Source organism: Saccharococcus thermophilus, from assembly GCF_011761475.1.
Taxonomy (GTDB): domain Bacteria; phylum Bacillota; class Bacilli; order Bacillales; family Anoxybacillaceae; genus Saccharococcus; species Saccharococcus thermophilus.
Genome location: NZ_JAASRS010000001.1, coordinates 171,772 through 229,442, shown reverse-complemented (window position 1 = coordinate 229,442; position 57,671 = coordinate 171,772). Strand labels below are relative to the sequence as shown.

49 protein-coding genes, 5 tRNA genes, 6 rRNA genes, 1 other RNA gene and 1 other annotated feature (2 of these 62 only partly in view) are annotated in these 57,671 nt (G+C 45.7%); of the genes, 56 read left to right on the top strand and 5 right to left on the bottom strand.

Features of this window, described 5'->3' with window-relative positions:
- The 6 genes from BDD39_RS01340 to rrf (BDD39_RS01315) all read left to right on the top strand — a co-directional run.
- Positions 1–368 carry the 3' portion of an HD-GYP domain-containing protein gene (locus tag BDD39_RS01340; RefSeq protein ID WP_166907448.1) on the top strand. It extends 712 nt beyond the left edge of the window, so 368 of the gene's 1,080 nt are visible here — the last part of the coding sequence; the start codon falls outside the window, past its left edge; it ends in the stop codon at positions 366–368.
- A 406-nt stretch (positions 369–774) separates the two neighbouring features.
- A 16S ribosomal RNA gene (locus tag BDD39_RS01335) occupies positions 775–2,331 on the top strand.
- Between the two features lie 358 nt (positions 2,332–2,689).
- Positions 2,690–2,763 (top strand) — tRNA-Ile (locus BDD39_RS01330).
- 9 nt (positions 2,764–2,772) lie between these two features.
- A tRNA-Ala gene (locus BDD39_RS01325) sits at positions 2,773–2,848 on the top strand.
- A gap of 153 nt (positions 2,849–3,001) precedes the next feature.
- A 23S ribosomal RNA gene (locus tag BDD39_RS01320) occupies positions 3,002–5,932 on the top strand.
- Between the two features lie 357 nt (positions 5,933–6,289).
- A 5S ribosomal RNA gene (gene rrf, locus BDD39_RS01315) occupies positions 6,290–6,406 on the top strand.
- Together the 16S, 23S and 5S rRNA genes with 2 tRNA genes alongside form the textbook arrangement of a ribosomal RNA operon.
- A gap of 106 nt (positions 6,407–6,512) precedes the next feature.
- Here the strand turns inward: rrf (BDD39_RS01315) and BDD39_RS01310 are convergent.
- Positions 6,513–7,499, bottom strand: a complete 987-nt coding sequence (locus BDD39_RS01310; RefSeq protein ID WP_166907446.1) for a YaaC family protein — start codon at positions 7,497–7,499, stop codon at positions 6,513–6,515.
- Positions 7,500–7,629: 130 nt separating this feature from the next.
- Between BDD39_RS01310 and guaB the strand changes: the two genes are divergently transcribed.
- From guaB to BDD39_RS01280, 6 genes are all read left to right on the top strand, one after another.
- Positions 7,630–9,096: an IMP dehydrogenase gene (gene guaB, locus BDD39_RS01305; protein WP_166907444.1), complete on the top strand. Its 1,467-nt coding sequence runs from the start codon at positions 7,630–7,632 to the stop codon at positions 9,094–9,096.
- Between the two features lie 323 nt (positions 9,097–9,419).
- A complete protein-coding gene (locus BDD39_RS01300; RefSeq protein ID WP_208404433.1) occupies positions 9,420–10,766 on the top strand; it encodes a serine hydrolase in 1,347 nt (448 codons plus the stop codon).
- Positions 10,767–10,907: 141 nt separating this feature from the next.
- On the top strand, positions 10,908–11,792 hold the full coding sequence (pdxS, locus tag BDD39_RS01295) for a pyridoxal 5'-phosphate synthase lyase subunit PdxS (protein WP_166907440.1): 885 nt from the start codon (positions 10,908–10,910) through the stop codon (positions 11,790–11,792).
- Positions 11,793–11,812: 20 nt separating this feature from the next.
- Complete coding sequence (gene pdxT, locus BDD39_RS01290; protein ID WP_166907438.1) at positions 11,813–12,388, top strand: pyridoxal 5'-phosphate synthase glutaminase subunit PdxT; 576 nt, start codon at positions 11,813–11,815, stop codon at positions 12,386–12,388.
- Between the two features lie 66 nt (positions 12,389–12,454).
- Positions 12,455–12,671 (top strand) — a binding site (T-box leader).
- Between the two features lie 51 nt (positions 12,672–12,722).
- Positions 12,723–13,997: a serine--tRNA ligase gene (gene serS, locus BDD39_RS01285; protein WP_166907437.1), complete on the top strand. Its 1,275-nt coding sequence runs from the start codon at positions 12,723–12,725 to the stop codon at positions 13,995–13,997.
- Positions 13,998–14,088: 91 nt separating this feature from the next.
- Positions 14,089–14,181 (top strand) — tRNA-Ser (locus BDD39_RS01280).
- Between the two features lie 103 nt (positions 14,182–14,284).
- On the opposite strand, the gene BDD39_RS01275 is transcribed toward BDD39_RS01280, so the two are convergent.
- The 3 genes from BDD39_RS01275 to BDD39_RS01265 form a co-directional block, all read right to left on the bottom strand.
- Complete coding sequence (locus BDD39_RS01275) at positions 14,285–14,965, bottom strand: deoxynucleoside kinase (RefSeq protein WP_166907435.1); 681 nt, start codon at positions 14,963–14,965, stop codon at positions 14,285–14,287.
- Entirely contained in the window at positions 14,965–15,600 is a 636-nt protein-coding gene (locus tag BDD39_RS01270) for a deoxynucleoside kinase (RefSeq protein WP_166907433.1), read from the bottom strand. Before BDD39_RS01270 ends, BDD39_RS01275 begins: the two co-directional genes overlap by 1 nt.
- A 90-nt stretch (positions 15,601–15,690) precedes the next feature.
- On the bottom strand, positions 15,691–16,977 hold the full coding sequence (locus tag BDD39_RS01265) for a glycoside hydrolase family 18 protein (RefSeq protein WP_166907431.1): 1,287 nt from the start codon (positions 16,975–16,977) through the stop codon (positions 15,691–15,693).
- 83 nt (positions 16,978–17,060) lie between these two features.
- Between BDD39_RS01265 and tadA the strand changes: the two genes are divergently transcribed.
- The 20 genes from tadA to rsmI all read left to right on the top strand — a co-directional run bounded on the left by tadA (position 17,061) and on the right by rsmI (position 33,848).
- The gene (gene tadA, locus BDD39_RS01260; RefSeq protein WP_166907429.1) at positions 17,061–17,543 is read left to right on the top strand and encodes a tRNA adenosine(34) deaminase TadA; all 483 of its coding nucleotides are present in this window, start codon (positions 17,061–17,063) and stop codon (positions 17,541–17,543) included.
- A 53-nt stretch (positions 17,544–17,596) separates the two neighbouring features.
- Positions 17,597–17,861, top strand: an RNA gene (ffs, locus tag BDD39_RS01255) — signal recognition particle sRNA large type.
- Positions 17,862–17,977: 116 nt separating this feature from the next.
- Entirely contained in the window at positions 17,978–19,660 is a 1,683-nt protein-coding gene (dnaX, locus tag BDD39_RS01250) for a DNA polymerase III subunit gamma/tau (protein WP_166907427.1), read from the top strand.
- Between the two features lie 29 nt (positions 19,661–19,689).
- The gene (locus BDD39_RS01245) at positions 19,690–20,016 is read left to right on the top strand and encodes a YbaB/EbfC family nucleoid-associated protein (protein ID WP_043906403.1); all 327 of its coding nucleotides are present in this window, start codon (positions 19,690–19,692) and stop codon (positions 20,014–20,016) included.
- 10 nt (positions 20,017–20,026) lie between these two features.
- On the top strand, positions 20,027–20,623 hold the full coding sequence (recR, locus tag BDD39_RS01240) for a recombination mediator RecR (RefSeq protein ID WP_042411988.1): 597 nt from the start codon (positions 20,027–20,029) through the stop codon (positions 20,621–20,623).
- A 23-nt stretch (positions 20,624–20,646) separates the two neighbouring features.
- Positions 20,647–20,871 (top strand): YaaL family protein, encoded by a 225-nt coding sequence (locus tag BDD39_RS01235; RefSeq protein ID WP_166907425.1) that lies wholly within the window; start codon positions 20,647–20,649, stop codon positions 20,869–20,871.
- Between the two features lie 79 nt (positions 20,872–20,950).
- On the top strand, positions 20,951–21,217 hold the full coding sequence (locus BDD39_RS01230; protein ID WP_166907424.1) for a pro-sigmaK processing inhibitor BofA family protein: 267 nt from the start codon (positions 20,951–20,953) through the stop codon (positions 21,215–21,217).
- 305 nt (positions 21,218–21,522) lie between these two features.
- A 16S ribosomal RNA gene (locus BDD39_RS01225) occupies positions 21,523–23,079 on the top strand.
- A 358-nt stretch (positions 23,080–23,437) separates the two neighbouring features.
- A tRNA-Ile gene (locus tag BDD39_RS01220) sits at positions 23,438–23,511 on the top strand.
- Positions 23,512–23,520: 9 nt separating this feature from the next.
- Positions 23,521–23,596: transfer RNA gene (locus BDD39_RS01215), tRNA-Ala, on the top strand.
- A gap of 186 nt (positions 23,597–23,782) precedes the next feature.
- Positions 23,783–26,713, top strand: a 23S ribosomal RNA gene (locus BDD39_RS01210).
- A gap of 357 nt (positions 26,714–27,070) precedes the next feature.
- A 5S ribosomal RNA gene (rrf, locus tag BDD39_RS01205) occupies positions 27,071–27,187 on the top strand.
- Positions 27,188–27,391: 204 nt separating this feature from the next.
- Positions 27,392–27,586, top strand: a complete 195-nt coding sequence (locus BDD39_RS01200; RefSeq protein ID WP_208404311.1) for a sigma factor G inhibitor Gin — start codon at positions 27,392–27,394, stop codon at positions 27,584–27,586.
- Positions 27,587–27,765: 179 nt separating this feature from the next.
- On the top strand, positions 27,766–29,217 hold the full coding sequence (locus tag BDD39_RS01195; RefSeq protein ID WP_166907420.1) for an aminotransferase class I/II-fold pyridoxal phosphate-dependent enzyme: 1,452 nt from the start codon (positions 27,766–27,768) through the stop codon (positions 29,215–29,217).
- Positions 29,218–29,221: 4 nt separating this feature from the next.
- Positions 29,222–29,854 carry a dTMP kinase gene (tmk, locus tag BDD39_RS01190; protein WP_166907418.1) on the top strand — a complete coding sequence of 211 codons (633 nt, stop codon included), beginning with the start codon at positions 29,222–29,224 and terminating at the stop codon, positions 29,852–29,854.
- 83 nt (positions 29,855–29,937) lie between these two features.
- Complete coding sequence (holB, locus tag BDD39_RS01185; RefSeq protein WP_166912198.1) at positions 29,938–30,945, top strand: DNA polymerase III subunit delta'; 1,008 nt, start codon at positions 29,938–29,940, stop codon at positions 30,943–30,945.
- Complete coding sequence (locus tag BDD39_RS01180) at positions 30,938–31,765, top strand: PSP1 domain-containing protein (RefSeq protein ID WP_166907416.1); 828 nt, start codon at positions 30,938–30,940, stop codon at positions 31,763–31,765. Before holB ends, BDD39_RS01180 begins: the two co-directional genes overlap by 8 nt.
- A 15-nt stretch (positions 31,766–31,780) precedes the next feature.
- The gene (gene yabA / locus BDD39_RS01175) at positions 31,781–32,143 is read left to right on the top strand and encodes a DNA replication initiation control protein YabA (protein WP_166907414.1); all 363 of its coding nucleotides are present in this window, start codon (positions 31,781–31,783) and stop codon (positions 32,141–32,143) included.
- Between the two features lie 62 nt (positions 32,144–32,205).
- Positions 32,206–32,955 (top strand): tRNA1(Val) (adenine(37)-N6)-methyltransferase, encoded by a 750-nt coding sequence (locus tag BDD39_RS01170; protein ID WP_166912196.1) that lies wholly within the window; start codon positions 32,206–32,208, stop codon positions 32,953–32,955.
- A 14-nt stretch (positions 32,956–32,969) separates the two neighbouring features.
- Positions 32,970–33,848, top strand: a complete 879-nt coding sequence (gene rsmI, locus BDD39_RS01165; protein WP_166907412.1) for a 16S rRNA (cytidine(1402)-2'-O)-methyltransferase — start codon at positions 32,970–32,972, stop codon at positions 33,846–33,848.
- Between the two features lie 36 nt (positions 33,849–33,884).
- Here rsmI and BDD39_RS01160 read toward each other — a convergent pair whose 3' ends face one another.
- Complete coding sequence (locus BDD39_RS01160) at positions 33,885–34,187, bottom strand: AbrB/MazE/SpoVT family DNA-binding domain-containing protein (RefSeq protein WP_166907410.1); 303 nt, start codon at positions 34,185–34,187, stop codon at positions 33,885–33,887.
- A gap of 463 nt (positions 34,188–34,650) precedes the next feature.
- Here BDD39_RS01160 and metG point away from each other — a divergent pair, with 463 nt between their 5' ends.
- The 24 genes from metG to yabQ all read left to right on the top strand — a co-directional run.
- Positions 34,651–36,597, top strand: a complete 1,947-nt coding sequence (metG, locus tag BDD39_RS01155) for a methionine--tRNA ligase (protein ID WP_166907408.1) — start codon at positions 34,651–34,653, stop codon at positions 36,595–36,597.
- Positions 36,598–36,738: 141 nt separating this feature from the next.
- Entirely contained in the window at positions 36,739–37,509 is a 771-nt protein-coding gene (locus tag BDD39_RS01150; RefSeq protein WP_166907406.1) for a TatD family hydrolase, read from the top strand.
- Positions 37,510–37,711: 202 nt separating this feature from the next.
- Positions 37,712–38,923 carry a G5 and 3D domain-containing protein gene (locus BDD39_RS01145; RefSeq protein ID WP_166907404.1) on the top strand — a complete coding sequence of 404 codons (1,212 nt, stop codon included), beginning with the start codon at positions 37,712–37,714 and terminating at the stop codon, positions 38,921–38,923.
- 246 nt (positions 38,924–39,169) lie between these two features.
- Positions 39,170–39,733, top strand: a complete 564-nt coding sequence (gene rnmV / locus BDD39_RS01140; RefSeq protein ID WP_166907400.1) for a ribonuclease M5 — start codon at positions 39,170–39,172, stop codon at positions 39,731–39,733.
- The gene (rsmA, locus tag BDD39_RS01135; RefSeq protein WP_166912194.1) at positions 39,726–40,610 is read left to right on the top strand and encodes a 16S rRNA (adenine(1518)-N(6)/adenine(1519)-N(6))-dimethyltransferase RsmA; all 885 of its coding nucleotides are present in this window, start codon (positions 39,726–39,728) and stop codon (positions 40,608–40,610) included. The genes rnmV and rsmA overlap by 8 nt, the downstream gene beginning before the upstream one ends.
- A 110-nt stretch (positions 40,611–40,720) precedes the next feature.
- Positions 40,721–41,605 carry a sporulation peptidase YabG gene (gene yabG, locus BDD39_RS01130; RefSeq protein WP_166907394.1) on the top strand — a complete coding sequence of 295 codons (885 nt, stop codon included), beginning with the start codon at positions 40,721–40,723 and terminating at the stop codon, positions 41,603–41,605.
- A 194-nt stretch (positions 41,606–41,799) separates the two neighbouring features.
- A complete protein-coding gene (veg, locus tag BDD39_RS01125; RefSeq protein ID WP_166907387.1) occupies positions 41,800–42,057 on the top strand; it encodes a biofilm formation stimulator Veg in 258 nt (85 codons plus the stop codon).
- Positions 42,058–42,163: 106 nt separating this feature from the next.
- Positions 42,164–42,343: a small, acid-soluble spore protein, alpha/beta type gene (locus tag BDD39_RS01120; RefSeq protein ID WP_166907385.1), complete on the top strand. Its 180-nt coding sequence runs from the start codon at positions 42,164–42,166 to the stop codon at positions 42,341–42,343.
- 190 nt (positions 42,344–42,533) lie between these two features.
- A complete protein-coding gene (ispE, locus tag BDD39_RS01115; RefSeq protein WP_166907383.1) occupies positions 42,534–43,406 on the top strand; it encodes a 4-(cytidine 5'-diphospho)-2-C-methyl-D-erythritol kinase in 873 nt (290 codons plus the stop codon).
- 55 nt (positions 43,407–43,461) lie between these two features.
- Entirely contained in the window at positions 43,462–44,286 is an 825-nt protein-coding gene (gene purR / locus BDD39_RS01110; protein WP_166907381.1) for a pur operon repressor, read from the top strand.
- A gap of 26 nt (positions 44,287–44,312) precedes the next feature.
- Complete coding sequence (locus BDD39_RS01105; protein WP_166907379.1) at positions 44,313–44,687, top strand: RidA family protein; 375 nt, start codon at positions 44,313–44,315, stop codon at positions 44,685–44,687.
- Positions 44,688–44,845: 158 nt separating this feature from the next.
- Entirely contained in the window at positions 44,846–45,136 is a 291-nt protein-coding gene (gene spoVG / locus BDD39_RS01100; RefSeq protein ID WP_003247437.1) for a septation regulator SpoVG, read from the top strand.
- Between the two features lie 140 nt (positions 45,137–45,276).
- On the top strand, positions 45,277–46,656 hold the full coding sequence (gene glmU / locus BDD39_RS01095) for a bifunctional UDP-N-acetylglucosamine diphosphorylase/glucosamine-1-phosphate N-acetyltransferase GlmU (RefSeq protein WP_166907377.1): 1,380 nt from the start codon (positions 45,277–45,279) through the stop codon (positions 46,654–46,656).
- Positions 46,657–46,668: 12 nt separating this feature from the next.
- Positions 46,669–47,616: a ribose-phosphate diphosphokinase gene (locus BDD39_RS01090; RefSeq protein ID WP_166907375.1), complete on the top strand. Its 948-nt coding sequence runs from the start codon at positions 46,669–46,671 to the stop codon at positions 47,614–47,616.
- 81 nt (positions 47,617–47,697) lie between these two features.
- Entirely contained in the window at positions 47,698–48,330 is a 633-nt protein-coding gene (locus tag BDD39_RS01085) for a 50S ribosomal protein L25/general stress protein Ctc (RefSeq protein ID WP_166907373.1), read from the top strand.
- A gap of 65 nt (positions 48,331–48,395) precedes the next feature.
- On the top strand, positions 48,396–48,956 hold the full coding sequence (gene pth / locus BDD39_RS01080) for an aminoacyl-tRNA hydrolase (RefSeq protein WP_166907371.1): 561 nt from the start codon (positions 48,396–48,398) through the stop codon (positions 48,954–48,956).
- A 64-nt stretch (positions 48,957–49,020) separates the two neighbouring features.
- Positions 49,021–49,251: an anti-sigma-F factor Fin gene (gene fin / locus BDD39_RS01075; protein ID WP_017434478.1), complete on the top strand. Its 231-nt coding sequence runs from the start codon at positions 49,021–49,023 to the stop codon at positions 49,249–49,251.
- 145 nt (positions 49,252–49,396) lie between these two features.
- A complete protein-coding gene (mfd, locus tag BDD39_RS01070; RefSeq protein WP_166907369.1) occupies positions 49,397–52,930 on the top strand; it encodes a transcription-repair coupling factor in 3,534 nt (1,177 codons plus the stop codon).
- A 194-nt stretch (positions 52,931–53,124) separates the two neighbouring features.
- On the top strand, positions 53,125–53,661 hold the full coding sequence (spoVT, locus tag BDD39_RS01065) for a stage V sporulation protein T (RefSeq protein ID WP_166907367.1): 537 nt from the start codon (positions 53,125–53,127) through the stop codon (positions 53,659–53,661).
- Between the two features lie 112 nt (positions 53,662–53,773).
- A complete protein-coding gene (locus BDD39_RS01060; RefSeq protein ID WP_166907362.1) occupies positions 53,774–55,366 on the top strand; it encodes a putative polysaccharide biosynthesis protein in 1,593 nt (530 codons plus the stop codon).
- Positions 55,363–56,829, top strand: coding sequence for a bifunctional methyltransferase/pyrophosphohydrolase YabN (gene yabN, locus BDD39_RS01055; RefSeq protein ID WP_166907357.1), 1,467 nt, complete (start codon positions 55,363–55,365; stop codon positions 56,827–56,829). The genes BDD39_RS01060 and yabN overlap by 4 nt, the downstream gene beginning before the upstream one ends.
- Before the next feature lie 16 nt (positions 56,830–56,845).
- Positions 56,846–57,130, top strand: coding sequence for an RNA-binding S4 domain-containing protein (locus BDD39_RS01050; RefSeq protein WP_043906435.1), 285 nt, complete (start codon positions 56,846–56,848; stop codon positions 57,128–57,130).
- Between the two features lie 121 nt (positions 57,131–57,251).
- Entirely contained in the window at positions 57,252–57,557 is a 306-nt protein-coding gene (gene yabP, locus BDD39_RS01045) for a sporulation protein YabP (RefSeq protein ID WP_166907351.1), read from the top strand.
- Positions 57,554–57,671: the 5' end (the start) of a spore cortex biosynthesis protein YabQ gene (gene yabQ / locus BDD39_RS01040; protein WP_166907348.1), read on the top strand. Its footprint extends 515 nt past the window's final position; the window shows 118 of its 633 coding nt (coding positions 1–118); it begins with the start codon at positions 57,554–57,556; its stop codon lies off the right edge, out of view. The genes yabP and yabQ overlap by 4 nt, the downstream gene beginning before the upstream one ends.

The following is a 57,671-nucleotide window of genomic DNA, read 5'->3' as shown; positions in this document are numbered from 1 at the left end:
GCTATCCGTTTGGCATTCGCGACCAGCAAATTCATCCATACAGCAAAATAGTGGCGGTAGCGGACGTGTATCATGCGATGACTTCCGAACGTCTTTATCGACGCAAACAGTCGCCTTTTAAAGCATTGGAAAAAATGCAAATCGAGCAATTTGGCAAATTAAGCATGGAGGCAATAAAAGTGCTGCTAGATCATTTAGCCAGCTTTCAAATAGGAACGCTGGTTAAATTATCAAACGGCGAAACAGGAGAAATTATTTTTATACAGCCGGAAGAACCAACAAGACCAATTGTTAAACTGGCCAACAAAAAGGAATTTCTTTCTCTAAGTGAACATCGAGACATATATATCGAGGAAATCATTCATTAATAATGCCAGAGGATGAATATTTTTTCTTAAAAATACTGTTGAATATGAAAAACAAAAATGATAGAATCAATTTTGCTTGATTCAAAAGATGTTTCGCTGATAAAAAATTTGTAAAAAAGTGTTGACTTTTAATTGTCTATGAGTTACTATTTAATAGCTGTCATCATTAAGAGACAAAAGCTCCTTGAAAACTAAACAAAACGCAAGCGTCAATCAAGAAAAGCTGAAGCGCCGCGATCAGCTCTCGAAGCCAAATGTTCTTCACCCGCTGAAGTGCTTGCACTTCGAGGGGGAAGGTTATTTGGCACAAGAGAGCTAGGCGCTGAAGCTAGACAATAAGAAAAGCGAAGGCGACTCGACACCTTGCGGTGTCGGTGCTGAAGCTTGGAAATAAGCCAATTAACTTTCTATGGAGAGTTTGATCCTGGCTCAGGACGAACGCTGGCGGCGTGCCTAATACATGCAAGTCGAGCGGACCGAGTAGGAGCTTGCTCTTGTTCGGTTAGCGGCGGACGGGTGAGTAACACGTGGGCAACCTACCCGTAAGACCGGGATAACTCCGGGAAACCGGAGCTAATACCGGATAACACCGAAGACCGCATGGTCTTCGGTTGAAAGGCGGCTTCGGCTGTCACTTACGGATGGGCCCGCGGCGCATTAGCTAGTTGGTGAGGTAACGGCTCACCAAGGCGACGATGCGTAGCCGGCCTGAGAGGGTGACCGGCCACACTGGGACTGAGACACGGCCCAGACTCCTACGGGAGGCAGCAGTAGGGAATCTTCCGCAATGGACGAAAGTCTGACGGAGCGACGCCGCGTGAGCGAAGAAGGTCTTCGGATCGTAAAGCTCTGTTGTTAGGGAAGAAGAAGTACCGTTCGAATAGGGCGGTACGGTGACGGTACCTAACGAGAAAGCCCCGGCTAACTACGTGCCAGCAGCCGCGGTAATACGTAGGGGGCGAGCGTTGTCCGGAATTATTGGGCGTAAAGCGCGCGCAGGCGGTCCCTTAAGTCTGATGTGAAAGCCCACGGCTCAACCGTGGAGGGTCATTGGAAACTGGGGGACTTGAGTGCAGAAGAGGAGAGCGGAATTCCACGTGTAGCGGTGAAATGCGTAGAGATGTGGAGGAACACCAGTGGCGAAGGCGGCTCTCTGGTCTGTAACTGACGCTGAGGCGCGAAAGCGTGGGGAGCAAACAGGATTAGATACCCTGGTAGTCCACGCCGTAAACGATGAGTGCTAAGTGTTAGAGGGGTCAAACCCTTTAGTGCTGCAGCTAACGCGTTAAGCACTCCGCCTGGGGAGTACGGCCGCAAGGCTGAAACTCAAAGGAATTGACGGGGGCCCGCACAAGCGGTGGAGCATGTGGTTTAATTCGAAGCAACGCGAAGAACCTTACCAGGTCTTGACATCCCCTGACAACCCTAGAGATAGGGCGTTCCCCCTTCGGGGGGACAGGGTGACAGGTGGTGCATGGTTGTCGTCAGCTCGTGTCGTGAGATGTTGGGTTAAGTCCCGCAACGAGCGCAACCCTCGACCTTAGTTGCCAGCATTCAGTTGGGCACTCTAAGGTGACTGCCGGTGACAAACCGGAGGAAGGTGGGGATGACGTCAAATCATCATGCCCCTTATGACCTGGGCTACACACGTGCTACAATGGGCGGTACAAAGGGCTGCGAACCCGCGAGGGGGAGCCAATCCCAAAAAGCCGCTCTCAGTTCGGATTGCAGGCTGCAACTCGCCTGCATGAAGCCGGAATCGCTAGTAATCGCGGATCAGCATGCCGCGGTGAATACGTTCCCGGGCCTTGTACACACCGCCCGTCACACCACGAGAGCTTGCAACACCCGAAGTCGGTGAGGTAACCCTTTCGGGAGCCAGCCGCCGAAGGTGGGGCAAGTGATTGGGGTGAAGTCGTAACAAGGTAGCCGTACCGGAAGGTGCGGCTGGATCACCTCCTTTCTAAGGATGACACGAAAAGCGAAGGCGAATGGTTAGCCCCGGCAGGCGCTGGAGGGCTCGCGAGGAGGCTGTTGCCGCCACAGCGAGACCGAAGCGGCCCGAGGGGCTAGGAGCCGAAGCTAGACAATACGAAAAGCAGAAGCGTAATAACTTCTTGACAATAGGTTAAAAATCGTTTATAATGACGCTTGTCGTTTTGTTTAGTTTTGAAGGAGTTTATGTTCCTTCCGTTTTGCGCCTGCGTCTTCTAGTGAATTCAAAGAAGCTGGGTTCCTCGGCGCAAGGCAGCAAAGAAGTGAATGCAAGGTAGTAGCCTTGTTTAGTTTTGAGGGAACTTCTCCTCAACAATTTCAATAATGGGCCTATAGCTCAGCTGGTTAGAGCGCACGCCTGATAAGCGTGAGGTCGGTGGTTCAAGTCCACTTAGGCCCATTGATGTGTGGGGCCTTAGCTCAGCTGGGAGAGCGCCTGCTTTGCACGCAGGAGGTCATCGGTTCGATCCCGATAGGCTCCACCATTTTGATGAAAAAAACAGTTTGCGTCTGCGTCTTCTAGTGAATTCAGAGAAGCTGGATTCCTCGACGCAAAGCTGCAAAGAAGCGAATGCAATGAAGTAGCTTCGTTCCTTGAAAACTAGATAACCGAAAGGAAGAAGCCGAGAAGCGCTATTGGTTAAGTTAGAAAGGGCGCACGGTGGATGCCTTGGCACTAGGAGCCGATGAAGGACGGGGCAAACGCCGAAACGCTTCGGGGAGCTGTAAGCAAGCGTTGATCCGGAGATGTCCGAATGGGGGAACCCACTGTCCGTAATGGGACAGTATCCATACCTGAATCCATAGGGTATGGAGGGCACACCCGGGGAACTGAAACATCTTAGTACCCGGAGGAGAAGAAAGCAATAGCGATTCCCTGAGTAGCGGCGAGCGAAACGGGAACAGCCCAAACCAAGAGGCTTGCCTCTTGGGGTTGTAGGACCACTCACATGGGAGTGACAAAGGAACGGGGTAGACGAAGCGGTCTGGAAAGGCCCGCCAGAGAAGGTGACAGCCCTGTAGTCGAAACTTCGTTCCCTCCCGAGTGGCTCCTGAGTACGGCGGGACACGGGGAATCCCGTCGGAAGCAGGGAGGACCATCTCCCAAGGCTAAATACTCCCTAGTGACCGATAGTGAACCAGTACCGTGAGGGAAAGGTGAAAAGCACCCCGGAAGGGGAGTGAAAGAGAACCTGAAACCGTGTGCCTACAAGTAGTCAGAGCCCGTTGATGGGTGATGGCGTGCCTTTTGTAGAATGAACCGGCGAGTTACGATGACGTGCGAGGTTAAGTCGAAGAGACGGAGCCGCAGCGAAAGCGAGTCTGAATAGGGCGTTCAGTACGTCGTCGTAGACCCGAAACCAGGTGATCTACCCATGTCCAGGGTGAAGGTAGGGTAACACCTACTGGAGGCCCGAACCCACGCACGTTGAAAAGTGCGGGGATGAGGTGTGGGTAGGGGTGAAATGCCAATCGAACTTGGAGATAGCTGGTTCTCCCCGAAATAGCTTTAGGGCTAGCCTCAAGGGAAGAGTCTTGGAGGTAGAGCACTGATTGAGCTAGGGGCCCTCATCGGGTTACCGAACTCAGTCAAACTCCGAATGCCAATGACTTATCCTTGGGAGTCAGACTACGAGTGATAAGATCCGTGGTCGAGAGGGAAACAGCCCAGATCACCAGCTAAGGTCCCTAAGTGCACGTTAAGTGGAAAAGGATGTGGAGTTGCCCAGACAACCAGGATGTTGGCTTAGAAGCAGCCATCATTTAAAGAGTGCGTAATAGCTCACTGGTCGAGTGACTCTGCGCCGAAAATGTACCGGGGCTAAACGTGCCACCGAAGCTGTGGGATGACCTTCGGTCATCGGTAGGGGAGCGTTCTAAGGGCGTCGAAGCGAGATCGGAAGGACTCGTGGAGCGCTTAGAAGTGAGAATGCCGGTATGAGTAGCGAAAACAGAGGTGAGAATCCTCTGCACCGAAAGCCTAAGGGTTCCTGAGGAAGGTTCGTCCGCTCAGGGTTAGTCGGGACCTAAGCCGAGGCCGAAAGGCGTAGGTGATGGGCAACAGGTAGAGATTCCTGTACCACCTCCTCACCGTTTGAGCGATGGGGGGACGCAGGAAGGTAGGGCGAGCAGGCTGCTGGAATAGCCTGTCCAAGCGGTTAGGCTGCCAGATAGGCAAATCCGTCTGGCGCAAAGGCGGAGCCGTGATGGCGAAGGGACCATCGGTCCCGAAGTCCCCGATCCTACACTGCCAAGAAAAGCCTCTAGCGAGGTGAGAGGTGCCCGTACCGCAAACCGACACAGGTAGGCGAGGAGAGAATCCTAAGGTGCGCGGGAGAACTCTCGTTAAGGAACTCGGCAAAATGACCCCGTAACTTCGGGAGAAGGGGTGCTCTCTTGGGTGAATAGCCCGAGGGAGCCGCAGTGAAAAGGCCCAAGCGACTGTTTATCAAAAACACAGGTCTCTGCGAAGCCGAAAGGCGAAGTATAGGGGCTGACACCTGCCCGGTGCTGGAAGGTTAAGGGGAGCGCTTAGCGCAAGCGAAGGTGCGAACCGAAGCCCCAGTAAACGGCGGCCGTAACTATAACGGTCCTAAGGTAGCGAAATTCCTTGTCGGGTAAGTTCCGACCCGCACGAAAGGTGTAACGACTTGGGCACTGTCTCAACGAGAGACCCGGTGAAATTATACTACCTGTGAAGATGCAGGTTACCCGCGACAGGACGGAAAGACCCCGTGGAGCTTTACTGCAGCCTGATATGGAATTTTGGTATCGCTTGTACAGGATAGGTGGGAGCCTGGGAAGCCGGAGCGCCAGCTTCGGTGGAGGCGCCGGTGGGATACCACCCTGGCGGTATTGAAATTCTAACCCGCACCCCTGATCGGGGTGGGAGACAGTGTCAGGTGGGCAGTTTGACTGGGGCGGTCGCCTCCCAAAAGGTAACGGAGGCGCCCAAAGGTTCCCTCAGAATGGTTGGAAATCATTCGTAGAGTGCAAAGGCACAAGGGAGCTTGACTGCGAGACGGACAGGTCGAGCAGGGACGAAAGTCGGGCTTAGTGATCCGGTGGTTCCGTATGGAAGGGCCATCGCTCAACGGATAAAAGCTACCCCGGGGATAACAGGCTGATCTCCCCCAAGAGTCCACATCGACGGGGAGGTTTGGCACCTCGATGTCGGCTCATCGCATCCTGGGGCTGTAGTCGGTCCCAAGGGTTGGGCTGTTCGCCCATTAAAGCGGTACGCGAGCTGGGTTCAGAACGTCGTGAGACAGTTCGGTCCCTATCCGTCGCGGGCGCAGGAAATTTGAGAGGAGCTGTCCTTAGTACGAGAGGACCGGGATGGACGCACCGCTGGTGTACCAGTTGTCCCGCCAGGGGCACCGCTGGGTAGCTATGTGCGGAAGGGATAAGCGCTGAAAGCATCTAAGCGTGAAGCCCCCCTCAAGATGAGATTTCCCATCGCGTCAAGCGAGTAAGATCCCTCGAAGATGACGAGGTCGATAGGTCCGAGGTGGAAGCGTGGCGACACGTGCAGCTGACGGATACTAATCGATCGAGGACTTAACCAAGAAAAGCGCACGAAAAGCGGAGGCGACTGCTTAGCCCCGATGGGCGCTGGAAGACCTGCGAGGAGGCTGTCGCCGCCACAGCAGGTCTGAAGCGACCCAAGGGGCTAGGAGCCGGAGCTAGACACCACGAAAAGCGGAGGACGCCCGCCTATCGGCGACACGCGCTGGAGGGCCCGTGAGGAGGCTGTTGCCGCCGCAACGGGACCGAAGCGTCGCGAGCCGATGGCGTCCGGAGCTAGACAGCAAAGGCGCCCGGCTTCTTCCAAACAGACGGTTATCTAGTTTTGAAGGAATGAACTCCTTCTTGACAACATCGATTAGATGGATATAATAATACATGTCCAATTGAAATACTTGCCTAGTGACTATAGCGGAGAGGAAACACCCGTTCCCATCCCGAACACGGAAGTTAAGCTCTCCAGCGCCGATGGTAGTTGGGGCCAGCGCCCCTGCAAGAGTAGGTCGTCGCTAGGCAATTATGTTTATAAAGCATCCTGCCTTTTAATCGGCAGGATGCTTTTTCATTTTCATCATCGAGCGAGAAAATCCCCGCTTCAACCAGAAGTAAAGGGGGAGGAGGTCAATGGGAATTCAAGGGGTGAAATTTCTGTATTAAATATTGATAAAGCAGCAACGGAACTTTCTCTGCTGTTAAAGATAGAAAGTGGACGATCAAGATATACGCTTTGCTTGGATAGGAGTGCAATAACTCACTCCACCACTCCGTTTCGTATCGCGAAATCATGCTTAAGTTGTATAGTAATAAATAATGGGCAATGATTTCGGGAAACATAAATATTTTTTCCCTTTTGGTGGGAATGTGATATGTTCCATTTGAATGAAATAGAAATGGCTCGCAACCAATTGGTTGTAACGGCGATTCTATATAAAAATGAATGAAACTTTCTTCTTCCTTCGCAAATGTTATGTTTAGAAAATGGGATTCCTCCTCTATATAATAAATAAAGCGATTTAATGTCATATGGTAATAATCTAAAATTTCTTTTGGGATGGCAATCGAGTGGCTAGAATGGTTATGTATCACTTTTAAAGATAATATTTTATTATTGCTAAATAATGAAAACATTTCGTGCAGTTCACATATTCGTTGTAGCAACGTGCCCATACGAAATTTTTCCCCTGTTAGTTGTTTCACATGAAACATTTTTTCAGAAAAATGAGTAAACAATCCGTTCTTTTGCACTTTTACTTCATCATCTAAAAATTCATATCCTTGTTTTTTTCGTTTTCTTGTTGATACTCCGTGTGCCAGGACAGAAGTGGATTCAGGATAATCCGCGTCAACGGTAAGCAAGCAAGCCTTTAGAAGCTGCACCATCCCGTAAAATAGAAGAACAGGTTTGATCGATAATGGCGCGTGGCGTGCCGTTGCATAAAAGTTTTGTCCGTGCTCTAAATAATAAAGGAATGGGTAACAGTTTGTATAACTTTTTTGCACAGCATCTTCCCTTTCTTGTTTTACATAGCATTGGTAAAGAAGCTGCTGGGCTATATCTGCCGAATGAAAGACAATAAATTTGTTTGACATGTTTCCGTAATCAAACATTTCCATCCCCCTTATTATCATAATTTTGGTTTTAAATAACTGAAAAGTTGAACATTTTCTATATTCCTTGACAGTAGTTTAACCAGTTGATAAGCTACTAATAATAATTTCGGGACAAGGGGGAGAAAACATGTGGGAATCGAAATTTGCAAAAGAAGGATTAACATTTGATGATGTGCTTCTTATTCCTGCCAAATCCGATGTATTGCCTCGTGATGTCGACGTGACGACCAAGCTGAGCGAAACGTTGCAATTGAATATCCCGATCATTAGCGCGGGAATGGATACGGTAACGGAAGCGGAAATGGCGATTGCCATGGCAAGGCAAGGTGGGCTCGGCATTATTCATAAAAACATGTCCATTGAACAGCAAGCCGAGCAAGTCGACAAAGTAAAACGTTCGGAACGGGGAGTTATTACCGACCCATTTTTCTTGACCCCTGAGCATCAAGTGTATGACGCAGAGCATTTAATGAGCAAATACCGAATTTCCGGCGTACCAATTGTGAATAATGCGGAAGAACAAAAGCTCGTCGGCATCATTACAAACCGTGATTTGCGCTTTATCCAAGATTATTCCATTAAAATCGCTGATGTAATGACAAAGGAAAATTTAATTACCGCACCTGTCGGGACGACACTGGAAGAAGCGGAAAAGATTTTGCAAAAGTATAAAGTGGAAAAACTGCCGCTTGTCGATGAAAATGGAGTATTGAAGGGACTCATTACCATTAAAGATATTGAAAAAGTTATTGAATTTCCAAACTCCGCTAAGGACTCCAAAGGACGTCTCATTGTCGGGGCTGCTGTCGGTGTGACCGCTGATACGATGATCCGAGTGAAAAAGCTTGTAGAAGCAAACGTGGACGTCATTGTCGTGGACACGGCGCACGGTCATTCGAAAGGTGTCCTGGAGACTGTCCGCAAAATTCGTGAGCAATATCCTGACTTAAATATTATCGCAGGAAATGTCGCAACAGCGGAGGCGACGCGCGACTTGATTGAGGCAGGCGCCAACATCATCAAAGTTGGAATCGGACCTGGGTCCATCTGTACGACACGTGTCGTCGCCGGGGTCGGTGTACCGCAAATTACGGCGATATACGACTGTGCGACAGAGGCTCGCAAATATGGAGTTCCAATTATCGCTGATGGCGGAATTAAATATTCCGGCGACATCGTAAAGGCGATAGCGGCGGGAGCTCATGCCGTGATGTTGGGCAGCCTTTTGGCTGGCGTATCGGAAAGCCCGGGAGAAACGGAAATTTATCAAGGAAGACGGTTTAAAGTGTACCGTGGAATGGGTTCGGTAGCTGCCATGGAGCGAGGCAGTAAAGACCGTTATTTCCAAGAGGACAACAAAAAATTTGTCCCGGAAGGAATCGAAGGACGTGTTCCGTACAAAGGACCTTTAGCCGACACCATTTATCAACTTGTTGGCGGTCTTCGCGCGGGAATGGGATATTGTGGAACAAGAAATTTAGAAGAACTGCGGGAAAAAACGCAATTTATCCGGATGACGAATGCGGGATTGCGTGAAAGCCATCCGCATGATGTGCAAATTACGAAAGAAGCGCCAAACTATTCCATTTTTTAATATTTCCCGAAAAGAAGCCTCTCGCTTCTAATGTGAAGGTGCAGTCGCATCATTGAAAGCGGGAGATGATAATGATATTAAAACGAACGTCTTCGAAATGAGGGTAAGCATAAAAGAGCTTCTTGTATGTTGCTTATTGTTCAGCGAAAACATACAAGTTACTTGGAAGTTCCTACTTCGAAATAAAGGCAAGTAGTGAGTAGTTCACAGATGAGTTATGTCTATTTACCTAACTTAAGGCGGAGAAATTTTCTCCGTCTATTTTTTTGTAGATGAGTGTGTTACAATAACGTTTGTGTGAGGAGGGTTCGAAAGTGAAGAAGATGAGACAAAAAACGATAATTTTTTTCATGGCTATTTGCTTATGTCTAGGTTTGTTGCCGTTTCAAGCAGTAAAAGCAGAAAGCGATCCATTAGATATTAATGCCGATGCGGCAATTCTAGTGGATGCCAATACGGGGAGAATTTTGTATCAAAAAAATATTGATACTGCTCTTGGCATTGCCAGCATGACAAAAATGATGGTGGAATACTTGCTGCTAGATGCCATTAAGGAAAAACGGGTAAAATGGGATCAACAATATACGCCAAGTGATTACGTTTACCGTCTTTCGCAAGATCGTGCTTTGTCGAACGTTCCGTTGCGGAAAGATGGAAAATATACCGTTCGCGAACTTTATGAAGCGATGGCCATTTATTCCGCCAATGGGGCCACAGTAGCGATTGCTGAGATTCTCGGCGGTTCTGAAAAAAATTTTGTGAAAATGATGAATGAAAAAGCGAAACAATTAGGTTTAAAAGACTATAAATTTGTCAATGCAACTGGATTGAGCAATCAAGACTTAAAAGGGTTTCATCCAGAAGGAACCGATACAAATGAGGAAAACGTGATGTCGGCACGAGCAATGGCAACATTGGCTTATCGTTTGCTAAAGGACCATCCTGAAGTGCTGAAAACAACAAGTATCGCTCATAAAACATTCCGTGAAGGAACAGATGATGAAATTAAAATGGATAACTGGAACTGGATGCTGCCGGGGTTGGTTTATGCCTATCCAGGAGTCGATGGTTTAAAAACAGGATATACGGAATTTGCAGGAAATTGTTTTACAGGTACGGCAAAGCGCGACGGCATCCGTCTAATCACAGTGGTAATGAACGCCAAAGACAAAAGCGGGAAATCAACGAAGGAGGCGCGCTTCGAAGAGACTCGGAAACTGTTTGACTACGGATTTAACAGTTACTCTATGAAAGAACTATACCCGAAAGGATATCAACTGAAAGGTCATAAAACCCTTCCGGTCGTAAAGGGAAAAGAAAAGACCGTATCCATCGCAACGGACAAGCCGTTTTCCTTATTAGTGAAAAACGGCGAAGAAAAAAATTATCGTCCTGTTTACGTTTTCGATAAAAAGAAATTGACCGATAAAGGTGAATTAACGGCTCCAGTAAAAAAAGGAGAAAAAGTTGGGTATATGACATTACAATACAAAGGCGAAGAATCGTATAGCTTCTTAAGTCCGGAAATGAAGAAAAATGTGAGCGTCAATATTGTGGCAACGGAAAATGTCGAAAAAGCGAACTGGTTTGTGCTCACCATGAGAGGAATTGGCGGATTGTTTGGCGATTTATGGACGAGCGTAGTAAAAACAGTCAAAGGTTGGTTTTAAGAGCTCCTTCCTTTTCAGGGAGCTTTTTTCTATTGTGATTTTTAAAAAAATTGAGGTAAAATAAGAAAATGTAATCATCCAATCTGTGATATTTGATGCCAGCTATCACAGCATTAGGGTAGAAATAAGGGGGAATGAAAGTTGGCAATTACAGGTACAGACCGTGTTAAACGTGGAATGGCAGAAATGCAAAAAGGTGGCGTCATCATGGACGTAGTAAATGCGGAACAAGCGAAAATTGCCGAGGCCGCTGGCGCGGTAGCGGTAATGGCGCTGGAACGTGTTCCTGCTGATATTCGCGCTGCTGGTGGCGTGGCACGCATGGCAGATCCAACGGTCATTGAGGAAGTGATGAAAGCTGTATCGATTCCTGTGATGGCAAAAGTGCGAATCGGTCATTACGTAGAAGCACGCGTTTTAGAAGCGCTGGGTGTAGATTATATCGATGAAAGCGAAGTGTTGACACCGGCTGACGAAGAGTTTCATATTGATAAACGACAATTTACCGTTCCTTTTGTATGCGGCTGCCGTGATTTAGGAGAGGCAGCACGCCGCATTGCGGAAGGTGCATCGATGCTGCGGACAAAAGGAGAACCAGGAACCGGAAACATTGTCGAAGCAGTTCGGCATATGCGCAAAGTTAATGCGCAAATACGTAAAGTGGTCAGCATGAGCGAAGATGAATTAGTGACAGAGGCAAAAAATTTAGGCGCCCCAGTCGAAGTATTGCGTGAGATTAAGCGGTTAGGCCGTCTTCCAGTTGTCAACTTTGCCGCTGGCGGGGTCGCGACTCCGGCGGACGCGGCGCTGATGATGCACTTAGGGGCAGATGGCGTATTTGTCGGCTCTGGTATTTTCAAATCGGAAAATCCAGAAAAATACGCACGGGCAATCGTTGAAGCTACCACCCATTATGAAGATTACGAGCTAATTGCTCATTTATCGAAAGGATTGGGCGGCGCAATGCGCGGCATTGATGTCGCATCATTACTGCCAGAGCAACGGATGCAAGAACGTGGTTGGTAAGTAAAGGAGTAAACGAGACGATGAAAATTGGAGTACTTGGCTTACAAGGTGCTGTACAAGAACATGTTCGCTCCATTGAAGCATGTGGGGCGGAAGCAGTTGTCGTAAAAAAAACAGACCAGCTTGCAGATCTGGATGGTCTAATTCTCCCTGGCGGCGAGAGCACAACGATGCGCCGTCTTATGGATAAATACGGATTTATGGAGCCGTTAAAACAGTTTGCCGCGGCAGGAAAACCGATGTTTGGCACTTGCGCGGGGCTCATTTTGTTGGCGAAACGAATCGTTGGCTACGATGAACCGCATTTAGGACTGATGGATATTACCGTTGAGCGAAATTCCTTCGGCCGCCAGCGCGAAAGTTTTGAAGCGGAACTTTCGATTGCCGGGGTTGCCGATGATTTTATCGGTGTGTTTATCCGCGCTCCACATATTGTGGAAGTAGGAGAGGACGTCGAAATTTTGGCCAAATACGACGGACGGATCGTCGCCGCAAGACAAGGACAGTTTCTCGGATGTTCATTCCATCCTGAATTGACGGATGACCACCGCATGACGCACTATTTTCTTAATATGGTGAAAGAAGCAAAAGCATAAAACAGTTGCGTTTGACAAAAACTTATAGTACATTATTGGTACAAGTGATCGGCAAAAGTGTATAACGGGAAAGCGATGAAAGGAACTAGTAGCAAGGCCGTTTCTCTTCAGAGAGTCGGTGGGTGGTGCGAACCGATGGGAAACGCTTGTGAATCCGTCCTTGAGTAAAATGCTGAATGCGTAAGCTAGTAAGCATTTTCGGTTTTTCGCCGTTATCGATGCAAGCGGAAGACAACCTTGTCTTCAATAAGGGTGGCAACGCGGGATTACTCTCGTCCCTTTTTGGGACGAGAGTTTTTATTTTATATAATAATAAACGAAGGAGGTATCGCATATGCTCGATATCAAATTTTTACGCAACCACTTTCAGGAAGTAAAAGAAAAACTACAACAGCGCGGCGGAGACTTAGCGAATATGGATCGCTTTGAAGAACTCGACAAAAAGCGGCGCGAACTGATTACAAAAGCAGAAGAACTAAAAAATTCAAGAAATGAAGTATCGCAACAAATAGCTGTATTAAAACGCGAAAAAAAAGACGCGGAGCATCTGATTGCGCAAATGCGCGAAGTCGGGGAGCAAATTAAAGCGATGGATGAAGAAATCCGCCAAGTGGAAGAGGAATTAAATGCCCTGTTGTTATCCATTCCAAACGTTCCGCATGAATCGGTACCTGTTGGCAAGTCAGAAGAGGATAATGTGGAAATCCGTAAATGGGGGGAACCACGTTCGTTTTCGTTTGAACCGAAACCGCATTGGGAAATTGCTGATCAACTTGGCATTCTTGATTTTGAGCGGGCCGCGAAAGTCACAGGAAGCCGCTTCGTGTTTTATAAAGGGATGGGCGCCCGTTTGGAGCGTGCGTTGATTAACTTTATGCTTGATGTGCATATCGAAGAGTTTGGCTATCAGGAAGTGCTGCCGCCGTATTTGGTCAACCGGGCCAGCATGACAGGTACAGGGCAACTGCCAAAATTTGAAGAGGATGCATTTCGCGTCGAAAACGAAGACTACTTCCTCATTCCGACGGCGGAAGTGCCGGTGACGAATCTGCATCGCGATGAAATTTTATCTGCGGAAGATTTACCGATTTATTATGCGGCTTACAGCGCATGTTTCCGCGCCGAGGCCGGTTCTGCAGGACGCGACACAAGAGGGCTGATTCGCCAGCATCAATTTAACAAAGTAGAGCTGGTGAAGTTTGTCAAACCGGAAGATTCGTATGATGAATTAGAAAAGCTGACGAATCAAGCGGAAAGAATTTTGCAGCGGCTTGGACTGCCTTATCGCGTGGTATGTTTATGCACGGGAGATTTGGGCTTTTCGGCTGCGAAAACATACGATATTGAAGTATGGTTGCCAAGCTACGGAACGTATCGGGAAATTTCTTCTTGCAGCAATTTTGAAGCGTTTCAGGCGCGCCGCGCCAATATCCGTTTCCGTCGCGACCCGAAAGCGAAACCGGAATACGTGCATACGCTCAATGGCTCAGGGTTGGCTATCGGCCGTACGGTTGCCGCTATTTTAGAGAACTATCAACAGGAAGACGGAACGGTTGTCATTCCGGAAGTATTGCGTCCATATATGGGAAATAGAGACGTTATTCGCTAGCCAAAAAAGAAGCGGGGGTTGCGCCCCGCTTCCACTATACAAAGATATTGACTTTTATCGGCGATAATGTTATATTGAATGACGTCAGCACGGAGGAGTACCCAAGTCTGGCTGAAGGGGTCGGTCTTGAAAACCGAGAGGCGCCGTAAGGCGCGCGGGGGTTCGAATCCCTCCTCCTCCGCCATGAAAGCAAATGAAGAGTACCAACGCGCATAAGTGGAGATTGTTATCCGAAACAATTCGTTACGTTATCGTAACGAATTTTTATTTTCAAGAAAAATAACCGCCTAACGACGGCGGTTATTTTTTATGCGTTCGTATTCATGAATAATCGCTGCTGCTTTTTGAATAATCGGTTCGATCGATTGCTCATCTCCGATAATGTCATATTCGTTAATATTTATACGCAAAACAGGGCAGAAGTTAAATTCGTTAATCCATGTCTCGTAGCGCTCGTACATCTCTTTCCAATAGGATACAGGTGTTTTTTGCTCCATTGGACGCCCGCGCTCACGAATGCGTTTCATCACTTCGTCAAAACTTCCTTCCAAATAAATAAGCAAATCGGGATGAGGAAAATACGGTGTCATCACCATTGCCTGGAATAAGCTTGTATATGTTTCATAATCAACAGCTGTCATCGTCCCGTTTTCAAAGTGCATTTTTGCAAAAATATGGGCGTCTTCATAAATAGAGCGGTCTTGGACAAACCCGCCGCCGTATTCAAACATCCGCTTTTGCTCTTTAAACCGCTCGGCGAGGAAATAAATTTGCAAGTGAAAACTCCAGCGTTCAAAATCGTCGTAAAACTTCTCCAAGTATGGATTCGTATCTACTTTTTCCAATGAAGTGCGGAAGTTTAATGCTTTTGCCAATGCTTTTGTCAAGGTCGATTTACCAACACCGACTGTGCCGGCAATCGTAATGACTGCATGATCTGGGATACGGTATTTTTCACGTAAATTCATCATGATAAAGCTCCTTTTATGACATGATTTATTCGTTCCAATATGTAATGTAAATCTTCTTTTCGTTGAACGAAATCCAGCTGATCTCCATTAAAGCGGAGGACAGGGATGTGCGGATGTTCCCGCTCAAATAAGGAAAAGATTTCTTCATAGTCAGTGCAAAGCTGCTGTAAATAGAGCGGATCGATGTTTTTTTCAAAATCACGGCCGCGTTTTTGGATACGTGCTAACAAGGTATCTAGGCTGGCATGTAAGTAAATAATGATATTTGGCTGCGGCAAGCCGTCGATTAAAATATCGTATATTTTTGCATATTTTTGATAATGGTGATCTTTTAGCGTTTTTTTGGCGAAAATTAAGTTTTTCATCATATGATAATCCGCGACAACTGGGACTTTTTGTTGGAGAAAACGGTGCTGAATCTCCTCTAATTGTTTGTAGCGATGGCAAAGAAAAAACATTTCCGTTTGGAAGCTCCATTCCTCCATATTTTCATAAAATTTCCCGAGAAATGGATTTTCTTCGACAATTTCTTTTACTAAATGGTAATGAAATTGTTTGGCGATTGCCGCTGCTAACGAGGTTTTTCCTACCCCAATCGGACCTTCCACCGCAACAAACGGAACGTTCCTCATGTTCTATTTCTCCCTTCTTCGTAAACAAAACAAATTTATTCTAACATAAAAAACGCACTTGGGCATGTTTCCAAGTGCGAAGAAAAGGATTTATCTTTTAACGACAGTAAAATTATCCGTTAGAAGCAGCCAGTTTTGCGGGAAATCTAATCCTAATTTCCAATAGCTCATTCCCCGTAAGCCAAGCTCTTTAACTAAATTAAATTTTGCTTGAATGGAGCGGGCGTCTTCAAACCAAACTTCATGTTCTTTTCCGCTTTCGTCCCGATAGCGGAAATGTGGAGCTTGTGCTCTCGTATCGTATTGAATGGCAACGTTGTGTTGGGCGGCAAGCTGGATTGCCTGCTGCGGGCTGATCGCCCGCGCATACGGCCCGCCTGGAACATACGGAAGAGTCCAGTCATAACCATATAAGTTTTGTCCCATTAAAATTTTCCCTGCAGGCATTTCGGAAATTGCATATTCGAGCACCCTGCGGACGGGGCCGATTGGAGAAACCGGCATCGGCGGGCCCCCGCTATATCCCCATTCGTACGTCATAATGACGACAAAATCGGCGATTTGGCCGTGGGCACGGTAGTCGTGTGCTTCATACCATCGGCCTCTTTGCGTGGCGCTCGTTTTCGGCGCCAACGCCGTAGACATCAGCCATCCTTCTTGCTTGAACCGCCGCTTTGCTTTTCGTAAAAACGAATTATACGCCTCGCGGTCTTGAGGGCGCAAGTATTCCATATCAAAGTGGATATCGCGAAATCCATATTTTTTGGCGGTTGTGACGATATTTTCCAAAAACTGGTTTTGTAGTGATTCGTTGTTTAAAATAATCGCTCCCAGTTCATCGCTAAACTGATCATTTTCAATATTAGTGATGACCATGATTAAAGTAACATTATTGGTGCGGGCGATAGATGGGAAATTATTCAAAGGAGGCTCTTTCAGCGTAGCGTTTCGCTGGATTTGAAAACGAAATGGAGCCAAATAAGTTAAATATGGTGCAGCTTGGCGAGCGCTTTCCTCCAAAGCTGGGCTGACAGTCGTTCCGCGAGGTTCGATATATCCGTTAAATTCAGCTCTGCGCTTGGTTCCTGGGGGGATATATAACCGTTGTCCAACTTGTAACGGACTGTTAAGAGAAATATGGTTTACTTCAGCAAGCCGCTGCATGGGAATGGAAAATTTTTGGGAAATTGACCATAAACTATCGCCGCGCTGTACCCAGTAAAAACGTCCGACGATTGGAATCACCATTGCTTGGCCGACGACAAGATCGTTAGGATTTGGCAATTGGTTTGCTCGAATGATGTCTTCCGGAGTCGTATCATACGCTTGCGCGATTCCACTTAACGTTTGCCCGCTTTGTACAACATGGATTTGCATATTATACCCCCTAGTTGCGTCTTCGTTCTTCTTATTTTATGATGGAAAAAGAGCAGAAATGACCGTTTTGCGAGGAGTGGAGCATGATCAGCGACGAATACTATATGCGTTTGGCCATAGAAGAAGCAAAAAAGGCGGAACAGATGGGAGAAGTCCCAATTGGAGCGGTGATTGTCCAAGATGGCCGCGTTATTGCCCGTTCTCATAATTTAAGGGAAACAGAGCAGCGCGCGATTGCCCATGCAGAAATTTTAGCGATTGATGAAGCGTGCAAGGCAACACGTTCATGGCGCCTAGAAGATGCGACATTATATGTCACACTAGAGCCGTGCGCGATGTGTGCCGGCGCTATTGTCCTTGCCCGCGTCAAGCGCGTCGTGTTCGGCGCCAGCGACCCAAAGGGAGGCTGTGCCGGGACGTTGATGAATTTGCTTCAAGAAGAGCGGTTTAATCATCAGGTTGAAGTGACAAGCGGGGTATTAGGCGACGAATGTGGGCAAATGTTAAGCAATTTTTTTCGCAAGCTTCGCGAGAAAAAGAAAAATGTTGGGCAAAGTTCCAATTAAATTACAACGCGCAGTCATTGCATTTTTTTTGCAAAACCGCTATACTTATATTGCCGTGCTAAGCGGGGAGGTAGCGGTGCCCTGTACTCGCAATCCGCTCTAGCGAGGCTGAATTCCTTCTCGAGGTTAGTCTGCTGTGAGGTCTGTCTCAAGTAAGTGGTGTTGACGTCTGGGTCCCGCGCAATGGGATTCCGTGAACCCTGTCAGGTCCGGAAGGAAGCAGCAGTAAGCGGATGCTCCCATGTGCCGCGGGGGTGCCTGGACTGAGCTAACTGCTTGAGCAACGCTTGGGGCAGCTAATCGACAGAAGGTGCACGGCCTTACATATGGAAAGCAAACTCACTCCTTGCGAGTGAGTTTTTTTATTTCTTATTTTAAAAAAAGGAGAAGACATTATATAATAGATGAGACGAGAAAAAGAGGAGGGCCATTTCGTGACATATCAAGCTTTATATCGTGTTTTTCGGCCGCAGCGGTTTGCTGATGTAGTCGGTCAAGAACACGTAACGAAAACATTGCAAAGTGCCCTGCTTCAAAATAAAATATCTCATGCCTATTTGTTTTCCGGTCCGCGCGGTACAGGAAAAACAAGCGCTGCCAAAATTTTTGCCAAAGCGGTAAATTGTGAGCATGCTCCGACGGCGGAACCGTGCAACGAATGTCCGGCGTGCGTTGGAATTACAAACGGTACCATTCCAGATGTGCTGGAAATCGACGCGGCTTCAAATAACCGTGTGGATGAAATCCGCGATATTCGCGATAAAGTGAAATTTGCACCGACATCGGTTCGTTACAAAGTATATATTATCGATGAGGTGCATATGCTTTCGATCGGTGCTTTCAACGCGTTGTTAAAAACGCTAGAGGAGCCGCCAAAGCATGTTATTTTTATATTGGCAACAACAGAACCTCATAAAATTCCGCTTACGATTATTTCTCGTTGTCAGCGCTTTGATTTTCGGAGAATTCCGTTGCCTTCGATTGTTGCAAGGTTAAGACATGTCGTCAGTCAGCAAGGCATCGAAGCTGCGGATGAGGCGTTGTCAGCAATCGCGCGCGCGGCCGATGGCGGGATGCGCGACGCGTTAAGTTTGCTGGACCAAGCAATTTCTTTTAGTAACGGACAGTTGCTGCTTGAAGACGTCCTTGCTATGACCGGAGCTGTATCTTCGGCGACATTAGCTTCGCTAGTGAAGGCGATATATGAGAAAGATGCGGCAACGGTATTGCAACTGCTTGAAAAAATGATGGATCAAGGGAAAGACCCTAATCGTCTGATCGAAGATTTAATTTTTTATTATCGCGATCTTTTGCTATACAAAACGGCTCCCCATGTAGAAGGGGCAATCAAAGGCGCGATAGTGGACGACGCGTTTAAACATCTGGCGGAGGCTGTGCCGGTCTCTAACCTATATGAAACGATTGAAGTGTTAAATAAAAGCCAGCAGGAGATGAAATGGACGAATCATCCGCGCATTTTTTTAGAAGTTGCGCTAATAAAGCTGTGCCATCAGCAAGTTTCACAAGCATTGCCGCCTTCCGAAGAACTTCAATCGTTGATCCAAAGGGTAGAATATTTGGAAGCGGAACTGCGCCGTCTTAAAGAGCAAAATGTATCTGCCGCAGCAGCAACTTCCGCGCCAGCGAAAAAACAAACAAAAGGGCTAAAAACAGGAGGATATAAAACACCAATTGGCCGGATTTACGAAATATTAAAGCAAGCGACTCATCAAGATTTGGCGTTGATTAAAAGCCATTGGGCCGAGATGCTGGATACGCTGAAAAAGCAACATAAAGTATCTCATGCGGCCTTACTGCAAGAAAGCGAGCCAGTTGCCGCGAGTCCAAACGCGTTTGTGTTAAAGTTTAAGTATGAGATTCACTGCAAAATGGCTGCTGATAATACGAATTATGTGAAAGATAATTTAGAGGCCATTCTATTTGAACTGACGAAAAAACGCTTTGAAATGGTAGCTGTTCCTGAAGAAGAATGGGGAAAGATAAGGGAAGAATTTATTCGTGGAAAAGAAGCCAAACAGGAACAGGAGGAAGAAGATCCTTTAATAGCGGAAGCAAAACGGCTGTTTGGCGAGGAATTAATTGAAATTAAAGAATAAAGAACTGGATATGAAGGAGGAAAAAAACGATGATGCGTGGCGGAATGGGAAATATGCAAAAAATGTTAAAGCAAATGCAAAAAATGCAAAAGGAGATGCAGAAAGCACAAGAGCAACTAGGTGAAAAAACAGTAGAGGGCACCGCAGGAGGCGGTATGGTGACAGTGATCGCGAATGGCCACAAACAAATTTTGGAAGTAAAAATTAAAGAAGAAGTAGTGGATCCGGAAGATATTGAAATGCTTCAAGATTTAGTGTTAGCAGCAACCAATGATGCGTTGAAAAAAGCGGATGAGCTTGCAAACGAAATGATGGGACAATTTACAAAAGGATTGAATATTCCGGGATTATTCTAGGAGGTCTTTTATGCATTATCCTGAACCGATATCTAAGCTGATTGATAGTTTTATGAAGCTTCCCGGAATCGGGCCCAAAACGGCCGTTCGTCTTGCCTTTTTTGTTTTAACGATGAAAGAAGATACGGTGTTGGAATTTGCTAAAGCGCTTGTGGACGTCAAACGCAATATTAAATATTGTACGATTTGCGGCCATATTACGGATACAGATCCTTGTTATATTTGCAAAGATGAAAGACGAGACAAAACGACGATATGCGTGGTACAAGACCCAAAAGACGTCATCGCCATGGAAAAGATGAAAGAATATAACGGTCTTTACCATGTATTGCACGGCGCTATTTCGCCAATGGAAGGGATCGGTCCGGAAGATATAAAAATTGCCGAGTTGCTAAAAAGATTGCAAGACGAAACGGTACAAGAGGTGATTTTAGCGACAAACCCGAACATCGAAGGGGAAGCGACGGCGATGTATATATCGCGGTTGTTAAAGCCAACGGGAATTAAGGTGACAAGAATTGCCCACGGTCTCCCAGTGGGCGGCGATTTGGAATATGCCGATGAAGTAACGCTTTCAAAAGCCTTAGAAGGACGCCGCGAGTTATAGAAAGAGAAAGAGGTGGGGGTCACTTGTTATGGCGACGGAAAGGTTGGTTAAAAAAGCAATTCGATGAAAAGTTAGTAAACGAATTACAGGCGATGAGAGACGAGTGGTATGAGCAGAAACGGCTCATTGAAAAAAGCGTAGATCCATCGGAGGACGTATTAGTAGCGCTTCACATTGCGGAAGCGAAATACTTTTTTCTCATCCGAGAAGCAAAACATCGACGTATATCACTAAAGGGAGTGAATTAAACTTCCTTTATTTTTTTGTTCTTTTTTCCCCCGTTTATCATACCTTTGTAGTACAAGCAATAAAAGGGGGGCATTGAAAATGGAACCAAAAGTAGTCGTTCTTCTATTATTATCGATGATTGCGGTTTTGTTATTAGTAGGCGCACGATTAAAAGCGGTTCGGTTTATAGGATATGGAGCGATCAGACTGATCATTGGCGCGTTGGCGTTATTTGTGATTAATGTAATCGGGGGGAACTTTCATATTCATATACCGATCAATTTCGTAACGTCGTTCATATGCGGTTTTCTAGGAGTGCCGGGAGCCGCGGCATTAATCATTATCGATAAGTATATTGTAATGTAGGAAGATAAAGAATTAATGCTAGCAGCAGAATTTTTTGACGATGGAAAGGCGTTATATTTTAGAAACGCCTTTTTAAATTTTTTAGAAATAATTATTGACTTTTATTTGTATATGTATTATATTAATAAACGTCGCTGTTAAATATAAAAAATTATATTGACAGTGCATAAATTCATATGTATAATGTATAAAGTGTGTTAAAGTTCCTTGAAAACTAAACAAAACGCAAGCGTCAAAAGAAAAGCTGAAGCGCCACGACACCTTGCGGTGTCGGTGCTGAAGCTTGGAAATAAGCCAATCAACTTTCTATGGAGAGTTTGATCCTGGCTCAGGACGAACGCTGGCGGCGTGCCTAATACATGCAAGTCGAGCGGACCGAGTAGGAGCTTGCTCTTGTTCGGTTAGCGGCGGACGGGTGAGTAACACGTGGGCAACCTACCCGTAAGACCGGGATAACTCCGGGAAACCGGAGCTAATACCGGATAACACCGAAGACCGCATGGTCTTCGGTTGAAAGGCGGCTTCGGCTGTCACTTACGGATGGGCCCGCGGCGCATTAGCTAGTTGGTGAGGTAACGGCTCACCAAGGCGACGATGCGTAGCCGGCCTGAGAGGGTGACCGGCCACACTGGGACTGAGACACGGCCCAGACTCCTACGGGAGGCAGCAGTAGGGAATCTTCCGCAATGGACGAAAGTCTGACGGAGCGACGCCGCGTGAGCGAAGAAGGTCTTCGGATCGTAAAGCTCTGTTGTTAGGGAAGAAGAAGTACCGTTCGAATAGGGCGGTACGGTGACGGTACCTAACGAGAAAGCCCCGGCTAACTACGTGCCAGCAGCCGCGGTAATACGTAGGGGGCGAGCGTTGTCCGGAATTATTGGGCGTAAAGCGCGCGCAGGCGGTCCCTTAAGTCTGATGTGAAAGCCCACGGCTCAACCGTGGAGGGTCATTGGAAACTGGGGGACTTGAGTGCAGAAGAGGAGAGCGGAATTCCACGTGTAGCGGTGAAATGCGTAGAGATGTGGAGGAACACCAGTGGCGAAGGCGGCTCTCTGGTCTGTAACTGACGCTGAGGCGCGAAAGCGTGGGGAGCAAACAGGATTAGATACCCTGGTAGTCCACGCCGTAAACGATGAGTGCTAAGTGTTAGAGGGGTCAAACCCTTTAGTGCTGCAGCTAACGCGTTAAGCACTCCGCCTGGGGAGTACGGCCGCAAGGCTGAAACTCAAAGGAATTGACGGGGGCCCGCACAAGCGGTGGAGCATGTGGTTTAATTCGAAGCAACGCGAAGAACCTTACCAGGTCTTGACATCCCCTGACAACCCTAGAGATAGGGCGTTCCCCCTTCGGGGGGACAGGGTGACAGGTGGTGCATGGTTGTCGTCAGCTCGTGTCGTGAGATGTTGGGTTAAGTCCCGCAACGAGCGCAACCCTCGACCTTAGTTGCCAGCATTCAGTTGGGCACTCTAAGGTGACTGCCGGTGACAAACCGGAGGAAGGTGGGGATGACGTCAAATCATCATGCCCCTTATGACCTGGGCTACACACGTGCTACAATGGGCGGTACAAAGGGCTGCGAACCCGCGAGGGGGAGCCAATCCCAAAAAGCCGCTCTCAGTTCGGATTGCAGGCTGCAACTCGCCTGCATGAAGCCGGAATCGCTAGTAATCGCGGATCAGCATGCCGCGGTGAATACGTTCCCGGGCCTTGTACACACCGCCCGTCACACCACGAGAGCTTGCAACACCCGAAGTCGGTGAGGTAACCCTTTCGGGAGCCAGCCGCCGAAGGTGGGGCAAGTGATTGGGGTGAAGTCGTAACAAGGTAGCCGTACCGGAAGGTGCGGCTGGATCACCTCCTTTCTAAGGATGACACGAAAAGCGAAGGCGAATGGTTAGCCCCGGCAGGCGCTGGAGGGCTCGCGAGGAGGCTGTTGCCGCCACAGCGAGACCGAAGCGGCCCGAGGGGCTAGGAGCCGAAGCTAGACAATACGAAAAGCAGAAGCGTAATAACTTCTTGACAATAGGTTAAAAATCGTTTATAATGACGCTTGTCGTTTTGTTTAGTTTTGAAGGAGTTTATGTTCCTTCCGTTTTGCGCCTGCGTCTTCTAGTGAATTCAAAGAAGCTGGGTTCCTCGGCGCAAGGCAGCAAAGAAGTGAATGCAAGGTAGTAGCCTTGTTTAGTTTTGAGGGAACTTCTCCTCAACAATTTCAATAATGGGCCTATAGCTCAGCTGGTTAGAGCGCACGCCTGATAAGCGTGAGGTCGGTGGTTCAAGTCCACTTAGGCCCATTGATGTGTGGGGCCTTAGCTCAGCTGGGAGAGCGCCTGCTTTGCACGCAGGAGGTCATCGGTTCGATCCCGATAGGCTCCACCATTTTAACGAAAAAATACTTTGTGTCTGCGTCTGCTAGCTAGTTCGAGGAAGTGGGATTCCTCGACACAAGGCTGCAAGGAAGCAAACTCAAGTAGTCGCCTTGCGTCTGCGTCTACAAGCAGATGCAGAATAAGTTCGTTCTTTGAAAACTAGATAACCAAAAGGAAGAAGCCGAGAAGCGCTATTGGTTAAGTTAGAAAGGGCGCACGGTGGATGCCTTGGCACTAGGAGCCGATGAAGGACGGGGCAAACGCCGAAACGCTTCGGGGAGCTGTAAGCAAGCGTTGATCCGGAGATGTCCGAATGGGGGAACCCACTGTCCGTAATGGGACAGTATCCATACCTGAATCCATAGGGTATGGAGGGCACACCCGGGGAACTGAAACATCTTAGTACCCGGAGGAGAAGAAAGCAATAGCGATTCCCTGAGTAGCGGCGAGCGAAACGGGAACAGCCCAAACCAAGAGGCTTGCCTCTTGGGGTTGTAGGACCACTCACATGGGAGTGACAAAGGAACGGGGTAGACGAAGCGGTCTGGAAAGGCCCGCCAGAGAAGGTGACAGCCCTGTAGTCGAAACTTCGTTCCCTCCCGAGTGGCTCCTGAGTACGGCGGGACACGGGGAATCCCGTCGGAAGCAGGGAGGACCATCTCCCAAGGCTAAATACTCCCTAGTGACCGATAGTGAACCAGTACCGTGAGGGAAAGGTGAAAAGCACCCCGGAAGGGGAGTGAAAGAGAACCTGAAACCGTGTGCTTACAAGTAGTCAGAGCCCGTTGATGGGTGATGGCGTGCCTTTTGTAGAATGAACCGGCGAGTTACGATGACGTGCGAGGTTAAGTCGAAGAGACGGAGCCGCAGCGAAAGCGAGTCTGAATAGGGCGTTCAGTACGTCGTCGTAGACCCGAAACCAGGTGATCTACCCATGTCCAGGGTGAAGGTAGGGTAACACCTACTGGAGGCCCGAACCCACGCACGTTGAAAAGTGCGGGGATGAGGTGTGGGTAGGGGTGAAATGCCAATCGAACTTGGAGATAGCTGGTTCTCCCCGAAATAGCTTTAGGGCTAGCCTCAAGGGAAGAGTCTTGGAGGTAGAGCACTGATTGAGCTAGGGGCCCTCATCGGGTTACCGAACTCAGTCAAACTCCGAATGCCAATGACTTATCCTTGGGAGTCAGACTACGAGTGATAAGATCCGTGGTCGAGAGGGAAACAGCCCAGATCACCAGCTAAGGTCCCTAAGTGCACGTTAAGTGGAAAAGGATGTGGAGTTGCCTAGACAACCAGGATGTTGGCTTAGAAGCAGCCATCATTTAAAGAGTGCGTAATAGCTCACTGGTCGAGTGACTCTGCGCCGAAAATGTACCGGGGCTAAACGTGCCACCGAAGCTGTGGGATGACCTTCGGTCATCGGTAGGGGAGCGTTCTAAGGGCGTCGAAGCGAGACCGGAAGGACTCGTGGAGCGCTTAGAAGTGAGAATGCCGGTATGAGTAGCGAAAACAGAGGTGAGAATCCTCTGCACCGAAAGCCTAAGGGTTCCTGAGGAAGGTTCGTCCGCTCAGGGTTAGTCGGGACCTAAGCCGAGGCCGAAAGGCGTAGGTGATGGGCAACAGGTAGAGATTCCTGTACCACCTCCTCACCGTTTGAGCGATGGGGGGACGCAGGAAGGTAGGGCGAGCAGGCTGCTGGAATAGCCTGTCCAAGCGGTTAGGCTGCCAGATAGGCAAATCCGTCTGGCGCAAAGGCGGAGCCGTGATGGCGAAGGGACCATCGGTCCCGAAGTCCCCGATCCTACACTGCCAAGAAAAGCCTCTAGCGAGGTGAGAGGTGCCCGTACCGCAAACCGACACAGGTAGGCGAGGAGAGAATCCTAAGGTGCGCGGGAGAACTCTCGTTAAGGAACTCGGCAAAATGACCCCGTAACTTCGGGAGAAGGGGTGCTCTCTTGGGTGAATAGCCCGAGGGAGCCGCAGTGAAAAGGCCCAAGCGACTGTTTATCAAAAACACAGGTCTCTGCGAAGCCGAAAGGCGAAGTATAGGGGCTGACACCTGCCCGGTGCTGGAAGGTTAAGGGGAGCGCTTAGCGCAAGCGAAGGTGCGAACCGAAGCCCCAGTAAACGGCGGCCGTAACTATAACGGTCCTAAGGTAGCGAAATTCCTTGTCGGGTAAGTTCCGACCCGCACGAAAGGTGTAACGACTTGGGCACTGTCTCAACGAGAGACCCGGTGAAATTATACTACCTGTGAAGATGCAGGTTACCCGCGACAGGACGGAAAGACCCCGTGGAGCTTTACTGCAGCCTGATATGGAATTTTGGTATCGCTTGTACAGGATAGGTGGGAGCCTGGGAAGCCGGAGCGCCAGCTTCGGTGGAGGCGCCGGTGGGATACCACCCTGGCGGTATTGAAATTCTAACCCGCACCCCTGATCGGGGTGGGAGACAGTGTCAGGTGGGCAGTTTGACTGGGGCGGTCGCCTCCCAAAAGGTAACGGAGGCGCCCAAAGGTTCCCTCAGAATGGTTGGAAATCATTCGTAGAGTGCAAAGGCACAAGGGAGCTTGACTGCGAGACGGACAGGTCGAGCAGGGACGAAAGTCGGGCTTAGTGATCCGGTGGTTCCGTATGGAAGGGCCATCGCTCAACGGATAAAAGCTACCCCGGGGATAACAGGCTGATCTCCCCCAAGAGTCCACATCGACGGGGAGGTTTGGCACCTCGATGTCGGCTCATCGCATCCTGGGGCTGTAGTCGGTCCCAAGGGTTGGGCTGTTCGCCCATTAAAGCGGTACGCGAGCTGGGTTCAGAACGTCGTGAGACAGTTCGGTCCCTATCCGTCGCGGGCGCAGGAAATTTGAGAGGAGCTGTCCTTAGTACGAGAGGACCGGGATGGACGCACCGCTGGTGTACCAGTTGTCCCGCCAGGGGCACCGCTGGGTAGCTATGTGCGGAAGGGATAAGCGCTGAAAGCATCTAAGCGTGAAGCCCCCCTCAAGATGAGATTTCCCATCGCGTCAAGCGAGTAAGATCCCTCGAAGATGACGAGGTCGATAGGTCCGAGGTGGAAGCGTGGCGACACGTGCAGCTGACGGATACTAATCGATCGAGGACTTAACCAAGAAAAGCGCACGAAAAGCGGAGGCGACTGCTTAGCCCCGATGGGCGCTGGAAGACCTGCGAGGAGGCTGTCGCCGCCACAGCAGGTCTGAAGCGACCCAAGGGGCTAGGAGCCGGAGCTAGACACCACGAAAAGCGGAGGACGCCCGCCTATCGGCGACACGCGCTGGAGGGCCCGTGAGGAGGCTGTTGCCGCCGCAACGGGACCGAAGCGTCGCGAGCCGATGGCGTCCGGAGCTAGACAGCAAAGGCGCCCGGCTTCTTCCAAACAGACGGTTATCTAGTTTTGAAGGAATGAACTCCTTCTTGACAACATCGATTAGATGGATATAATAATACATGTCCAATTGAAATACTTGCCTAGTGACTATAGCGGAGAGGAAACACCCGTTCCCATCCCGAACACGGAAGTTAAGCTCTCCAGCGCCGATGGTAGTTGGGGCCAGCGCCCCTGCAAGAGTAGGTCGTCGCTAGGCAATTGTTGCCGAGACAGCCGATTAGGCGTAACGCTTAATCGGCTGTTTTTATTTTTCTCCCCTATTAAACTTAAACTGTCGGAAAGACAGATAGTGTTTCCCATCATGTTATAACTTTTCAAATGCATATAATGGTCTATTAGTATAGAAACTTATCAATGTGGGGAGAATAATGGGTGGGAGGTGGAGAAGGTGGGGACGTCAATGACCAGTAAGGATGACATGGAAAAAGTATGTATCGTTTGTGAGCAGCCAAAACAAGAAGGCATTCACATTTTTGGACGATTTCTTTGCCTAGACTGTGAAAAAGCAATCGTTCAGACTGATACAGCCGATCCGGAATATAGGTTTTACGTAAAACAGTTAAAGAAAATCATATCTTCTGAAATATATTCATAAGGTCCTATTGATGTGGGGCCTGTTTTTATTATTCCGCCATGTCCGCTTGCTATAAATCAATCAGAAAGTCATCTCTTTGTGTCTACTTCTATCCAAGGTGGTTCGTTAGTGTTAATATATATTTTGTTGTTGCTGCAAAGCGCTCAAAAAATGATCTTGGAAAGAAAAGAGGGTTGTTTATGGATCAAGGGAAAACCCCTTTATATACTGCGCTAAAACGCCATGATGCCATCCATCCGTTTTCCTTTCATGTGCCAGGCCATAAATACGGTTTTGTATTTCCGGCAAACGCAAGAAATGATTATGAACCATTATTAAAACTGGATGCTACGGAATTAACCGGATTAGATGATTTGCACCATCCGGAATCGGTTATTGCCGAGGCACAGTCGCTAGCGGCAAAACTGTATAATGTAGAAGAGACGTTTTTTCTTGTGAACGGTTCTACAGCTGGAAATTTGGCGATGATTTTCGCTGCTTGCGGGGAAAAAAAGAAAGTCATTGTACAGCGCAATTGCCATAAGTCGGTGATGCATGCGATTCAGTTAGCAGGGGCCACTCCTGTTTTTCTTTCCCCCGAATTTGATGAAGACGTTCGTGTTGCTTCTTATGTGGCCTATGACACGATAAAAAGGGCGCTCGAGCTTCATCCAGATGCCGCGGCGCTAGTATTAACCAACCCCAATTATTATGGCATGGCCGTTGATCTTACAGAAGTCGTCAATCTCGCGCATCGCTACCGCATTCCCGTGCTTGTTGATGAAGCGCACGGAGCCCATTTTATTCTCGGTCATCCTTTTCCGAAAACAGCGGTCGCGTGCGGAGCGGATGTAGTTGTTCAGTCAGCTCATAAAACGCTACCGGCTATGACAATGGGTTCGTATTTACATTTCAATAGTTCATTGGTCGATAAAGAAAAACTGAAATATTTTTTGCAAGCATTTCAATCGAGCAGCCCATCTTATCCGATTATGGCATCGTTGGATTTAGCAAGAAGCTATTTGGCTTGTTTGACAAAAGACGATGTAAAAAAGGTGGCTGAACAAATTAGACAGTTTAAAGATGCTTTAGCTGCGATTGAAGGGATTGCAATCGTGCATTCACGCCAGCCGCTTGTACAGATTGATTTGCTGAAAATTACGCTGCAAACGCGGAGCGAGCTGTCAGGCTATGAACTGCAGCAACGATTAGAGCGAGAAGGAATTTTTACCGAGCTCGCCGATCCGTTTAACGTTTTGCTTGTCTATCCGCTTGCCGTGATCGAACAGATGGAGCAAGTCGTAGAAAAAATACAACGGGCGTTCCGTGGCTTGCGTTACAGTGAGCGGCTGCTGCAATCGTTTCATTCTTTCTCGTTTTTGCCGTCTGCTAATTCCATTTCATATCGAGAACTGCAAGCGTTACCGAAAAAAGTAGTAGATTTAAAGAATGCGGAAGGATATATTGCCGCGGAAACGATTATACCTTATCCACCCGGGGTGCCTTTGTTATGGATAGGGGAGCGGATTTGCAAGGAACATATCGAACAAATCGAACAGCTAAAACGTTGCCATGCGCGCTTTCAAGGCGGAAAATATTTATCCACTCAGCAAATAGAAGTGTATGAAACTGTAAAAATAAAGGAGATGTAGCAATATGAAAGGATACTTTTTTTCGTTCGAAGGACCTGATGGCGCAGGAAAAACGACGATGATTGCGAAACTAGAAACATTTTTACGGGAAAAAGGATTTGCTGTTGTGTCGACGAGAGAACCGGGGGGCGTGCGCATTGCGGAGGCCATCCGCTCGATTATTTTAAATCCAGACCATACGGAAATGGATGGTCGCACCGAGGCGTTGCTTTATGCTGCGGCGAGGAGGCAGCATCTTTTAGAAAAAATTATTCCAGCCGTCGAAGCCGGCAACATTGTGTTATGCGACCGGTTTGTCGATAGTTCTTTAGTGTATCAAGGATTTGCCAGAGGATTGGGTGTGGACGAAATATTGCAAATCAATCAATTCGCGATTGACGGATATTTTCCATCGCTGACCATTTATTTTGATATTGATCCGAAAATGGGGCTGGAGAGAATTCAAAAAAATAAACAGCGAGAAATAAACCGGCTCGATATGGAAAGCTTGTCCTTTCATTATAAGGTACGGGAAGGATATTTAAAGTTAGCGAAGCGGTTTGCTGAACGGATTGTTACTATTGATGCTTCCAAATCGCCTGATGAAGTATTTGCCATGACCGCCGCCGTGGTGATGAAGCGAATAGAAGGAAGATAACAACGGCATTTCCATGAAACAAAACATGATAGGAAGAGCAGGACATGATAGAATAATAATAAAGGAATAAGCGAGTGATGACGATGATGATGCAGTGGGAACAGCTTGAACAATACCAGCCTATCGTAGTAAGGATGCTCACCAAAAGTCTTGAAAAAGGAAGAGTTTCCCATGCTTACTTATTTGAAGGACAGCGTGGGACCGGGAAAAAAGCGGTAAGCCTTTTGCTGGCAAAGAGCTTGTTTTGTTTGCATCCGTCGGGAATAAAACCTTGTGGCGAATGCCGAAACTGTCGCCGCATCGATTCAGGAAACCATCCGGATGTCCATGTCATCGGGCCGGATGGGCAATCGATTAAAAAAGAACAAATTGAAATGTTACAACAAGAATTTACAAAAACAGCAATGGAAGCCGATAAAAAACTATATATTATCGAACACGCTGATCAAATGACCACGAGTGCGGCGAACAGTTTGCTAAAATTTTTAGAAGAGCCTCGCCCTGGAACGGTGGCGATATTGCTAACAGAGCAATACCATCGCATATTAGAGACGATCGTTTCCCGCTGTCAAGTATTTTCCTTTCAACCACTGCCGCCTGCTTTGCTTGCCAATGATTTAATAGAGCAACAAATTCCGTCTCATATGGCTTTCCTTGCTGCCCATGTGACAAATAATTATGAAGAAGCGCTTAAATTAAGCCAAGATAGTTGGTTTGCGCAAGCGCGAAAAATAGTGTTACAATTATATGAAATGTTAAAGAAAAACGATTTGCAGGCTCTTTTTTTCCTTCATGATCAGTGGGTTCCGCACTTTCAGGAAAAGCAACAAATCGATTTAGGGCTCGATTTGCTTTTATATATATATAAAGATATGTTGCATATACAATTAGGGCAACCGGATTATGTTGTGTATCGGGATAAGATTGACGATTTGCAGCAATGGGCGCTTTCTTGTTCCCAGCGGCAAATCGTCCAAGGCATGGAAATCATTTTACAGGCAAAGGCGCGTTTAAATACAACGAATATGAGCGTACCGTTGTTAATGGAACAACTCATTCTTGATTTAAAGGAGGGAAAAGCGTTTGTATAATGTCGTAGGTGTTCGTTTTAAAAAAGCAGGAAAGATTTATTATTTTGATCCTGGCGAATGGACTATTCCTGCTGGAGAGTTTGTTATTGTAGAAACGGTGCGCGGAATTGAATACGGGAAAGTTGTAATCAGCAATAAACAAGTAGATGAAAACGACATCGTGCTGCCGCTGAAAAAAGTAATTCGCATCGCTGATGCCAAAGACAAACTGATTGTTGAGGAAAATAAAAAAGCAGCGCGCGAAGCCTATGATATTTGTTTAAAGAAAGTGGAAGAGCACGGATTGGAAATGAAGCTAGTCGATGTGGAATATACATTTGACCGCAACAAAGTGATTTTCTATTTTACGGCAGACGGGCGTGTGGATTTCCGTGAGCTGGTGAAAGACTTAGCAGCCATTTTCCGTACACGCATCGAGTTAAGACAAATTGGCGTGCGCGATGAAGCAAAAATGCTAGGCGGAATCGGCCCATGCGGAAGAATGCTGTGTTGTTCCACGTTTTTAGGCGATTTCGATCCTGTATCCATAAAAATGGCCAAAGATCAAAATTTATCGCTGAATCCGACAAAAATTTCCGGCCTCTGCGGTCGCTTGATGTGCTGTTTGAAATACGAAAACGAGGAGTATGAAACAGCAAAAGAACAGCTCCCTGATTTAGGCGAATATGTCGAAACTCCGCATGGTCTTGGCAAAGTGATTGGATTAAATATTTTGGAACGGATGTTACAAGTAGAGCTGTCCGAACATGGACGAGTCGTGGAATATACGCTCGATGAATTGATGAAAGACGGAACTCTGCCAATTCGAGCCGCAGATTAATTGGGGTGGGGCAATGTGGATAAAAAAGAGATTTTTCAATCGGTAACAAGCATGGAAGAGCAGCTTAGCCATTTATACCGCCAGCTTGTACAATTAAAAGAATATGTATCGCAACTACTTGAGGAAAATCACCATTTACAAATTGAAAATGCGCATTTGCGCCGGCGGCTTGAGCAAATGGCTAATGAATGGATGATGGAGGAAAAACGTAAAGATCATAAGCATGGTCATGGACGCAAACTGATTGATATCGGTGAAGGATATGATAATTTAGCGCGACTTTATCAGGAAGGGTTTCATATTTGTCATGTTCATTATGGAAGCGTTCGAGAAGAAGGTGACTGTCTGTTTTGTTTGTCCTTTTTAAACAAAAAGTAAGCATAAGTTGTAGCCTTTCCATTCCGGAGAGGTTATTTTTTTGAACGGAGGATGGATGCATGATGGTGGAATTATACGACGATGAGAGGCTTGATTATCTTTTAAACGAAGAGATCCGCATTATTCAAAGCCCGTCGGTGTTTTCCTTTTCACTCGATGCAGTGCTGTTGGCTAAATTCGCCTATATGCCGATTCAAAAGGGGCACATTGTCGATTTATGTACGGGAAACGGTGTTATTCCGCTATTATTAAGCATGAGAACGAAAGGAAAAATTATCGGCATTGAGATTCAGGAACGGCTTTGCGATATGGCAAAGAGGAGCGTGCAATATAATGGTTTGGAAAAACAGATAGAAATTATTCACGGTGATATTAAAGAAGCGCCTAAAAGGTTAGGATATAGCAAATATGACGTGGTGACGTGCAATCCTCCTTACTTTCCGACAGTCAGCAAGGAGGAAATGAACAAAAATATTCATTTGGCGATCGCCCGTCACGAAATTTATTGTACGCTCGAAGACGTTGTTCGGGTGAGCAGCCAGCTGTTAAAGCAAGGCGGGAAAGCGGCGTTTGTGCACCGCCCAGGGCGACTGCTTGATTTAATTACCTTGATGCGTGAGCACCGGTTAGAGCCGAAACGACTGCGCTTTGTCTATCCGAAAAGCGGAAAAGAGGCCAATACGATTTTGGTGGAAGGAATCAAAGACGGCAGCCCGGATTTGAAAGTGTTGCCGCCGCTTGTGGTATATAATGATAATAATGAATATACCGATGAAGTGAAGCAGCTATTATATGGCATTATCCCATCGTAAAGGAGCAGAAGAACATGCTGTGGCAGCAAAACAGCTTTACCGATCATGCAAATAAAGGAACACTATACATTGTTCCGACGCCGATCGGCAATCTCGAAGATATGACGTTTCGAGCGGTGCGCATTTTAAAGGAAGTCGATATGATTGCGGCGGAAGATACGCGGCAAACGAAAAAGCTGCTAACCCATTTTGAAATTCATACGCCAATGATCAGCTATCATGAACATAATAAATATACGAGTGGACCGCAAATTGTGGAGCGGCTGAAAGAAGGAAAATCGGTAGCGCTTGTTAGCGATGCCGGGATGCCGGGAATTTCCGACCCAGGGCATGAACTGATTGTGTCTGCGCTCAAAGAGCAGTGTGCCGTTGTTCCGCTTCCTGGCGCCAACGCAGCCTTAACCGCGCTTGTTGCGTCGGGGCTGCCGACCGATCACTTTTATTTTTTCGGTTTTCTCGAGCGAACGAAGAAAGAAAAAAAGCGGCAGTTGGAATCATTAAAAACGATTCGCGAAACGATGGTTTTTTATGAAGCTCCCCATCGCCTAAAAGAAACGCTGGCTATGATGTATGAAGTCTTCGGCGAGCGTCGTGCTGTGATCTGCCGTGAGCTGACGAAACGGTTTGAGGAGTTCATTCGCGGCAATTTGAGTGAGGCGGTGGAATGGGCGGAAACGAATGAAATTCGCGGAGAATTTTGTTTGATTATTGAAGGGGCACAGGAAGCGGATAACGAGAAAGAAGAAGCATGGTGGCATTCGCTGACACTAGTAGAGCATGTAGAATATTATATGAGGGAGAAACAAATTTCGACAAAAGATGCGATTAAACAGACGGCAAAAGATCGAAATATGTCGAAACGCGATGTCTATCAGCAGTATCATAACCGATAAAAAAAGGAGTTTCTCTAAAAAGCTAGAGAAACTCTTTTATTTATGATCGTTATTGCCAGACGATTGTTGCAGATGTTCTTGGATTTCTTTTAAAAGAATCTCTGCACCTTCACGGCTTAAAATAATTTTACCGCCGGCTAATTTGAAATTGTCATCAGAAACTTCGCCAGTGACGACGCATGTCATATTTGGTTTATATTTTTTCAAAATGATGCGATCGTCATCTACGTAGATTTCCAATGCGTCTTTTTCGGCAATATCTAACGTACGACGTAATTCAATCGGAATTACGACACGGCCTAACTCATCGACTTTGCGGACAATACCTGTTGATTTCATGGAATGTTTCCCCCTCTCCAAAAAAATAGTTTTTTATTTTGCTAGGATTTATTCGTCAATATTCGACAAATTTCCTACATCCTAATCATATCAGCATTTCCATTATACGTCAATCCTTTTATATGTAAAATTAAAAAAAAATGTATATTATTATTAAATTATTTAAAAAAAAGATGGCTGTATGCGAATGGCATTCGTTTTTCCCTAGTTTTTCCCTATGAAAAGTGATAAATGTATGATTCATCTGCTAGGTGGTACAATCGCTATTTATTCTTATCCTTCTATAAGGATTCGTCTGTTTTTGTCGAAATATGACGCAATTTTATACCCATAATGTATATTTTTTTCTCACAGGAGAAATAGATGTTTTTGTAGAATGAAAAAAATTATGTAAAATAGAAGTAACATCGCTCTCGTCCGTTGGGCGAGGGCTTTTGTTCTAACAGAATAGGGAGGTATGAAGATGGAGAAAAAGACGTTTTATCTTACGACTCCGATTTACTATCCGAGCGGAAACTTGCATATTGGCCATGCATATACGACCGTAGCAGGCGATGCGATGGCGCGTTATAAACGTCTTCGCGGTTATGATGTTATGTATTTGACGGGCACGGACGAACATGGGCAAAAAATTCAGCGAAAAGCGGAAGAAAAAGGGGTAACCCCGCAACAATATGTCGATGAAATTGTCGAAGGCATCCAAGAGTTATGGAAAAAGCTCGATATTTCTTATGATGACTTCATCCGTACGACGCAAGAACGTCATAAAAAAGTAGTAGAAAAAATTTTTGCGCGTCTTGTCGAACAAGGTGATATTTATTTAGGTGAATACGAAGGATGGTATTGTACACCGTGCGAATCATTTTATACGGAACGACAGCTCGTTGATGGAAACTGTCCGGACTGCGGTCGTCCGGTAGAGAAAGTGAAAGAAGAATCGTATTTCTTTAGAATGAGTAAATATGTCGATCGCCTTTTGCAATACTATGAAGAAAATCCGGAGTTTATTCAGCCAGAGTCGCGCAAAAATGAAATGATTAACAACTTTATTAAACCAGGGCTTGAAGATTTGGCGGTGTCACGCACGACGTTCGACTGGGGCATTAAAGTTCCTGGCGATCCGAAACACGTCATTTACGTATGGATTGACGCGCTCACAAACTACATTACGGCATTAGGATATGGTACGGATAACGATGAGAAGTTTCGAAAATACTGGCCGGCAGACGTTCATCTAGTCGGAAAAGAAATCGTCCGTTTCCATACGATTTATTGGCCGATTATGTTAATGGCGCTCGATCTGCCGCTGCCGAAAAAAGTATTCGCGCACGGCTGGCTGCTAATGAAAGACGGAAAAATGTCCAAATCAAAAGGAAACGTCGTCGATCCAGTTACATTAATCAACCGTTATGGATTGGATGCACTTCGTTACTATTTGTTGCGTGAAGTTCCGTTCGGCTCTGACGGGGTGTTCACTCCGAAAGGGTTTGTCGAACGCATTAACTACGATTTAGCCAACGATTTAGGAAACTTGCTGCACCGCACGGTAGCGATGATTGAAAAATATTTTGACGGCATGATTCCGCCATATCGTGGAGCGAAAACCGCATTCGACAACGATCTTGTCGAAAAGGCAAAAGAAACGGTGAAACAATATGAAGAAGCGATGGAGAAAATGGAATTTTCCATTGCGCTTACGTCCGTATGGCAGCTTATTAGCCGGACGAATAAATACATTGACGAAACGCAACCTTGGCTGCTTGCCAAAGATGAAGGCAAAAAAGAACAGTTGGCGTCTGTTATGACCCATTTGGCTGAATCGCTTCGTCATGTGGCTATTTTGTTACAGCCGTTTTTAACACGCACGCCGGAAAAAATCTTCGCGCAGCTTGGCATTGTCGATGAACAGTTAAAACAATGGGACAGCTTATACGAGTTCGGCCTCATTAAAGAAGGCACGAAAGTGACAAAAGGGGAACCGCTATTCCCACGTCTGGACATCGAAAAAGAAGTAGAATATATTAAAGCGCATATGCAAGGCAGTGCACCGGAAAAACAAACAGAAGAAAAGAAAAAGCCGGAAGCGGAAGAAATTACGATTGATGATTTTATGAAAGTCGATTTGCGAGTCGCAGAAGTACTGCACGCTGAGCCGGTAAAAAACGCGGATAAACTGTTGAAGATCCAGCTTGATCTTGGTTATGAAAAACGTCAAGTCGTATCAGGAATTGCGCAGTTTTACAAACCAGAAGAACTCGTTGGCAAGAAAGTCATCTGTGTAACGAATTTAAAACCAGTGAAACTGCGTGGCGAATTGTCTCAAGGCATGATTCTCGCCGGGGAAGAAAACGGAGTACTTTCCATCGCTACCGTTGATAAAACGATTCCAAATGGGACAAAAATAAAATAATGACAAACATAAGAGGTGTGGTGTTTTAGATACACGACACCTCTTTGTTGTCATTTTGTAATGGAATTGTTAACAACCTGTGACATATGTAATGGATTTCTATGTTACACTTAACAACAAGGTAGAAAAGGGGTTATTATTATGCTCTTTGACACACATGCGCATTTAAATGCGATGCAATATAACGAGGATTTGCAGGAAGTGATTGATCGCGCCATTAGCGAAGGGGTTTCTCATATTGTCGTCGTCGGTTTTGACCGCCCTACGATTGCGCGGGCGATGGAGCTAGCGGAACAATATGATTTTATTTATGCTGCCGTCGGCTGGCATCCCGTTGATGCGATCGATATGACAGATGATGATTTACATATGATCGAAAAATTAGCAGCTCACCCGAAAGTAGTGGCGTTGGGAGAAATGGGATTAGACTATTATTGGGATAAATCACCAAAGGAAATACAGCAGGACGTATTTCGGCGGCAAATCGCTTTAGCAAAAAAGGTAAAACTGCCGATTATTATTCATAACCGCGAGGCAACAGCGGATATTTTGCAAATTTTAAAAGAGGAAAACGCTGCCGAAGTGGGCGGAATTATGCATTGCTTCAGCGGAAGTGTGGAAGTGGCGAAACAATGCATTGATATGAACTTCTTTATTTCTCTTGGCGGCCCGGTAACGTTTAAAAACGCGAAAAAACCGAAAGAAGTAGCGGCCCAAATTCCGCTTGAGCATTTATTGATTGAAACGGATTGCCCATATTTAACGCCTCATCCTTTCCGTGGAAAGCGAAACGAACCGAGCTACGTCAAATACGTAGCGGAGGCGATCGCTGAGATTAAAGGTATTTCCTTTGAGGAAGTAGCCGAAGCGACGACAGAGAATGCGAAAAAATTATTCGGCATCAATCGCTAAAATCTTTTGTCAATTGGTAAGGGGACTTGTCTAACATGATCGAATAAAAAGAAGTTCTACAAATTTAGAACTTTACATATGATAAACATGTCGACAAGTCTTCCTTCCCTTTTAACTGAATTTTCTGCATAATAGAGTGTGTTTATGCGTACATGTGAAAAGGAGAGGGGAATATTAGCGGAAGAAGGAGGCGTTTTATCTCATGTCACCTAATATGAGGAAAATTTCCAATTCATTGAGGAAAAATTTTACCGTTACTGCTAGTAGTTTTATAGCTTTTTCAGCAACAACTGGATTCGCTGGATATGAAATAGCTAAGGATGATGTAACACTAACCATGAACGGAAAGAAACAGGAGATCCGAACGCATGCAAAAACAGTAAAAGAATTGCTGCAGGAGCAAAATATTAAGCCGAGAAAGGAAGATTACGTTTATCCATCCTTAAATACGCCCATTACCGATGATTTAAACATCGTTTGGGAAGCAAGCAAGCCGGTAACTTTAACGATAGACGGGAAGAAAAGAAAAGTATGGACGACTGCAAAGGACGTTGCTGAGCTATTAAACTCGCAGCATATTAAAATGGAACAGCATGACAAAGCAACCCCGGCGCTAGACACAAAGATTAAAAAAGGAATGGAAATTGATGTCGAAAAAGCATTTCCTGTTCAGCTAAACGTCGGCGGTAAACAACAACAAGTATGGGCAACTTCGACTACTGTCGCTGACTTTTTGAAACACCAAGGAATAAAACTAGACGAACTGGACCGTGTAGAGCCATCTCTACATGAAAATGTAAAAGAAAATATGGTCGTTAATGTGGTAAAAGTTAAAAAAGTCACCGATGTAGTGGAAGAACCAGTGGATTTTGCAGTCGTCACGAAACAAGATGCCACGTTGCCAAAAGGAGAGCGGCGCATTATCCAGCCTGGAGAAAAAGGGATTGTTGCGAAAACATATGAAGTAATATTGGAAAATGGAAAAGAAGTATCGCGTAAATTAATTGCGGCAAAGACGATTAAAGCAAGCCAAACTCGCATTGTCGCTGTTGGCACAAAAATGACTGCAAGACGGTCTGCGAATGTGCAAAGCCGTCCAACATCACGCGGCCAAAATGATGTGGCGAAAGAGTTTTATGTGACAGCTACGGCTTATACCGCGTATTGCGAAGGTTGTTCGGGAACCACGAGAACGGGAATGAATTTGCGCGCAAATCCTTCTTTAAAAGTGATTGCGGTTGATCCAAATATTATCCCACTCGGGTCAAAAGTATACGTAGAAGGGTATGGATATGCTATCGCTGCAGATACAGGTTCAGCTATTCACGGTTATAAAATTGATTTATTTATGCCTGAAAAATCAGATGCGCTTCGTTGGGGTAGAAAACGCGTAAAAATAAGGGTTTTGCAATAAAAGAGTAAAGAAGGCGGAGGGTTTTTCACCCTCTGCTTTTTCGTTATAATGGAGAAAGATATTTCTACCCATTTAGACGGAGAAAATCGAAAAAAGTTTCACTGATTTTGCGCAAAATAAATATATCATTTCATGGGCAACGGAAAACTACCCACCCATTATTTTACCGGAAAGGAGGCATTGCAGAAATAGGAAAAAAGACTTATTCCCACGGCGGAATGAGAAAATAATTTCTGCATATTGACGATGAGAATTAAGGAAATTATCGTTGTCGAAGGAAAAGACGATACAGCGGCGATTCAGCGCGCCGTTGATGCAGATACGATTGAAACAAACGGAGCGGCGATCAGTGAAGAAATTATTGAGCGCATTAAGTTGGCAAAAGAAAAACGCGGAGTCATTATTTTTACTGATCCGAATTTTCCAGGGGAAAAAATTCGCAAAACGATTACCCAGCATGTGCCGGGATGCAAACATGCTTTTTTGCCAAGAAAAGCGGCGATAGCGAAAAACGGCAAAGGCATCGGCGTTGAACATGCGTCGGTGGAAGATATTCGCCAAGCGTTAGCAAATGTGTATGAAGAAACAACGGAGTGGAAGGAAGAGATCACGTTTGATGAACTTGTCGCTGCCGGTTTAATCGGCGGGGAGTTGGCGAAAAAGCGGCGGCAGCGATTAGGGGAAAGGCTGAAAATCGGCTATGCGAACGGAAAACAGCTTTACAAGCGACTGAGAGTTTTTCAAATCTCCAAGGAAACGTTTTATGCAGCTTTAGAGCAAGTGATGCAGGAGGAAACAGATGATGCATAAAGATATTGCCACACCAAGGCGTACAAAGGAAATTTTGGATCAATACGGGTTTTCCTTCAAAAAAAGCTTAGGACAAAATTTTTTAATTGACACGAATATTTTGCGGAAAATTGTCGATGCCGCGGAAATTTCCGCTGAAACGGGAGCGATTGAAATCGGCCCAGGAATTGGGGCGCTGACGGAGCAATTGGCGCGCCGGGCAAAAAAAGTCGTCGCCTTTGAAATAGACCAGCGGCTGTTGCCGATTTTGGCCGATACGCTGTCCCCGTATGAAAATGTGCGAATCATTCATCAAGACGTGTTAAAAGCGGATATTCACCAGGTGATCGCGGACGAGTTTACAAACGTAACCGATATTATGGTGGTGGCTAATTTGCCGTATTATGTCACCACGCCGATTATTATGAAGCTGCTGACAGACCGTCTGCCAATTCGCGGCATGGTGATGATGCTGCAAAAAGAAGTAGCTGACCGCCTGGCTGCCAAGCCGGGAACAAAGGATTATGGATCACTGTCTATTGCAGTTCAGTATTATACGGAAGCAGAGGTCGTCATGACGGTGCCGCGGACGGTGTTTATCCCACAGCCGAACGTCGATTCCGCCGTGATCCGATTAATAAAGAGAAAACAGCCGCCCGTCGAGGTAAATGATGAGGCATTTTTCTTTCAAGTAGTGCGGGCAAGCTTCGCGCAGCGCCGGAAAACGATTTTAAACAATTTAGTAAACAACTTGCCGAACGGAAAGACGTTGAAAGAGCAAATCGAACGCGCCTTGGCCAATGCAAGTATCGACTCGCGCCGCCGGGGAGAAACGCTGACGATGGGAGAATTTGCCACACTGAGCAATGTATTGCGCACCATGTTGATCAACGTGTAGGCGCATTTTTTGGCTAATAAAGAAAAGGGAAAAAACAATGTCTATCACCTATTGTCCGAATATGCATATGGTACTTAGTAGGCATTTATTTCATAATGGAGTGATGGGTGATGGACGTCAAAGTCGGTGATATTGTGGCGAGAAAGTCGTATCAATGTGATTTATTGTTTCGCGTGATCGATATAAAAGAAAAAGGGGACGAAAAGGAAGCGATTTTATACGGTGAAGATGTAAGGCTGATCGCGGATGCCCCTTACAGTGATTTAGTCGTTATTGATGAACGGGAACAGCAGGAAAGAAAGAAAAAGGAAATAGAGCTTATTGAACAGTCGTATAAGCTGTTTCGCCAAGACCATCATGCGATGAAGCAAAAAATCGAATATAGGGCAACTGGGGGATACCGGACGGAAAAGGATTTTTTTCAAATTCCAGGTCGCGTCCTTCATCTGGACGGTGACCCTTTATATTTGCGAAAATGTTTGGATTTATATGAACGAATTGGCGTGCCGGTATATGGAGTGTATTGCGAGGAAATTGAAATGCCGGAAAAAGTTGGCGCACTGATTGAGCAGTTTCGCCCGGATATTTTAGTCATTACCGGCCATGATTCTTATTCGAAATCAAAAGGGAAAATAAATGATTTAAAGGCATACCGCCACTCGAAACATTTTGTGCAGACGGTAAAGGAAGCGCGCAAAAAAATTCCTCATCTTGATCAGCTTATTATTTTCGCAGGGGCATGCCAATCCCATTTTGAATCACTGATCCGCGCCGGTGCCAACTTTGCCAGTTCCCCGGCACGAGTAAACATTCATGCGCTCGACCCCGTCTATATTGTTTCACGGATTAGTTTTACCCCTTTTATAGAAACTGTCGATGTTTGGGATGTGCTCCGCAATACATTGACCGGAGAAAAAGGGCTTGGGGGGATAGAAACAAGGGGGGTATTGCGTACGGGAATGCCTTTCCGTTTAGTGGAGGAAATAGGGGATTAAAACCGCCATATAAAAAGGCGGTTTTTTATTTTTAATGGATACATATTTTTACACAAAAGTGCCATAATATACATAAAAAGAGGAATTTTGTAGAAAAATATGCATTGACAGTAATGAAAACACACTGATATAATTTTTGTTTTTGACTTCGAAGATAACTTTTGTTATAATAAAAATAGCGAGGTGGATAGTGAATGCCAAAAACTTTATCCGATATTAAAAAAACACTGGATTCTAATATCGGCAGACGTTTGACATTGCGAGCAAACGGTGGGCGGAGAAAGACGATCGAACGCTGTGGAATATTAGCAGAAACGTATCCATCAGTATTTGTGATTGAACTCGATCAGAAAGAAAACACATTTGAGCGAGTATCATTTAGTTACGCGGACGTATTGACAGAAACGGTAAAATTAACATTTTTAGATGATGATAAAGCAGGCGGGCAGTAGACAATTTTGTTTGCTGCTTTTTGTTTTGTCATAAATAGGTTAACATAAAGAGGTTTGTTTTTTTTCATACTAAAACTGTCGCGGTAATTAAAGGGGGTTGCTGACATTGGGTCGTCGCCGTGGAATTATGTCGCAACGCTTTAAAGAAGAATTGGCAAAAGAATTAGGCTTTTATGATGTTGTGCAGCGAGAAGGCTGGGGAGCCATCCGCGCCAAAGACGCCGGAAATATGGTGAAATTGGCGATTGAAAAAGCAGAAAGACAGCTGGCCGCAAAGACAGAGTAACGCCATTTTACGCCACATTAAATAAAAAACGCCGCGACAGCCGAAGCATGACCGCTTCGGCTTTTGTGTGCTACCATTTTCATATTGTTTCATATGAGTGGATGAAATATGCTCAACACTCATGATTTATGGTATTATGGTAAAATGGATTTATTAAGAAATTGGGAAGTCGTTAAAGTAGGTGAAGCGTTTGAGGCTATTAGTAAAGGCGCCAGCAAAAATTAATTTGTCATTGGACGTGTTACATAAGCGGCCGGATGGATATCATGAAGTGAAAATGGTAATGACAACGATTGACTTAGCGGATCGCATTGAATTAACTTCTTTGCCAACGGAGGATACGATACAAATTATTTCGCAAAATCGTTTCGTTCCGGATGACCATCGCAACTTGGCGTATCAAGCGGCAAAGTTATTAAAGGAGACCTTTTCCATTAAAAAAGGTGTAGCGATCTCGATTACAAAACATATCCCGGTAGCGGCGGGGCTAGCGGGGGGAAGCAGCGATGCCGCCGCCACATTGCGGGGATTAAATAAGCTTTGGAATTTAGGGCTTACCCTTGATGAATTGGCGGAATTGGGAGCGCAGATCGGTTCTGACGTATCGTTTTGCGTCTACGGCGGAACGGCGATTGCCACCGGGCGCGGCGAAAAAATTACTCCGATTCCTTCACCGCCTCCATGCTGGGTTGTGTTGGCAAAACCATCCATTGGCGTTTCTACCGCGGAAGTGTATCGGAATTTAAAGGTGGGGGAAGTGGCGCATCCGGATGTCGATGCCATGGTAGAGGCGATTAGGTGCCAGGATTATGCGGCGATTTGCAAACTGGTCGGAAACGTATTAGAAGAAGTAACGTTGAAAAAGTATCCGGAAGTAGCGCATATTAAAGAACAAATGAAACGGTTTGGGGCAGATGCGGTATTGATGAGCGGCAGCGGGCCGACGATATTCGGACTCGTCCAGCATGATTCGAGAATGCAGCGCATTTACAACGGGCTTCGTGGTTTTTGTGAGCAAGTATTCGCGGTTCGTTTATTAGGTGAGCGTTATCCACTTGATTAAACACGTACATTTTTGATATATTTATTTTATAATATTCGGTTTTGGGAGGTCCGCTATGAAGTTAAGGCGCAGCGGCCGTTTAGTGGATATGACCCATTATCTTCTTGAACGGCCACATCAGCTTATTCCGCTTACGTTTTTTGCGGAGCGTTACGAATCGGCCAAGTCATCGATTAGCGAGGATTTAGCCATTATTAAACAAACGTTTGAACAGCAGGGGATCGGAACGATTAAAACGTTGCCGGGGGCGGCTGGCGGCGTACAATATATCCCAAAAATGTCGAAGCAGGAAGCGGAAGAAATTGTGACATATTTATGCGAGCAACTATCGCGCCCGGACCGGTTGTTGCCCGGTGGATACTTATATATGACCGATATTCTCGGTGACCCTCGTATTATGAATAAAATCGGCCGACTTTATGCGTCCATTTTTGCCGATCGGCCGGTCGATGTCGTCATGACAATTGCGACAAAAGGGATTCCGCTCGCTTATGCGGTCGCCCACTTTTTGTATGTTCCGGTTGTTATTGTCCGCCATGACAATAAAGTAACGGAAGGATCGATGGTCAGCATCAACTATGTTTCCGGTTCTTCAAAGCGCATCCAAACGATGGTGCTGGCGAAGCGGAGCTTGGCGGAAGGAGCCAATGTATTAATTATCGACGATTTTATGAAAGCGGGCGGCACGGTAAACGGCATGGTAAATTTGCTAAATGAGTTTAACGCGAAACTTTCCGGTATCGGTGTTCTTGTCGAATCGGAAGAAACGAAAGAACGGCTCGTAGACGAATATATTTCGCTTGTGAGATTGTCTTCGGTGGATGTCAAAGAAAAACAAATTACCGTAAAAGCAGGAAATTACACGCATTTTATGGAATAGATAAACGAGAAAGGAGAGCAAACAAAATGAAAAAAGTAGAAACGAATAAAGCGCCGCAGGCGATCGGTCCGTATTCGCAAGGAATTATCATCAATAACATGTTTTACAGCTCGGGGCAAATTCCGCTCACTCCCGAAGGAGAGATGGTACAAGGCGACATAAAAGCACAAACACATCAAGTATTTCAAAACTTAAAAGCCGTTTTGGAAGCGGCTGGTGCATCGCTTGATACAGTAGTCAAAACGACGGTGTTTTTGAAAAACATGGATGATTTTGCAGCAATGAATGAAGTATATAGTCAATATTTCACAAATCATAAACCGGCGCGCTCGTGCGTGGAAGTGGCGAGACTGCCGAAAGACGCGCTTGTCGAAATTGAAGTAGTCGCGTTGATCCAATAAACTTCCATCATCTGCCTTTTCCCTAAACAGCCAAGGATGCTGCGTATTATGTACTAGGTATGTTTATTTATAAAAAATTTTCGAAAAAAGAAGGAAATAGAGAAAACATGTGGAATAAAAATAATCAAGTCTGATATAGGGAAAAGGTGGTGAACATAATGGAAGTTACTGACGTAAGATTACGCCGCGTAAATACCGAAGGACGTATGAAAGCGATTGCCTCGATCACATTGGATAACGAATTCGTTGTCCACGATATCCGCGTCATCGATGGCAACAACGGATTGTTTGTCGCCATGCCAAGCAAGCGTACTCCAGATGGAGAATTTCGCGACATTGCACATCCGATTAACTCAGCCACGCGCGGAAAAATTCAAGAGGCAATATTAGCTGAGTATCATCGCTTAGGTAAGCTGGAAGAAGAACTTGAAGAAGCTGGCGCTTCGTAAAAATATGAAAAGTGAGCCTGTGCCAATGGACAGGCTCATTTTATTTTGTTTTATTTTGGAAAAATGAATGTTTCCTTGAAATACAATATTAATTGAGATATATTCAATTATGGATAAAAAGGTAATTGGAGGCCTTATATATGGTAAAACGATATGCGGTCATATTGGCGGCTGGACAGGGGACAAGAATGAAGTCGAAACAATACAAAGTATTGCACCCTGTTTGCGGCAAGCCAATGGTCCAGCATGTAGTGGACCAAGTTTCGCAGCTGGGAGTAGAAAAGCTTATTACGGTTGTCGGTTTTGGAGCGGAACAAGTAAAACAGCAGCTGGGCGACCAAAGCGAATATGCCCTTCAGCAAGAGCAATTAGGAACGGCGCACGCAGTGATGCAAGCAGCCCCTTATTTACGGGAAAAAGATGGAGTAACGCTTGTTGTATGCGGAGATACACCGTTAATTACTGTTGAAACGATGCAAGCTTTGCTTGATCATCATCTTGCGACCAATGCAAAAGCAACGATTTTGACAGCAGTTTCAGATAATCCTGCCGGATATGGCCGCATTGTTCGCGATTCTCATGGAAATGTTGAAAAAATTGTCGAACATAAAGATGCAAGCGAACAAGAACGTGCCATCAAAGAAATTAACACAGGGACATATTGCTTCGATAACAAGTCTTTATTTGAAGCGCTTACACATGTATCGAACAATAATGTACAAGGCGAGTATTATTTAACCGATGTCATTGAAATTTTAAAATCAAATGGAAGTATCATTTCCGCGTACAAAGCTCCATCTTTTGAAGAAACGATTGGGGTAAACGACCGTGTTGCCCTCGCCGAAGCAGAAAAAATTATGCGCGAGCGGATTTGTCGCAAACATATGATGAACGGGGTAACGATTATTGATCCCGCCCATACGTATATATCCGCTGAGGCGCAAATTGGCCGTGACACCGTGATTTATCCGGGGACGGTCATTGAAGGGAAAACGATCATCGGCGAAGATTGTACGATTGGACCAAACTCGGAAATTAAAGATTGTTGGATTGGAAATGGCACCACCATTCGCCACTCTGTTGCGCATGACAGCGAAATTGGCAGCGGGGTCACGATTGGGCCATTTGCCCACATTCGCCCATTGTCGAAAATTGATGACGAAGTTCGCATTGGCAATTTTGTCGAAGTGAAAAAATCAACGTTTGGCAAAGGAAGCAAAGCATCGCATTTAAGCTATATCGGCGATGCGGAAGTCGGGGCCAATGTCAATCTTGGCTGCGGATCCATTACCGTAAACTATGATGGAAAAAACAAACACATGACGAAAATTGAAGATGGGGCGTTTATTGGCTGTAATGCCAATTTAATTGCTCCTGTGACGATTGGAAAAGGCGCTTATGTTGCTGCCGGCTCCACCATAACCGAGGATGTTCCTGGGAACGCATTATCGATTGCCCGCGCGCGGCAAGTGAACAAAGAAAACTATGTCGACCGTCTGTCGATCAAGAAAAATTCTTAGTGGAGGCCTATCATGTCTGAGTGTCATCACAACCTAAAATTATTTGCGTTAAATTCAAACATGAAGTTGGCGGAAGAAATTGCGGAAATTATGGGAATGGAACTAGGCAAATGTTCTGTTTCTCGTTTCAGCGACGGGGAAATTCAAATTAACATTGAGGAGAGCATCCGCGGCGATGATGTTTTCGTCATTCAATCGACGAGCGTCCCGGTCAATGAGCATTTAATGGAGTTATTAATTATGATCGATGCGTTAAAACGGGCCTCGGCACGGACGATTAATATTGTGATGCCGTATTACGGCTATGCCCGTCAAGACCGGAAAGCGCGCTCCCGCGAGCCGATTACGGCGAAGCTGGTGGCCAATCTATTGGAAACGGCAGGAGCTTCGCGTGTGATTACGCTTGATTTGCACGCGCCGCAAATTCAAGGGTTTTTTGATATTCCAATCGACCACTTGATGGGTGTTCCGATTTTAGCAGACTATTTTAAAAGCAAAAATCTCGATGATATCGTTGTTGTTTCTCCAGACCACGGCGGCGTGACGCGGACAAGAAAACTTGCTGATCGTTTAAAAGCACCGATTGCTATTATTGATAAACGCCGACCAAAGCCAAATGTGGCGGAAGTCATGAATATTGTTGGACAAGTAGAAGGGAAAACTGCTATTTTAATTGATGATATTATTGATACGGCCGGAACGATTACATTGGCCGCCAGCGCCCTGGTCGCAAGCGGAGCGAAAGAAGTGTACGCGTGCTGTACGCACCCAGTGCTGTCCGGTCCAGCAATTGAACGCATTCAAAATTCACAAATCAAAGAACTGGTTGTTACCAATACAATTGCGTTGCCAGAAGAAAAGAAAATTGGTAAAATTGTAGAGCTGTCAGTTGCACCGCTGATTGCGGAGGCCATCACCCGCGTGTATGAAATGAAGTCTGTCAGTGTATTGTTCGATTAATGGAAAAACATGTTTAGACCTTCTTGTTTTAGGATAAAGTATCAAATAGATTCTAATTCTAATTCAGGAAGGTGAGGAAACATGGCTATCGTACTAGAAGCAAAAGAACGCACGGACAGAAAACATTCCACACTTCGACGCATTCGTTTGCAAGGAAACATTCCTGGAATATTGTATGGGAAAAATGTTGACAATAAAATGATTTTTGTCAGTGGTGCAGAACTTGAAAAAACGATCCGTGAAGGTGGGCGCCATAGCTTAATGACGCTGAAAATGGGCGGAAACGATTATACCGTCCTGTTGCGCGAGATTCAAAGAGACCCTCTTCGCGGCAATATTCTTCACGCTGATTTTCAAGCAGTAGATATGTCGACAGAAGTAGATATTGATGTTGATGTACGTTTGATTGGTGAAGCTGCCGGAGAAAAAGACGGCGGCGTATTGCAGCAAAATCTGCATCAATTAACGATCCGCGTATTGCCGGCGAATATTCCACCGTCGATTGATATTGACATCTCGCACCTTCAAATAGGCGATACGGTTACGGTGGGAGATATTAACACGGACGGAAAATATGAAATTATCGATGATCCTTCTGAAGTGATTGCGACGATCTTGCCGCCACAACAGGAGGAGGAAATTCATAGCGGCGAACAGCAAGAACCTGGTCATCCTGGCGCTGAAGAAGGAAGAGAAACGACTCCAGAATCATAAATCCGGACGTAACCGTTTTCGGTTACGTCTTTTGTAGTATCATCGCAAAGAAAGGAGACTGAGTATTGAAGCTATTTGTCGGGCTTGGGAATCCGGGAAAAGAATACGAACAAACGAGGCATAACGTTGGCTTTATGGTCATCGATGAACTGGCAAAACGCTGGAATATTTCCTTTCAAGCAACAAAATTCCGCGGAATGCTGGGCTCTGCTATTATTTCTGGAGAAAAAGTAGCATTATGCAAACCGTTGACATATATGAATTTATCAGGGGAATGCGTTCGACCGTTAATGGATTACTATCACATTGATGTCGATGATATCATTGTCATCTACGACGATCTTGATCTCCCTCCTGGGAAAATTCGCCTTCGCATGAAAGGAAGCTCTGGTGGACATAACGGCATTAAGTCATTAATCCAACATCTGGGCACGCAAGAATTGAAACGAATTCGCATCGGAATTGGGCGCCCGGGCAACGGACAAAAAGTAACGGATTATGTATTAGGACGCTTCACCAAAGAAGAGAGCAGCGCAGTGACGGAGGCGGTGCTGCGTGCGGCTGATGCGTGTGAAAAAGCGGTGACGGCGCCATTTCTACAAGTGATGAATGAATTCAATGCGTGAATATTTTCCTCCTAATCGGTGCAAAATGAAAGTATGGAATACACCCTTTAGGAGGTTTATTGCAATGGCATTGCATTATTATTGCCGGCACTGCGGAACGAAAGTAGGGACGATTGATCAAGTTTCCATATATAGTGAACAATTGGGATTTCATCACTTGACAGAGGAAGAACGCTTGGAGATGATTTCGTATCAGCCGAATGGCGATATTCACGTAAAAACCATTTGCGAAGATTGCCAAGAGGCGTTGACAAGAAATCCAGAGTTACATCAGTATGAGAAGTTTATTCATTAACGGGGCTTTGGGCAACCAAAGCATTTTTGTATTTTTTATTTATAAATATATCCATATATGTATCTATATGGAATAAAACGGTTCGTTTGTATACAAATATAGCAACAGAAAAATACAATAATTATTGAGAGGAGGGAGAATAGGGGTGCTTTCGTTGCATCGCTATTTAGTTGAAAATCAAGATGTTCGTTCCATTATCGAAGGCGTGAAAGCAGGATTGAAAGAACAGCTCGTTGCCGGGTTATCCGGTTCGGCCCGGTCTGTTTTTATTTCGACATTATACAAGGAAACGAATAGGCCGATTTTGGCTGTTACCCATAATTTGTTTCACGCGCAAAAAATGTATGACGATCTTGTTCAATTGCTCGGGGCGGAAGAGGTGTTTCTTTATCCGGTCAATGAGGTCATTGCTACGGAAATGGCGATCGCTAGCCCAGAATTAAAGGCGCAGCGTTTAGAAGTGATGAATTATTGGACGAAACAGCAACAAGGCATCGTTATTTGTCCGGTTGCTGGATTGCGGCGTTTGCTTCCTCCTGCATCGTTATGGAGGGATCATCTATTCACATTCACGGTTGGCCAGGATATCGATATTGACCATTATAAACAGCTGTTCGTCCAAATGGGGTATAAGCGTGTAGCGACGGTATCGACTCCTGGGGAATTTAGTGTTCGCGGCGGTATTATTGATATTTATCCATTAACAGCGGAATTTCCGTATCGGATTGAGTTATTTGATACAGAAATTGAATCGATTCGTACGTTCACCGCTGATGATCAGCGCTCACGTGATGAAGTGCAGCAAATAACCATCGGACCGGCTGATGAAATGATTGTTTACGGCGAGATGCTAGAGCGGGGGTTGGAGCGAATTGAAGCCGGGTTGGCGGAAAGTCTCCATAAATTAAAAGATGAGAAAGCAAAGCAACTATTGCTAGAACATGTGTCGGCAGAACTTGAGCAATTAAAACAAGGACAGGAAATTGAACAACAATATAAATATATGGCGCTCTTTTATGAAGAGCCTGCTAGTTTGCTAGACTACCTGCCGGAAAATGGCATATTGCTGATGGATGAAATGAGCCGATTACAAGAGGCGGCCGAAAATTTAGATAAAGAAGAGGCAGAATGGTACACCAGCTTGCTTAGCAATGGGAAAATCATTCATGATGTTCCAATTTCTCACTCATTTTCTGAATTATTGCAAAAACACCGCAAACAGCGGATTTATTTATCCTTATTTTTGCGGCATGTCCCGCATACCCATCCAGAAAACATTGTCAATATTTCCTGCAAACAAATGCAGAATTTCCATGGGCAAATGTCGTTATTAAAATCCGAGCTAGAAAGATGGAAAAAAGCCAACTATGCGGTGGTCTTTTTGGCGCCGAGCGCAGAGCGGATGAAAAAGCTGCAATCGGTGTTGGAAGACTATGAAATCGATGTTGCACCGTTAAGCAAGGACGCGACGCTGATGCACGGCAAATATCAGGTGCTCGAAGGCGACTTAAATACGGGGTTTGAACTGCCGATGCAAAAGCTGGCAGTTATTACGGAAGAAGAGTTGTTTAAAAAACGGGTAAAAAGACCGATTCGCCGCCAAAAATTATCGAATGCGGAGCGGATTAAAAGTTATTCGGAACTGCAAGTCGGCGATTATGTGGTCCATGTCAACCACGGTATCGGTAAATATTTAGGAATCGAAACATTAGAGATTAACGGTGTGCATAAAGATTATATCCATATTCAATATCAAGGCAGCGATACGTTATATGTGCCAGTCGATCAAATTGATCAAGTGCAAAAATACGTAGGCTCTGAAGGGAAAGAGCCGAAGATTTACAAATTAGGCGGTTCCGAATGGAAAAAGGTGAAAAAGAAAGTCGAGTCGTCTGTCCAAGATATCGCTGAAGATTTAATTAAGCTGTACGCTGAACGGGAAGCAAGCAAAGGATACGCGTTTTCCCCGGATACAGAAATGCAGCGGGAATTTGAAGCGGCGTTTCCATATCAAGAAACGGAAGACCAGCTTCGTTCGATTGAAGAAATCAAGCGCGATATGGAAAGCGACAAGCCGATGGATCGCCTTCTTTGCGGCGACGTTGGCTACGGAAAAACGGAAGTAGCGTTAAGGGCCGCGTTTAAGGCGATCATGGACGGCAAACAAGTTGCGTTTCTCGTACCGACGACGATTTTAGCACAGCAGCATTACGAAACGGTGCGCGAGCGATTTCAAGGGTTCCCGATTAACGTCGGGCTGTTAAACCGCTTTCGCACTAGAAAACAGCAGGCGGAAACGATCAAAGGGCTAAAAGACGGAACGATTGATATGGTCATTGGTACGCACCGCCTATTATCGAAAGATGTCCAGTTTAAAGATTTAGGGCTTCTCATTATCGACGAAGAGCAGCGGTTTGGCGTTACCCATAAAGAAAAAATCAAGCAGCTGAAGGCTAATATTGATGTGCTGACATTAACGGCAACGCCGATTCCAAGGACTTTGCATATGTCAATGATCGGCGTGCGCGACCTGTCGATTATCGAAACGCCGCCGGAAAATCGCTTTCCGGTGCAAACATATGTGATGGAATATACCCCTGAACTCGTGAAGGAAGCGATTGAACGGGAGCTGGCTAGAGACGGACAAGTGTTTTTCTTGTATAACCGTATTGAAGATATTGATAGGAAGGCGGAAGAAATTTCACAGCTTGTGCCGGAAGCTCGTGTTACTTTTGCGCACGGGCGCATGTCAGAAAGTGAATTGGAGTCCACGATTTTAGCGTTTTTAGAGGGGCAGTACGATGTGCTGGTGACGACGACGATTATTGAAACAGGCGTGGACATTCCAAACGTCAATACGTTGATTGTCTATGATGCTGACTACATGGGACTGTCGCAATTGTATCAGCTGCGCGGACGCGTCGGTCGCTCCAATCGTGTTGCCTATGCGTATTTCACGTATCGGAAAGATAAAGTGCTCAATGAAGCAGCAGAAAAACGGCTGCAGGCGATTAAAGAGTTTACCGAACTTGGATCAGGGTTTAAAATTGCGATGCGCGACTTATCGATCCGCGGTGCTGGCAACATATTAGGGGCGGAACAACACGGATTTATCGACTCCGTCGGATTTGATTTATATTCGCAAATGCTCAAAGAAGCCATTGAGAAACGAAAAGGAATCAAACGGGAAGAAGAAAAACAGGAAGTGACGATCGACTTGGAAATCGATGCGTACATTCCTGATACGTATATTTCCGATGGGCTGCAAAAAATCGATATGTACAAGCGGTTTAAAGCGGTGGAAACGATGGAAGACGTGGAAGCGCTGCGTGAGGAAATGGTGGACCGCTTCGGCGATTATCCAGATGAAGTCGCTTACTTGTTCCAAGTAGCGGAAGTGAAAGTGTTCGCTAAACAAATCGGTGTCGAGTCCATTAAGCAGCAAAAGCAGCAAGTGGAAATTTTATTTGCTGAACACGCATCGAAGAATGTTGAAATTCAGCGCTTATCAAAAATCGGCGGACAATACGGACGCTTGTTTGGCTTTGGAATGGAAGGGACTAAATTAAAAATTGTGTTATATATTAAAGATTTCAAGCCACAAGAGTGGCTGATGATTTTATACGAAACGTTAAAGGAACTTTCCTGTGTCAAAGACGAAAAATCGATTATTGCCTAAATCAAATGTTTATGTTTAAAACAGCACGGCGATAATGAAGGTTGGGGAATTTTATCTAAAATTGAAAAAATCACTTTCATCGCGTATATAACTTGGATTGTGAAGGATACTAATCACAGCAAAGGTGAATTCGCCATAACAAGGATTCATCGGAGTATTTTTCAAATCCTAGATGAAAGTGAGGGTATCTATAGATGAAAGCAACAGGTATTGTTCGCCGAATTGATGATTTAGGAAGGGTTGTTATACCGAAAGAAATTCGAAGAACATTGCGCATTCGTGAAGGAGATCCGCTCGAAATATTTGTTGACCGTGATGGTGAAGTCATTTTAAAAAAATACTCGCCAATTAGCGAATTAGGGGATTTTGCGAAAGAATATGCTGAAGCGCTATTTGACAGTTTAGGACAGCCGGTATTGATTTGTGACCGCGATGTTTTTATCGCTGTTGCGGGTGTGTCGAAAAAAGAGTATTTAAATAAAAATGTCAGCTCATTAGTGGAAAAGGCGATGGAAGAGCGCAATTCCGTACTTCATACGGAAGAGGGAGAAGTCGAGCTTGTCGATGGAGTTTCAGAAACGTTAAAGTCGTATACGATTGGCCCGATTGTGGCCAACGGTGATCCGATCGGAGCTGTCATTATTTTATCCAAGGAAAAAGAACTTAGCGAAGTGGAACATAAAGCAGTGGAAACTGCCGCCGGCTTTTTAGCCCGGCAAATGGAACAGTAACAGTCCCATGATCGAACAGAAAAGGTAGCGTGCTATGCTGCCTTTTTCTTTTGCGCTATAATAGCAATCGTTACTGGATTTATGAAGTTATGCGTGCGGAAGGAGAAACACGATGAAACCGCAAGAAGGGAGCATGTGGAGAGGGACGGTCGTTTTAACGATCGCCGCCTTTGTGACAAAACTATTCAGTGCTTTTTATCGTATTCCGTATCAAAATATCGTCGGAGACGTCGGTTTTTATATTTACCAGCAAGTATATCCGATTTACGGCATCGCCATGTCGCTTTCATTGTATGGATATCCGATCGTCATTTCTAAGCTCATCGCAGAGCGGATCGCGGAGCGTGATCGAACAGGAATTGCATCCGTTTTGCAAGTTTCGCTGTTGTTTTTATGCTCGCTTGGATTGTTTATTTTTGCCGTTCTCTATATAGGGGCGGCGCAGCTTGCAATATGGATGGGCGATGGCAAACTCGCTCCGTCCATTCGCCTTCTTTCTATTTCCTTTTTGTTATTTCCGTTTGTCGCGTTGCTGCGCGGCTATTTTCAAGGGCATAACAAGATGGTGCCGACTGCGGTTTCTCAAGTCGGAGAGCAGTTTGTCCGTGTGTCGGGCATCCTTTTTTTGTCGTATTGGTTTATAAAAAGCGGATATGATGTCTATACGTGTGGGACGGCTGCGATGGCCGGCACGTTAGCGGGAGGATTGACTGCGCTTCTTCTATTGACGGTGTTTTGGATAAGAAGGGAAAATAGAGGAAGAATACGTATAAAAACAAACCGTGCCGAAACAAAGCGCATTATATCGTATTTATTTATTAAAGGAATCATTATTTGTGTCACCAATATGGTGTTAACGCTTATTCCACTGGTAGACTCGTTTTTATTATTATCGTTGCTTAGCCAACGAGGCGGGGAAAGCATGGAACACGTCAAACTATTAAAAGGAATTTACGACCGCGGCCAGCCTCTGATTCAGATGGGTACGGTAGTAGCGACTTCTTTTTCGTTGGCGCTTGTTCCACTTATTTCCGGAGCGAAAAAACGTCGCAACGAACAATTTCTTTACGAAAAAATCGATCTATCGCTGCGCATTGCATTGGTGCTCGGACTAGGCGCTTCTTTAGGATTAATTTGTCTCATTCGCCCGATCAATATTATGCTATTTAAAAATGACCTTGGTTCGCTTTCTCTCGCGATTTTGATGGCTTCTGTTTTCTTTACGACATTAGCGCTTACGCTTTCAGCGCTATTGCAAGGAATGGGATATGAATGGGTTGCCGTAGTCGGCGTGTTCGTAGCGGTGGCAGTGAAAAGCGCTTTAAATTATCTGCTCGTTCCTGTACTAGGGATGATTGGCGCTGCCATAGGAACGACGATGTCTTATGCAGCGATGGCTTGCTTTTTATACGTCGCATTGCGCCAAAAACTGCCTTTTTATGTTCCGAAGAAAACGTATATATATTCTGTTGCAAAAGCGGCTTCAGCGATGGTGATTGTATTACAGCTATATATGCTTTTGGCGGAGAGATGGGGTACCGGCCGCCTGTTTGCAGTTGGTGAAGCGCTAGGCGGAGTTTTGCTTGGGGCGGTGATATATGTGACGGTCGTTATCAAAGGAAATGTGTTTTCCGAGCAAGAATTATCCTTTCTTCCGTTTTCAAACAAACTACGTGTATTATTAGGAATAGGTGATGGAAAATGAATACGATTTATATTTTCGGTTTAGGCGCCGGGGATATCGAGCAATTGCCGTTAGGGGTATACCGCAAGTTAAAAATGGCTTCTCCGCTTTTTCTGCGGACAAAGGAGCATCCTGTTGTCAAAGATCTGGAAGAAGAAGGAATATCATTTACTGCCTTTGACTTTGTTTACGAAAAACATGGACAATTTGAAGAGGTATATCAGGAAATTACAGCAATTTTATTGGAACAAGCGAAAAAAAGTGACATCTTTTATGCCGTTCCTGGTCATCCGCTGGCGGCAGAAAAAACGGTCCAGCTTTTGTTAGAAGCTGCGCGTCGCAACGAATGTCGCGTTGTCATTGAGGGTGGACAAAGCTTTCTCGATGCGCTGTTTACCGCGTTAAAAATCGATCCCATTGAAGGATTTCAGCTGATAGATGCTACCTCATTTCAAGGGGACGAATGGTCATTAACAAAGCATACGATTTTTTGCCAAGTATATGATTCGTTTATCGCATCGGAAGTGAAATTGACGCTAATGGAACAACTTCCCGACGATTATCCCGTCTATATCGTAACGGCAGCGGGAAGCAAAGAGGAGAGAGTGACGGAGGTTCCGCTATATGAGCTGGACCGTGTGACGACATTGAACAATTTAACGAGCGTTTATGTTCCACCTGTCCGTGATGAGAAACTGCTTTATCACCGTTTTGAAACGTTGCGGCGCGTTATTGCCACATTAAGAGGACCGAACGGCTGTCCGTGGGACCGAAAACAAACTCATGCCTCGCTAAAGCGATATTTGCTCGAAGAAACATATGAACTGTTTGAGGCGATCGACGACCATGACGATGATCATATGATCGAAGAACTCGGCGATGTGTTGTTGCAGGTGATGCTGCATGCGCAAATCGGCGAAGACGAAGGAATGTTTTCCATTAATGACGTCATCCGCGGAATTACGGAAAAGATGATTCGCCGCCATCCGCACGTATTTGGCGACGTTACAGTGGAAAATGCCGAACAGGTCGTGGAAAATTGGCAGCGAATTAAAGAGAAGGAAAAAGAAGCAAAAGATGAGCCCGTTTCGTTGCTTGCGGATGTTCCAAAAAGTCTGCCGAGTACGTTAAAAGCGTATGAGTTGCAGAAAAAAGCGGCAAAAGTAGGATTTGATTGGGACGATGTCGAGCCGATGTGGGAGAAAGTTGCCGAGGAAATAGCTGAATTTCAGCAAGAAGCAGCAAAACCGCATCATCGTTCTCAGCTCATCAGCGAGTTTGGCGATATTTTATTTGCGCTCATTAATGTTGCACGCTATTACGATATTAACCCAGAGGAAGCGCTGCATATGGTGAACCAAAAATTTTATCGGCGTTTCTCTTATATAGAGGAGCAGGTGAGAAAAAGCGGCAGGGCGATGACATCATTTTCCCTTGCCGAACTGGACCGTTTTTGGGAAGAAGCAAAAGAAAAAGGATTATAAAAGGGAGAGATAGAACATGCGTTTAGATAAATTTTTAAAAGTTTCCCGTCTGATCAAGCGCCGCACACTCGCAAAGGAAGTAGCCGATCAAGGGCGGATTACGATTAATGGCGCCGTGGCGAAGGCAAGTTCCACGGTAAAAATAGGGGATGAATTAACGATTCAATTTGGGCAAAAACGGCTCACAGTAAGGGTGATTGATTTAAAAGAAACGACGAAAAAAGACGAGGCGGCCAATTTATATGAAGTGATCCGCGAAGAGCGAATCGCTCCGGAAATAGAGGATGATGAAGAAATCTAATTTATGCAGATAGGCTTGTTCTAAAACGGCTCCCGCATTCATACATATGGTACCAACGTTAGGTTGGGAAAAAAATGTTTCTGTCTTTGACTTGATTTTAATAGGAATGCGGGGGATGAAGATGAGCCAACATTATGATTTTGGTGGAAATACAAATAAAGGTCCTGTCCAAGAACACGATGTGATTATGCGTGGAAGACGTCTCCTTGATATTACTGGGGTCAAACAGGTGGAAAGCTTTGATAATGAGGAATTTTTGCTCGAAACGGTAATGGGATTTTTATCGATTCGCGGACAAAATTTACAAATGAAAAATTTAGATGTCGATAGAGGTGTCGTTTCGATCAAGGGAAGAATTTTTGATCTCGTTTATTTAGACGACCATCAGGAGAAGGCTAAAGGATTCTTTAGCAAGTTGTTCAAATGAGCCTAACGACACAGTTGGCGACCATGCTGGCGATGATCGGAATGGGAGGCTGGCTTGGCGTCGCATTGGATACGTATAACCGTTTTTTGCAGCGACAGGATCGCTCCCATTGGA

Excerpts from the sequence above, each read along its gene's own strand:
- BDD39_RS01310 (WP_166907446.1), bottom strand. The coding sequence starts at position 7,499 with ATGTTTGATTACGGAAACATGTCAAACAAATTTATTGTCTTTCATTCG.
- guaB (WP_166907444.1), top strand. The coding sequence starts at position 7,630 with ATGTGGGAATCGAAATTTGCAAAAGAAGGATTAACATTTGATGATGTG.
- BDD39_RS01300 (WP_208404433.1), top strand. The coding sequence starts at position 9,420 with ATGAGACAAAAAACGATAATTTTTTTCATGGCTATTTGCTTATGTCTA.
- pdxT (WP_166907438.1), top strand. The coding sequence starts at position 11,813 with ATGAAAATTGGAGTACTTGGCTTACAAGGTGCTGTACAAGAACATGTT.
- serS (WP_166907437.1), top strand. The coding sequence starts at position 12,723 with ATGCTCGATATCAAATTTTTACGCAACCACTTTCAGGAAGTAAAAGAA.
- BDD39_RS01275 (WP_166907435.1), bottom strand. The coding sequence starts at position 14,965 with ATGAATTTACGTGAAAAATACCGTATCCCAGATCATGCAGTCATTACG.
- BDD39_RS01270 (WP_166907433.1), bottom strand. The coding sequence starts at position 15,600 with ATGAGGAACGTTCCGTTTGTTGCGGTGGAAGGTCCGATTGGGGTAGGA.
- BDD39_RS01265 (WP_166907431.1), bottom strand. The coding sequence starts at position 16,977 with ATGCAAATCCATGTTGTACAAAGCGGGCAAACGTTAAGTGGAATCGCG.
- tadA (WP_166907429.1), top strand. The coding sequence starts at position 17,061 with ATGATCAGCGACGAATACTATATGCGTTTGGCCATAGAAGAAGCAAAA.
- BDD39_RS01245 (WP_043906403.1), top strand. The coding sequence starts at position 19,690 with ATGATGCGTGGCGGAATGGGAAATATGCAAAAAATGTTAAAGCAAATG.
- recR (WP_042411988.1), top strand. The coding sequence starts at position 20,027 with ATGCATTATCCTGAACCGATATCTAAGCTGATTGATAGTTTTATGAAG.
- BDD39_RS01230 (WP_166907424.1), top strand. The coding sequence starts at position 20,951 with ATGGAACCAAAAGTAGTCGTTCTTCTATTATTATCGATGATTGCGGTT.
- BDD39_RS01200 (WP_208404311.1), top strand. The coding sequence starts at position 27,392 with ATGACCAGTAAGGATGACATGGAAAAAGTATGTATCGTTTGTGAGCAG.
- BDD39_RS01195 (WP_166907420.1), top strand. The coding sequence starts at position 27,766 with ATGGATCAAGGGAAAACCCCTTTATATACTGCGCTAAAACGCCATGAT.
- tmk (WP_166907418.1), top strand. The coding sequence starts at position 29,222 with ATGAAAGGATACTTTTTTTCGTTCGAAGGACCTGATGGCGCAGGAAAA.
- holB (WP_166912198.1), top strand. The coding sequence starts at position 29,938 with ATGATGATGCAGTGGGAACAGCTTGAACAATACCAGCCTATCGTAGTA.
- BDD39_RS01170 (WP_166912196.1), top strand. The coding sequence starts at position 32,206 with ATGGTGGAATTATACGACGATGAGAGGCTTGATTATCTTTTAAACGAA.
- rsmI (WP_166907412.1), top strand. The coding sequence starts at position 32,970 with ATGCTGTGGCAGCAAAACAGCTTTACCGATCATGCAAATAAAGGAACA.
- BDD39_RS01160 (WP_166907410.1), bottom strand. The coding sequence starts at position 34,187 with ATGAAATCAACAGGTATTGTCCGCAAAGTCGATGAGTTAGGCCGTGTC.
- metG (WP_166907408.1), top strand. The coding sequence starts at position 34,651 with ATGGAGAAAAAGACGTTTTATCTTACGACTCCGATTTACTATCCGAGC.
- BDD39_RS01150 (WP_166907406.1), top strand. The coding sequence starts at position 36,739 with ATGCTCTTTGACACACATGCGCATTTAAATGCGATGCAATATAACGAG.
- BDD39_RS01145 (WP_166907404.1), top strand. The coding sequence starts at position 37,712 with ATGTCACCTAATATGAGGAAAATTTCCAATTCATTGAGGAAAAATTTT.
- rnmV (WP_166907400.1), top strand. The coding sequence starts at position 39,170 with ATGAGAATTAAGGAAATTATCGTTGTCGAAGGAAAAGACGATACAGCG.
- rsmA (WP_166912194.1), top strand. The coding sequence starts at position 39,726 with ATGCATAAAGATATTGCCACACCAAGGCGTACAAAGGAAATTTTGGAT.
- yabG (WP_166907394.1), top strand. The coding sequence starts at position 40,721 with ATGGACGTCAAAGTCGGTGATATTGTGGCGAGAAAGTCGTATCAATGT.
- veg (WP_166907387.1), top strand. The coding sequence starts at position 41,800 with ATGCCAAAAACTTTATCCGATATTAAAAAAACACTGGATTCTAATATC.
- purR (WP_166907381.1), top strand. The coding sequence starts at position 43,462 with ATGAAGTTAAGGCGCAGCGGCCGTTTAGTGGATATGACCCATTATCTT.
- BDD39_RS01105 (WP_166907379.1), top strand. The coding sequence starts at position 44,313 with ATGAAAAAAGTAGAAACGAATAAAGCGCCGCAGGCGATCGGTCCGTAT.
- spoVG (WP_003247437.1), top strand. The coding sequence starts at position 44,846 with ATGGAAGTTACTGACGTAAGATTACGCCGCGTAAATACCGAAGGACGT.
- glmU (WP_166907377.1), top strand. The coding sequence starts at position 45,277 with ATGGTAAAACGATATGCGGTCATATTGGCGGCTGGACAGGGGACAAGA.
- BDD39_RS01090 (WP_166907375.1), top strand. The coding sequence starts at position 46,669 with ATGTCTGAGTGTCATCACAACCTAAAATTATTTGCGTTAAATTCAAAC.
- BDD39_RS01085 (WP_166907373.1), top strand. The coding sequence starts at position 47,698 with ATGGCTATCGTACTAGAAGCAAAAGAACGCACGGACAGAAAACATTCC.
- fin (WP_017434478.1), top strand. The coding sequence starts at position 49,021 with ATGGCATTGCATTATTATTGCCGGCACTGCGGAACGAAAGTAGGGACG.
- spoVT (WP_166907367.1), top strand. The coding sequence starts at position 53,125 with ATGAAAGCAACAGGTATTGTTCGCCGAATTGATGATTTAGGAAGGGTT.
- BDD39_RS01060 (WP_166907362.1), top strand. The coding sequence starts at position 53,774 with ATGAAACCGCAAGAAGGGAGCATGTGGAGAGGGACGGTCGTTTTAACG.
- yabN (WP_166907357.1), top strand. The coding sequence starts at position 55,363 with ATGAATACGATTTATATTTTCGGTTTAGGCGCCGGGGATATCGAGCAA.
- BDD39_RS01050 (WP_043906435.1), top strand. The coding sequence starts at position 56,846 with ATGCGTTTAGATAAATTTTTAAAAGTTTCCCGTCTGATCAAGCGCCGC.
- yabP (WP_166907351.1), top strand. The coding sequence starts at position 57,252 with ATGAGCCAACATTATGATTTTGGTGGAAATACAAATAAAGGTCCTGTC.